Annotated in this window: 40 protein-coding genes and 1 pseudogene (1 of these 41 running past the window's edge); 18 read left to right on the forward strand and 23 right to left on the reverse strand. The window is 72.7% G+C overall.

What is annotated here, in order from left to right:
* Positions 1–133 precede the first annotated feature (133 nt).
* The 5 genes from EV284_RS11560 to EV284_RS11580 are packed head-to-tail and all read right to left on the reverse strand — an operon-like array spanning position 134 to position 5,708.
* Entirely contained in the window at positions 134–1,444 is a 1,311-nt protein-coding gene (locus tag EV284_RS11560) for a DUF58 domain-containing protein (protein ID WP_130333044.1), read from the reverse strand.
* Positions 1,444–2,433: a MoxR family ATPase gene (locus EV284_RS11565; RefSeq protein ID WP_130334634.1), complete on the reverse strand. Its 990-nt coding sequence runs from the start codon at positions 2,431–2,433 to the stop codon at positions 1,444–1,446. The genes EV284_RS11560 and EV284_RS11565 overlap by 1 nt, the downstream gene beginning before the upstream one ends.
* Positions 2,433–3,608 (reverse strand): DUF4350 domain-containing protein, encoded by a 1,176-nt coding sequence (locus EV284_RS11570; RefSeq protein ID WP_130333046.1) that lies wholly within the window; start codon positions 3,606–3,608, stop codon positions 2,433–2,435. The genes EV284_RS11565 and EV284_RS11570 overlap by 1 nt, the downstream gene beginning before the upstream one ends.
* Positions 3,605–4,297, reverse strand: a complete 693-nt coding sequence (locus tag EV284_RS11575; RefSeq protein WP_242625693.1) for a DUF4129 domain-containing protein — start codon at positions 4,295–4,297, stop codon at positions 3,605–3,607. The genes EV284_RS11570 and EV284_RS11575 overlap by 4 nt, the downstream gene beginning before the upstream one ends.
* A gap of 43 nt (positions 4,298–4,340) precedes the next feature.
* A complete protein-coding gene (locus EV284_RS11580; protein ID WP_130333050.1) occupies positions 4,341–5,708 on the reverse strand; it encodes a hypothetical protein in 1,368 nt (455 codons plus the stop codon).
* Between the two features lie 140 nt (positions 5,709–5,848).
* On the opposite strand from EV284_RS11580, the gene mtnA reads away from it, so the two are divergent.
* Positions 5,849–6,991 carry an S-methyl-5-thioribose-1-phosphate isomerase gene (mtnA, locus tag EV284_RS11585; RefSeq protein ID WP_130333052.1) on the forward strand — a complete coding sequence of 381 codons (1,143 nt, stop codon included), beginning with the start codon at positions 5,849–5,851 and terminating at the stop codon, positions 6,989–6,991.
* Positions 6,992–7,066: 75 nt separating this feature from the next.
* Positions 7,067–7,372, forward strand: a pseudogene (locus tag EV284_RS11590) (UTRA domain-containing protein); the annotation flags it as partial.
* On the opposite strand, the gene EV284_RS11595 reads toward EV284_RS11590, so the two are convergent.
* The gene (locus tag EV284_RS11595) at positions 7,373–7,906 is read right to left on the reverse strand and encodes a nuclease-related domain-containing protein (protein ID WP_242625654.1); all 534 of its coding nucleotides are present in this window, start codon (positions 7,904–7,906) and stop codon (positions 7,373–7,375) included.
* 726 nt (positions 7,907–8,632) lie between these two features.
* Here EV284_RS11595 and EV284_RS11605 point away from each other — a divergent pair.
* From EV284_RS11605 to EV284_RS11640, 8 genes are all read left to right on the forward strand, one after another.
* The gene (locus tag EV284_RS11605) at positions 8,633–9,031 is read left to right on the forward strand and encodes a hypothetical protein (RefSeq protein ID WP_130333056.1); all 399 of its coding nucleotides are present in this window, start codon (positions 8,633–8,635) and stop codon (positions 9,029–9,031) included.
* 494 nt (positions 9,032–9,525) lie between these two features.
* Entirely contained in the window at positions 9,526–9,891 is a 366-nt protein-coding gene (locus EV284_RS11610; protein WP_130333058.1) for a hypothetical protein, read from the forward strand.
* 234 nt (positions 9,892–10,125) lie between these two features.
* Positions 10,126–10,815 carry a two-component system response regulator MtrA gene (mtrA, locus tag EV284_RS11615; RefSeq protein ID WP_190045392.1) on the forward strand — a complete coding sequence of 230 codons (690 nt, stop codon included), beginning with the start codon at positions 10,126–10,128 and terminating at the stop codon, positions 10,813–10,815.
* Position 10,816: 1 nt separating this feature from the next.
* Complete coding sequence (gene mtrB, locus EV284_RS11620; RefSeq protein ID WP_130333060.1) at positions 10,817–12,895, forward strand: MtrAB system histidine kinase MtrB; 2,079 nt, start codon at positions 10,817–10,819, stop codon at positions 12,893–12,895.
* The gene (locus EV284_RS11625; RefSeq protein ID WP_130333062.1) at positions 12,885–14,762 is read left to right on the forward strand and encodes an LpqB family beta-propeller domain-containing protein; all 1,878 of its coding nucleotides are present in this window, start codon (positions 12,885–12,887) and stop codon (positions 14,760–14,762) included. The genes mtrB and EV284_RS11625 overlap by 11 nt, the downstream gene beginning before the upstream one ends.
* Positions 14,763–14,893: 131 nt before the next feature.
* The gene (locus tag EV284_RS11630) at positions 14,894–15,745 is read left to right on the forward strand and encodes a ComF family protein (RefSeq protein ID WP_130333064.1); all 852 of its coding nucleotides are present in this window, start codon (positions 14,894–14,896) and stop codon (positions 15,743–15,745) included.
* Between the two features lie 325 nt (positions 15,746–16,070).
* Complete coding sequence (gene raiA / locus EV284_RS11635) at positions 16,071–16,763, forward strand: ribosome-associated translation inhibitor RaiA (RefSeq protein ID WP_130333066.1); 693 nt, start codon at positions 16,071–16,073, stop codon at positions 16,761–16,763.
* A 204-nt stretch (positions 16,764–16,967) separates the two neighbouring features.
* Positions 16,968–17,714, forward strand: a complete 747-nt coding sequence (locus EV284_RS11640; RefSeq protein ID WP_130333068.1) for a response regulator transcription factor — start codon at positions 16,968–16,970, stop codon at positions 17,712–17,714.
* Positions 17,715–17,728: 14 nt separating this feature from the next.
* On the opposite strand, the gene EV284_RS11645 is transcribed toward EV284_RS11640, so the two are convergent.
* Together EV284_RS11645 and EV284_RS11650 are read right to left on the reverse strand one after the other, a co-directional pair.
* Complete coding sequence (locus EV284_RS11645; protein ID WP_130333070.1) at positions 17,729–18,919, reverse strand: crosslink repair DNA glycosylase YcaQ family protein; 1,191 nt, start codon at positions 18,917–18,919, stop codon at positions 17,729–17,731.
* Complete coding sequence (locus EV284_RS11650) at positions 18,916–19,554, reverse strand: GNAT family N-acetyltransferase (RefSeq protein ID WP_130333072.1); 639 nt, start codon at positions 19,552–19,554, stop codon at positions 18,916–18,918. Before EV284_RS11650 ends, EV284_RS11645 begins: the two co-directional genes overlap by 4 nt.
* 252 nt (positions 19,555–19,806) lie before the next feature.
* On the opposite strand from EV284_RS11650, the gene secA reads away from it, so the two are divergent.
* Entirely contained in the window at positions 19,807–22,650 is a 2,844-nt protein-coding gene (secA, locus tag EV284_RS11655) for a preprotein translocase subunit SecA (protein WP_130333074.1), read from the forward strand.
* Between the two features lie 335 nt (positions 22,651–22,985).
* Here secA and EV284_RS11660 read toward each other — a convergent pair whose 3' ends face one another.
* Positions 22,986–23,432, reverse strand: a complete 447-nt coding sequence (locus EV284_RS11660) for an Rv3235 family protein (RefSeq protein WP_130333076.1) — start codon at positions 23,430–23,432, stop codon at positions 22,986–22,988.
* Between the two features lie 291 nt (positions 23,433–23,723).
* On the opposite strand from EV284_RS11660, the gene EV284_RS11665 reads away from it, so the two are divergent.
* From EV284_RS11665 to EV284_RS11680, 4 genes are all read left to right on the forward strand, one after another.
* Positions 23,724–24,218 carry a hypothetical protein gene (locus tag EV284_RS11665; protein WP_130333078.1) on the forward strand — a complete coding sequence of 165 codons (495 nt, stop codon included), beginning with the start codon at positions 23,724–23,726 and terminating at the stop codon, positions 24,216–24,218.
* A gap of 56 nt (positions 24,219–24,274) precedes the next feature.
* Positions 24,275–24,943, forward strand: a complete 669-nt coding sequence (locus EV284_RS11670; protein ID WP_130333080.1) for an HAD family hydrolase — start codon at positions 24,275–24,277, stop codon at positions 24,941–24,943.
* A gap of 483 nt (positions 24,944–25,426) precedes the next feature.
* Complete coding sequence (locus tag EV284_RS11675) at positions 25,427–30,370, forward strand: NAD-glutamate dehydrogenase (protein ID WP_130333082.1); 4,944 nt, start codon at positions 25,427–25,429, stop codon at positions 30,368–30,370.
* 208 nt (positions 30,371–30,578) lie between these two features.
* The gene (locus EV284_RS11680; protein ID WP_130334639.1) at positions 30,579–31,976 is read left to right on the forward strand and encodes a hypothetical protein; all 1,398 of its coding nucleotides are present in this window, start codon (positions 30,579–30,581) and stop codon (positions 31,974–31,976) included.
* Between the two features lie 7 nt (positions 31,977–31,983).
* Here the strand turns inward: EV284_RS11680 and EV284_RS11685 are convergent, their stop codons facing one another.
* The 4 genes from EV284_RS11685 to EV284_RS11700 all read right to left on the reverse strand — a co-directional run bounded on the left by EV284_RS11685 (position 31,984) and on the right by EV284_RS11700 (position 37,673).
* Positions 31,984–33,642 carry a glycosyltransferase family 2 protein gene (locus EV284_RS11685; protein WP_130333084.1) on the reverse strand — a complete coding sequence of 553 codons (1,659 nt, stop codon included), beginning with the start codon at positions 33,640–33,642 and terminating at the stop codon, positions 31,984–31,986.
* The gene (locus EV284_RS11690) at positions 33,639–35,837 is read right to left on the reverse strand and encodes a CDP-glycerol glycerophosphotransferase family protein (RefSeq protein ID WP_130333086.1); all 2,199 of its coding nucleotides are present in this window, start codon (positions 35,835–35,837) and stop codon (positions 33,639–33,641) included. Before EV284_RS11690 ends, EV284_RS11685 begins: the two co-directional genes overlap by 4 nt.
* 104 nt (positions 35,838–35,941) lie before the next feature.
* Positions 35,942–36,772, reverse strand: coding sequence for an ABC transporter ATP-binding protein (locus tag EV284_RS11695; RefSeq protein ID WP_242625656.1), 831 nt, complete (start codon positions 36,770–36,772; stop codon positions 35,942–35,944).
* Positions 36,765–37,673, reverse strand: coding sequence for an ABC transporter permease (locus EV284_RS11700; RefSeq protein ID WP_130333088.1), 909 nt, complete (start codon positions 37,671–37,673; stop codon positions 36,765–36,767). Before EV284_RS11700 ends, EV284_RS11695 begins: the two co-directional genes overlap by 8 nt.
* A gap of 177 nt (positions 37,674–37,850) precedes the next feature.
* Here EV284_RS11700 and EV284_RS11705 point away from each other — a divergent pair, with 177 nt between their 5' ends.
* On the forward strand, positions 37,851–38,474 hold the full coding sequence (locus EV284_RS11705) for a TetR/AcrR family transcriptional regulator (protein ID WP_130333090.1): 624 nt from the start codon (positions 37,851–37,853) through the stop codon (positions 38,472–38,474).
* Here the strand turns inward: EV284_RS11705 and EV284_RS11710 are convergent.
* Both EV284_RS11710 and EV284_RS11715 read right to left on the reverse strand, forming a co-directional pair.
* A complete protein-coding gene (locus tag EV284_RS11710; protein ID WP_130333092.1) occupies positions 38,471–40,075 on the reverse strand; it encodes a glycosyltransferase family 2 protein in 1,605 nt (534 codons plus the stop codon). The two genes, EV284_RS11705 and EV284_RS11710, sit on opposite strands and share 4 nt — an antisense overlap.
* 16 nt (positions 40,076–40,091) lie before the next feature.
* Positions 40,092–41,357, reverse strand: coding sequence for a glycosyltransferase 87 family protein (locus tag EV284_RS11715; protein ID WP_130333094.1), 1,266 nt, complete (start codon positions 41,355–41,357; stop codon positions 40,092–40,094).
* A 91-nt stretch (positions 41,358–41,448) separates the two neighbouring features.
* Here EV284_RS11715 and EV284_RS11720 point away from each other — a divergent pair, with 91 nt between their 5' ends.
* Complete coding sequence (locus EV284_RS11720; protein WP_242625657.1) at positions 41,449–43,080, forward strand: glycosyltransferase family 39 protein; 1,632 nt, start codon at positions 41,449–41,451, stop codon at positions 43,078–43,080.
* Here the strand turns inward: EV284_RS11720 and EV284_RS11725 are convergent.
* Positions 43,022–43,534, reverse strand: a complete 513-nt coding sequence (locus EV284_RS11725; RefSeq protein ID WP_130333096.1) for a MarR family transcriptional regulator — start codon at positions 43,532–43,534, stop codon at positions 43,022–43,024. The two genes, EV284_RS11720 and EV284_RS11725, sit on opposite strands and share 59 nt — an antisense overlap.
* Before the next feature lie 129 nt (positions 43,535–43,663).
* On the opposite strand from EV284_RS11725, the gene EV284_RS11730 reads away from it, so the two are divergent.
* Positions 43,664–44,077: an organic hydroperoxide resistance protein gene (locus EV284_RS11730; protein WP_130333098.1), complete on the forward strand. Its 414-nt coding sequence runs from the start codon at positions 43,664–43,666 to the stop codon at positions 44,075–44,077.
* A 9-nt stretch (positions 44,078–44,086) separates the two neighbouring features.
* On the opposite strand, the gene EV284_RS11735 is transcribed toward EV284_RS11730, so the two are convergent.
* From EV284_RS11735 to EV284_RS11765, 7 genes are all read right to left on the reverse strand, one after another.
* Complete coding sequence (locus tag EV284_RS11735) at positions 44,087–46,303, reverse strand: bifunctional glycosyltransferase/CDP-glycerol:glycerophosphate glycerophosphotransferase (RefSeq protein ID WP_130333100.1); 2,217 nt, start codon at positions 46,301–46,303, stop codon at positions 44,087–44,089.
* Between the two features lie 6 nt (positions 46,304–46,309).
* Positions 46,310–48,511 carry a CDP-glycerol glycerophosphotransferase family protein gene (locus EV284_RS11740; protein WP_130333102.1) on the reverse strand — a complete coding sequence of 734 codons (2,202 nt, stop codon included), beginning with the start codon at positions 48,509–48,511 and terminating at the stop codon, positions 46,310–46,312.
* 125 nt (positions 48,512–48,636) lie between these two features.
* On the reverse strand, positions 48,637–50,838 hold the full coding sequence (locus EV284_RS11745; RefSeq protein WP_130333104.1) for a bifunctional glycosyltransferase family 2 protein/CDP-glycerol:glycerophosphate glycerophosphotransferase: 2,202 nt from the start codon (positions 50,836–50,838) through the stop codon (positions 48,637–48,639).
* A 140-nt stretch (positions 50,839–50,978) separates the two neighbouring features.
* On the reverse strand, positions 50,979–51,896 hold the full coding sequence (locus EV284_RS11750; RefSeq protein ID WP_130333106.1) for a carbohydrate ABC transporter permease: 918 nt from the start codon (positions 51,894–51,896) through the stop codon (positions 50,979–50,981).
* The gene (locus EV284_RS11755; protein WP_242625658.1) at positions 51,893–53,173 is read right to left on the reverse strand and encodes a sugar ABC transporter permease; all 1,281 of its coding nucleotides are present in this window, start codon (positions 53,171–53,173) and stop codon (positions 51,893–51,895) included. Before EV284_RS11755 ends, EV284_RS11750 begins: the two co-directional genes overlap by 4 nt.
* Positions 53,174–53,243: 70 nt before the next feature.
* Complete coding sequence (locus EV284_RS11760; protein ID WP_130333110.1) at positions 53,244–54,620, reverse strand: ABC transporter substrate-binding protein; 1,377 nt, start codon at positions 54,618–54,620, stop codon at positions 53,244–53,246.
* Positions 54,621–54,796: 176 nt separating this feature from the next.
* A protein-coding gene (locus EV284_RS11765; RefSeq protein ID WP_130333112.1) for an FHA domain-containing protein crosses the window boundary here: on the reverse strand, positions 54,797–57,671 show its 3' portion. The gene runs 305 nt beyond the window's last position; 2,875 of the gene's 3,180 nt are visible here — the last part of the coding sequence; the start codon falls outside the window, past its right edge — the gene reads right to left on this strand; its stop codon occupies positions 54,797–54,799.

Here is a 57,671-nt window from a genome sequence, read left to right on the forward strand (position 1 = left end):
CTGCAGGGGGGACCCTGTGGGAGAGTAGGACGCCGCCGAACTAATTTTGAGGGAGACCCCCGCACCTTTTGGTGCGGGGGTTTTCTGCGTTCCGGACCCTTTTCCCTCCGTAGCGGGAGAGCGTGAATACGCCTCAGAGGCGGCCGGCCGCCTTGAGTGCCAAATACGCGTCAGCCAGCGCGGGAGCCAATTCCTCCGGCGTCGCGTCCACCACCGTCACCCCATGGCGACGAAGCTGCTCGGCAGTGCGTTGCCGTTCCTGCTGAGCCTGTGCGGCGGCTGCGGCCTGGTACACCGCGTCGATACTTCCCCTCTCCTGTGCCATGCGCGCGATATGAGGGTCGGCCACAGACGCCACGAGGACCGTGTGGCGCTGGGTGAGCTGAGGAAGCACCGGCAGCAGGCCCTCCTCCACGGGAGCGGCGTCGAGCGACGTCAGCAGGACGATCAGCGAACGGCGCGGTGCCGTACGCAGCACGGCCGCTGTGAGACCGCGGGCGTCCGTCTCGACCAGCTCCGGCTCCAGTGTGGCCATCGCTGTGACGAGGGACGGCAGGAGCTGGCCGGCTGACTTGCCCTGGACCAGAGCGCGCACCTGGCGGTCGTAGGCGAGCAGGTCCACGCGGTCGCCGGCGCGGGAGGCGAGGGCAGCCAGGAGGAGGGTCGCGTCCATGGCGGCGTCCAGACGCGGCACATCATCCACGCGGCCGGCCGAGGTGCGGCCGGTGTCGAGGACCAGGAGGATGCGCCGGTCGCGCTCCGGGCGCCAGGTGCGTACGGCGACGGTGGAGTGGCGGGCGGTGGCTCGCCAGTCGATGGAGCGGGTGTCATCGCCGGGAACGTACTCGCGCAGGCTGTCGAACTCGGTGCCCTCACCGCGTGTCAGAATGCTTGTCCTACCGTCTAGTTCACGCAATCGAGCGAGTTTCGACGGGAGATGCTTTCGGCTGGTGAAAAGGGGCAAAACCCGTAGTGACCAGGGCACTCGGTGGGTGCCCTGACGGGAGAACAGCCCGAGCGGGCCGTCGGAGCGGATCGTGACGCGGTCGGCTTGGCGGTCGCCTCGGCGGGTGGGCCTCAACCGGCTTGTCACACGGCGTTGTTCGCCGGCCGGGATGTCCAGGGGGTGCCGGGAGCCTTCGACCTCGGTGCCCGGTTCCCAACTGCTGGGTGGCCATGCGTCCCGCAGCCGTCCGTGCAGTGGGCGGCGGGTCGGGTTGGTGACGGTCAAGGTGATGTCGGCGGTTTCGCCGAGACGAGTGGAGGTGTCGCCGGAGCGAGTGAGGACGAGGCGTCGTACGGGCGCCGCCAGCGCGAAGTCACAGGCGCAGGCCAGGGCCAGGGAGCCGTTGACCGCGAGGATGCCCGTCCAGCCGGGCTCCAGCAGGCCGACGGGGAGGGAGCCGAGAGCCGCGACGAGGGCGGCGCGTCCGGTGAGCGGCATCAGCGGGGTACCGGGACCTGGGCCAGTACCGCGTTGATGACCGAGTCGGCGGTCACGCCCTCCATCTCCGCCTCCGGGCGGAGTTGGACCCGGTGCCGTAGTGCGGGCAGGGCCAGGGCCTTCACGTCATCGGGGGTGACGTAGTCACGGCCCGTCAGCCAGGCCCAGGCGCGGGCGGCCGCGAGCAGTGCGGTGGCACCTCGGGGGGAGACACCCAGGGTGAGCGACGGGGACTGACGGGTGGCGCGGCAGATGTCCACGACGTAGGCCGTGATCTCGGCGGAGACGGTCGTCTCGGCCACGGCCGCCCGGGCGGCTTCGAGGTCGGCGGGGCCGGCGACGGGGCGTACGCCCGCTGCGCGCAGGTCGCGGGGGTCGAAGCCCGACGCGTGGCGGGTGAGGACATCGATCTCGTCCTCGCGAGAGGGCAGCGGGATCGTCAGTTTGAGCAGGAAGCGGTCCAGTTGGGCTTCGGGGAGGGGGTAGGTGCCCTCGTACTCGACCGGGTTCTGGGTGGCCGCGACCAGGAACGGCTCGGGGAGGGGGCGCGGAACGCCGTCGACGGTGACCTGTCGCTCCTCCATGGCTTCGAGGAGGGAGGACTGGGTCTTGGGCGGGGTGCGGTTGATTTCGTCCGCGAGGAGGAGGTTGGTGAAGACGGGGCCGGGCTGGAAGGAGAACTCCGCGGTCCGGGTGTCGTAGACGAGAGAGCCGGTGACATCGCTCGGCATCAGGTCGGGCGTGAACTGGACGCGTTTGGTGTCGAGTTCGAGTGCCGAGGCCAGGGCGCGGACTAGGAGGGTCTTCGCGACACCGGGGACGCCTTCGAGGAGGACGTGGCCGCGGCACAGCAGGGCGACGACGAGTCCGGTGACGGCGGGGTCCTGGCCGACCACGGCTTTGGCGATCTCGGTGCGCAGGGTCTCCAGTGAGGCACGGGCGGCGGCCGCGTCCTCGGTGCTCCCGGCGCTGTCAGTGGTCGGGGCCATCATGAACGGCGTACCTCTCTTTCGAGGGCGTCGAGTCGGTCGGTGAGTGCGATGAGGGCCGCGTCGTCGCGGGGCGGCTCTCCGAAGAGGAGGGAGCGCAGGGCCTGTTCGCCGCTGTCGGGGAGACGCGTGGACAGAGCGGGGAGCAGGGCTTCCGGAGTGTGGGCCTGGGTGGCGGGGACACCGACGAGCGGGGCCAGGCGGGTGCGGGCCGTGGAGCGCAGGACGGCGGAGGCGCGGTCGCGGGCGTCTGCCTTGCGGTAGAGACGGGCGCGGCCCTCGGTCGTCTCGGAGGCGCGGATGACGACGGGCAGCCTCTCGGGGACGAGCGGGCCGAAGCGGCGGCCGCGCCAGAGGGCGGCGAGAAGCGCTGCGACGAACAGTTGCAGGGTGCCCCAGAGCCAGCCCGGGGGGAGCAGGTCGAAGAGGCTTCTGCGGCCGGCGTCGTCGGCGGAGGAATCGGCGGGTGAGGGGAGGTACCAGACCAGATGAGGGCGGGAACCGAGGAGTTGCAGGGCGAGCGAGGCGTTGCCCTGCTGGTCGAGACGGTCGTTGAGCAGGATGTCGGGCGCGCCCAGGAGGACGGTGTCGCCGGTCCCCGAGGCCGCCGGGAGGCGCAGGAGGGTCGCGCGTCGCTCGCTCGGGTAGCAGGCGTCGGCGTCGTCGGCCGTGGTGCGGTAGCGGATGCCACCGGTCTCGGCGCTCCCCGCCCGGCGGGCCTCGGGGAGGGCACAGCCGGGGTCGAGCGTGGTCTCGAGGGTGGTGACGGGGCTCGCGGTGACACCGGGGGCGAGGCGGCCGACGGACCAGTCGCCGGGGGCGACGAGCACGGTGCGGCCGCCGGAGGGTGCCGTGGCACGGGCCAGCTCGGTCTGTTGGCGGTGGGTCAGCAAGTCGGGTACGGCCACGAGGAGGGTGGTGTCCGGGCCGACGGCCTCGCGTGCCGCGTCGAGGGTGGTGACCAGGCGGGTGGTGACCCCTCGGTCGGCGAGGAGTTCGGCGACGGCCCGGCTGCCCCGGGGGTCGGCCGAGCGGGGGTCGAGGTTTCCGTGTTTGGTCTGGGAGCGGATGACGGCGATGACGGCGGCACCGACCAGCAGCAGGACGATCGCGAGGGCGATCCCCCGGTTGCGGGTCCAGATCTGACGGGCGGTGAGGGCGGACGAGGTGGTCATCCGGTCTTCCCGTCGGGGGCGGCGCCGGTCGCCAGGGTGGGGCGGGCGCGTGGGAGGTCGCTGTCGAGCCGGGCGACGCGCCGGTACGTCTCCTGGTCGGCGGCGCGGCCACCGTATGTGACGTCGTCGAAGTGGCGGGCGGCGGCCTGGAGTGCGTCGGCGTGGGCGGGGAGGGCGCGGCCGGCCTCGGCGGCGGCTTCGTCGGCGGTGCGGCCGGGGCGGACGTCGAGCAGGGCGCGTTCCTCCAAGGCGCGGACGATGGCCCGCATGCGTTCCTGTACCGCCTGGTTCCAGTGGCCCTGGGCGGCGTGGGCGTCGGCGGCGGCGCGGTGTTCGGCGGCGGTGCGCGGGCGTTCGTCGAACAGTGGGGCCGCCGTGACGGGGCCGCGGCGCGGGGTACCCAGCCGCCACCACAGGGCGGCCAGGACGGCGATGACGCACAGGACCACGACGAGGAGGCCGAGCGAGCCGCCCGGTGTCGCCGAGGCGGCCTTGGCGAGGAGCCTGCCGAGCCACTCCCAGAACGCGTTCAGGGCGCGCTGGAACAGGCTGGGATCGTTCTCGTGGTACATCCGCTTGGCCAGCTCGCGGCGGGCCGCCTCGCGGGCGGGGTCGCGCGGGATGGTCACGGGCGGTTCGTCGCCGGAGCCGCGCGACGCGAAGGTGGTGAAGCGGGCGGCGCCGGACATGGCCGACGCCGCCGTGAGAACTCCCCCCGTCATGCTCACCGCATCAGCTCCCCGGCACCGGGCCGGGCGTGGCGCCGGGGGTGTAGCCCTGGACGCCGGCGGCGCGGGCCAGTTCGAGGTCGAGGGCCTCGCGGCGGATGCGCTGGTCGATGTAGAGGAGCACGGTGACCCCCGCCTTGACCGGCATGGTGAGCGTGGCGCCGATGACCGAGCCGATGCCGGTGATGAGCAGGAACGACCAGTCGGCCGGCTGGGCGCCGGTGCCCATCAGGTTGGTCATCTTCTCGCCGCTGACGGCGAACGCGATGGCGGTGAAGGGGATCACCGCGATCCAGGAGACCATGTTGGCGATGAGCCCGGCGAGGAACTGCACGCCGAGGACGCGCCACCAGGAGCCCTGGACGAGCTTGGCCGAGCGGCTCAGCGACTTCCACACGCCCTGTCGTTCCAGCATCAGCGCGGGCGAGGCGAGGGAGAAGCGGACGGTCAGCCAGATCACGACGACCACGGCCGCCAGGATGCCCAGGACGAGCAGGATGACGGCAGGGGCGTCGAAGCCCGCGACGAGCCCCACGACGAGGCCTGGCAGCGCGCCGGCGACCAGGATGCCGCCGGTGATGAGGGCCAGCAGCACGAGGAGGCCGAGCAGCTTGAGGAGCTGACCGCGGGACTCGCGCCACGCCTCGTTGACACTGATCGGCTTGCCGAGGACCGCTCGGCTGGTCACCGTCGTCAGCAGCGCGGTGGCCACGATGGTGCCGACCACGGAGACCACCCCGACGAGCAGCGCACCGGCCGTGATCGAGCCGAGGGAGCGCAGCGCCTCGGCCGGGGTGACGTCCGGGTCGCTGAGCGTGCTGGTCGTGTCCTTCAGGAGGACGCCCTGGAGCAGGAGCGCGCAGAGCTCGGTGAGGACCGCCACCGTCAGCGAGATACCGAGGACGGTGCGCCAGTAGGCGCGCATGGTGGAGATGGCGCCGTCGAGTATCTCGCCGATGCCGAGCGGGCGCAGCGGAATCACACCGGGCTTCGCGGCGGGCGGCGGACCGCCCCAGCCATTGCCCCAGGCCGGGGCTCCGCCCCAACCGGCGGGCGGCTGTCCACCCCAGCCGGCGCCCGGTGGTGGCGGCGGGGGCGCCTGGCCGGGGGCGGGTGCGCCGGTGGGCGCCGACCACTGTCCGGGCGGCGGCTGACCCTCGGCCCACTTGGACTCCGAGGCCTTGGCCTTTGGAGCTTCCGGCCCCTTCGCGTCCGAGACCTCCGCGTCCGGGCTCTGCGAAGCCTCGCCCGGCTGTGCGGCCGACGCGGGCTTGTCGGTGGGCGTGGGCTCGGCGGCGCCGGGCGCGCCGGTCTGCCGTTCCTCGGACGACGGGTCGGGTCCGGGCGAAGCCCAGCCCGGCGTGTCACTCATCGAAGCTCCTTCACGGTGCCCGTCCGCGGTCGCGGCGGCAGGTTGGCAGCCATCGTGCCATGGCCTGGTCACGGTGTGACCTGGTGCGGTGGGCCCCCTAGTCCATCAATTCTCCGCCGGATACGGGGCAGACTCACCGCATGGCTGATCAGCAGGCGCGACCCGGTGAGCACAAGCGGCCGAGCGAGATACCGGTCATCCGTTGGGAGGAACCACCTGAAGGGCCCGTACTGATCCTTCTCGACCAGACGAGGCTTCCGTCCGAGGAGGTCGAGCTGGTGTGCACGGACGCGTCCACGCTGGTGGAGGCGATCCGTTCGCTCGCGGTGCGCGGTGCGCCGGTGCTGGGCATCGCGGGTGCGTACGGCGTCGCGCTGGCCGCCGCGCGCGGCTTCGACGTGGACGAGGCCGCCGAGGCGCTGGAGAGCGCCCGGCCCACGGCGGTGAACCTGTCCGTCGGGGTGCACCGGGCCCTGGCCGCCTACCGGGACGCGCTGACCACGACCGGCGATCCCACCGCCGCGGCGACGGCGGCGCTCGCCGCGGCCCAGGCGCTGCACCGGGAGGACGCGGAGGCGAGCGCGCGGATGGCCGCGCACGGTCTGGCACTGCTGGACGAGCTGATGCCGGGCGGCGGCCACCGGGTGCTGACCCACTGCAACACCGGTGCGCTGGTGTCGGGCGGGGAGGGCACGGCGTTCGCGGTGGCGCTGGCCGCACACCGGGTGGGGCGGCTGCGGCGGCTCTGGGTGGACGAGACGCGCCCCCTGCTGCAGGGGTCGCGCCTGACGGCGTGGGAGGCGGCGCGCAGCGGGATGGCGTACACGCTGCTCACGGACAGCGCGGCCGGTTCGCTCTTCGCGGCCGGTGAGGTGGACGCGGTGCTGATCGGCGCGGACCGGATCGCGGCCGACGGCTCGGTGGCGAACAAGGTCGGCAGCTATCCGCTGGCGGTGATGGCGCGCTACCACCACGTGCCGTTCATCGTGGTGGCGCCGGTGACCACCATCGACCCGGACAGCCCGGACGGGGCGTCCATAGAGGTCGAGCAGCGGCCTGGCTTCGAGGTGACCGAGATCCTCACGCCCCAGGCGTCCGCGGTGGGCGGAGGGGGTGGGGTGCCGTTGGCGCCGCTGGGTACGCAGGCGTACAACCCGGCGTTCGACGTGACACCGCCGGAACTGGTGACGGCCATCGTCACCGAGGAGGGCACCGTCTCTCCGGTGACCCCACAGGCGCTGGCGGCGCTGAGCGCGCGGGCCCGGGCCACGCCGGCCGCCTGAGAACCGCACCGGCTGCCGGAGCCGCCCGCCCGATCGGCCCCGGCAGCCGCCCCCTGGGCACCGGGGGCAGACAGTGACCGCTCGGTACGACTATCGTCACAGGCCAGTGACCTGCCTCACCTGCGGCTCTGTCGTCGTTATGAGAATGGGATGGTCTTGCCCTGGCTTGCCGAACTCGGGTATAAGCCGGTGCACGTCCGTGAGGAGGTCCGCTCCCGCATGCCGTCGAAGGACGAGATGTCCCGGCTGAGCATGTCCTCGGCCACGCCGGCCATGCTGATCTGCCGTACCGCGTTCGCGGACGAGGGGCGCCCTGTCGAGATCAACGAGATGACGCTCGACGCCGCTTCATACATCTTGGAGTACGACTTTGACGCGTGATCAACCGGACCAGGTGCGCCCCCGCCTTGCCACCGCGTAGATGTGGGCCACCTGATCAGTTGAAAGCATCGGCGTCAGCCCGGACAGCACCCGGTTCAGATGCTCGACCTCCAGGACGAGGACCGGCGGGTTGGCGCTCTTGACGGTCAGCTTCGCCGCGTCCACGACGGAGATCACGGGGCGTACGGACACCTGGAATCCACAGGGTGTGGACAGGGCGCGGGAGACCTTGCGCGCCTCGGACTGACTGGCAGCGATGTGCTTGGTGGAGGCGCCGTTCACGGTGACGGCTCGGTCTCCGTACCAGATGGTTATGCCCGGATGCCGTTTCGAGTTGATGGCGAAGACGCCGGCGGGACCGATGGCCAGGTGGTCGATGTCCGTACCGGTGACCCACTGAACCGCGTGCAGGGTGAGCCAGCCGTGACCACGTAGCCTTCGGAGCCGTCTGGCGGTGCGTTGCTCACCCTTGAGCCCTGAGGCCCAGGAGTAGATGTCCGTGCCGGGCCGCCCTCGGTCGATCAGTCTCAGCACTGGGTTCGGCTGTAGCTCCCGGATTTTGCGGCGCACCGCATCGCCCGGTCGGTTCCGTGCCAAGTCATCCGGCAACGACTGCACCCTGCCCCCTTACGTGCACCTGCCCTGACCATCAGGCGACCACGGAGGCGGCATCCCTGCCCAGACCGGGACCAGCCACGAGTTGTTACAGGTTTCTCTACCTCATCAAGCCCCGGCTGCGCTCCGCTCCGCCGGGCGCGCTTCCCGGCTCTGGCTGCGCCCGCGCTCCTGCCTTCGGCTCGCTCGGCGCTGCCGCCGCCGACGCGCGCCCACATGTGGATAGGGCCCGGTAGCCATGAGCCGATCAACGCATACAGCGGCCTGCGGTCAAGGCGATGCCTCCGGCGGGGGATCGGCCGGCACCGGGATGGAGGGGGCGCCGTTCCCGACTGCGGGCCCGTAGTGGCGTGCGCGGGGAGCTCCCATCCCGTCCACCATCGACCCAGGCAAAGCCGAGCAGACGCGGCCCATGGCGTCCAGGTCGTTCGTACAGTGGCGCGCTCCACCTGGACGCCATGAACCACGCCCGCTCCACGGTGTGTGGGTCGACGGCGGACGGGACGGGAGCTGGGGAGAGTGGTGGGCTGAGATAGACGTCTGCGTGATCTGCGAAGTACCCAGGTGAGTACACATGAACGTGCACTCCTCAGCCGCGTGGATAAGGCTGTGCGTCAGCGTCCGCATGACTCCTAAAGTGGCCTGATGTTCGATCACTTGGAGATCAAGGTGTTGCCGCGGGGACCGAGGTGGCGTCCTCAACTGCGGTTCTGGGTCAACGGCGAGGACGTGGTCGAAGAGGCAGTCAAAGAGGGCGGTCGCGGGCCGTACGCGGCTGAGCTACTACCCGTCGATCAGCCCAGCCCTCTGCGGGCTACCAGCGAGCCGCGCCGCCTGGAGCTTGGGGAACCCGACTGCACCGGCGGCTGCTGTGGCTTCCTGTCCGTGGTCGTACAGCGGTGCAGGGAGATCGTGCAGTGGTCCGACTGGAAGGTTCCCTTTGCCCCTGCTCCCCCGCTGCCGGAGTTTCACTTCGAGGCGAGCCAGTACGAAGCCGAAGTGGCCCGAGTTGAGGCAGACCGGTCGTGGCAGGCCCACACGTAGGCCAACATGGCACGTCCCGCCAGTGGGCAGCCGATCTGTCAAGGGGTGTCGGTGGGCTGACATCATCGGCTGACACCAACAGGCGCGGACAGTGCCGACCGGCGTCGTACGGCAACGGACGCTCAACCAAAGACACCGAGCGGTCCGCCAGCGTTGTCGACTCTCCGTGATCGACCTGATAAGGATGAGGTCAGCCCTCAAAGCCTTCATACGGGCGCCGTCCTCACCGTGGGGCGGCGCCCATCGCTTTGACTCACTCATTGACGCTCCAGCCCAAAGCCGTGAAGTCGACCGCGTGGCCCTCCATCCCGTCCCACAATGGCTCAATGGATCAAGGGCTAGCAGCTGTGCTTGGTAGCGCTGTCGGTGTGCTGGGTACTTCCATCGCGGCATCCCTCGCGTTCTGGCAGGGCCGCTGGGTAACTCGCCAGCAGCTCTCAGGCGCCAACGGTCAGTGGCGTAGACAGGTCCAACGAGAGGCATATGGGGCCTTCATGACCCAGTACATGAAGGCCAGTCGATTCCTGATCGAAACAACAACGGCGATTAGATCTGGGCAGTACACCGACACTGACCTAGACGGATTCGCGAGCGTTGTGAGAGAGCACCGCGGCGAGCTGATGGCCACCATGGTCGCCGTCAAGCTTGAGGGACCCCTTGAACTAGGCGATCGAGCCCAGGAGGCCCAAGCCGCGATAACCGAGTGGTGGGCCAGCATCCACCAGCTGGCACTGGCCTTGGCGGAGGGCGCAGACAGCACTGATCAAGAACGCGCGCTGCACAGCGCCGAGGAAGAGGCGGGCCGTCAGATGGGACGCTTCACCGCCAGCGCACGGGGTCACTTGGATCGTGTGCCCTAGCGCCAAGTAGGCGGCCCGTGTGGTCGGCACCCAGTTTGACGTCGAGCAGCAAGAGCGCGCCGAGGGGTGCGGACCGCCCTCGCCGCTCTAGGGCGGACGCGCGTACGGCGAGCTGACATCCATCCCTGACATCAACGTCCACGGACAGGGGCAGACAGTGACCGCTCGGTACGACTATCGTCACAGGCCAGTGACGTGCCTCACCTGCGGCTCTGTCGTCGTTATGAGAATGGGATGATGTCGTTTATGAAGGGACGAGTCCTTGTCGTCGACGACGACACCGCACTGGCCGAGATGCTCGGCATCGTGCTGCGTGGTGAAGGTTTTGAGCCGTCTTTCGTAGCCGACGGGGACAAGGCGCTGGCCGCTTTCCGGGAGTCCAAGCCCGATCTGGTGCTGCTGGACCTGATGCTGCCCGGCAGGGACGGCATCGAGGTGTGCCGCCTGATCCGGGCGGAGTCCGGGGTGCCGATCGTGATGCTCACCGCCAAGAGCGACACCGTCGATGTCGTCGTGGGCCTGGAGTCGGGCGCGGACGACTACATCGTGAAGCCGTTCAAGCCGAAGGAGCTGGTGGCCCGCATACGGGCGCGGCTGCGGAGGTCGGAGGAGCCGGCGCCGGAGCAGCTCACCATCGGTGACCTGGTGATCGACGTGGCCGGACACTCCGTGAAGCGGAACGGGCAGTCGATCGCGCTGACCCCGCTGGAGTTCGACCTGCTCGTCGCGCTCGCGCGCAAGCCGTGGCAGGTGTTCACCCGTGAGGTGCTGCTGGAGCAGGTCTGGGGTTACCGGCACGCCGCCGACACCCGCCTGGTCAACGTGCATGTGCAGCGGCTGCGTTCCAAGGTCGAGAAGGACCCGGAGCGGCCCGAGATCGTGGTGACCGTCCGAGGCGTCGGCTACAAGGCCGGACCCAGCTGACATGTCCCGGGACAGCGCCGCTTCGGCTCCCGGCCGGCCCGGCGCCGGTCCGGGACGCGCGTCCGGCCGCGGTGCGGGGAATCCGCGCCGGGGCCGCCTCTTCACCGCCGCCCTGCTGAGCGGCGGTGTCCAGGGCAGTCCGGTCGTCCGGCTGCTCATCCGCTGGGTGCGCCGCCCGCTGCTGCCCGGCATGCGGCTGTGGCGGCGCAACATCCAGCTCCGGGTCGTCGCCACCACCCTGCTGATGTCGCTCGGGGTCGTGCTGCTGCTCGGCTTCGTCGTCATCGGCCAGGTGCGCAACGGCCTGCTGGAGGCGAAGGTCAAGGCCTCGCAGAGCCAGGCCACCGGTGGTTTCGCCGTGGCCCGGCAGAGCGCGGACGAGACCGCGGCCGCCACCCACGGCAGCACGGGCGGCAACGGCGCCGACGGCCCGCAGTCCCAGAACGTCATCCAGTGGATGAGCGACCTCGTGGAGTCGCTGTCCAGCGGCGGTTCGGGCGCCTTCGACGTGGTCACGCTGCCCGTCGGCGACGACAGCGGGGGTGGCCGCAGCCCGCGTGGTTCCGGGTACGTCAGCCCGGCCGAGAGCGTGCCCGCGAGCCTGCGCGACCGGGTCAACAGCAGCTCCAGCACCGCCGCCGCCCAGAGCTACACCCGGATCGTCTACAGCAACCGCAAGGAGTCCCAGCCCGCGCTGGTCATCGGCAAGCAGGTCAACGACCCCAACGGGCACCCGTACGAGCTGTACTACCTCTTCCCGCTCACCCAGGAGGAGAACTCGCTCAGCCTGGTCAAGGTCACGCTGGCGACCGCCGGCCTGTTCGTGGTCGTCCTCCTCGGGGCGATCGCCTGGCTGGTGGTGCGGCAGGTCGTCACGCCGGTGCGGATGGCGGCCGGGATCGCCGAGCGGCTGTCCGCCGGGCGGCTGCAGGAGCGGATGAAGGTGACCGGCGAGGACGACATCGCGCGCCTCGGCGAAGCCTTCAACAGGATGGCGCAGAACCTCCAGCTCAAGATCCAGCAGCTCGAGGACCTCTCGCGGATGCAGCGGCGGTTCGTCTCCGACGTCTCGCACGAGCTGCGCACTCCGCTGACCACCGTCCGCATGGCGGCCGACGTCATCCACGAGGCCCGCGAGGACTTCGACCCGATGACCGCGCGGTCCGCCGAGCTTCTCGCGGACCAGCTCGACCGGTTCGAGTCGCTGCTCGCGGACCTGCTGGAGATCAGCCGGTTCGACGCGGGCGCGGCCGCGCTGGAGGCCGAGCCGATCGACCTCAGGGAGGTCGTCCGGCGGGTCGTCGGGGGTGCCGAGCCGCTCGCCGAGCGCAAGGGCAGCCGTATCCGGGTGGTGGGCGATCTGCAGCCCGTCGTCGCGGAGGTGGACGCCCGGCGGGTGGAGCGGGTGCTGCGCAACCTCGTGGTGAACGCCGTCGAGCACGGTGACGGCGAGGACGTGGTGGTCAAGCTGGCCAGCGCCGGCGGCGCCGTCGCCGTCGCGGTGCGGGACTACGGCGTGGGGCTCAAGCCCGGCGAGGCCACTCGCGTCTTCAGCCGTTTTTGGCGGGCCGACCCGGCCCGCGCGCGGACCACCGGCGGCACCGGGCTCGGGCTGTCGATCGCGCTGGAGGATGCCCGGCTGCACGGCGGCTGGCTCCAGGCATGGGGTGAGCCGGGCGGCGGTTCGCAGTTCCGGCTGACCCTGCCGCGTACCGCGGACGAGCCGCTGCGGGGCTCACCGATACCGCTGGAGCCCAAGGACTCGCGCCGCAACCGGGGCCTGGACGACGGCGGTACTCCGCGCGGGGGAGCGGAGAAGCTGGCGACGGTCCCGGTGCGGGAGAACGGCGGCAACGCCTCCGCCCTGCCCCCGCGCCAGGGCGCCGCCACACCGGTGGCCGACCCGGCGGCGCTGCCCGGCAGCGGCAACGGCAACCGTGTCGTGCCCCGGCCCGCGAACGGCGGACGGCGGCCCGACGACAGGACCGGAACGCAGGTGCCCGAACCGCGTGCGGGGGGCGGCCGGGAACCGGACGGGCAGGACTCGACCGAGGCAGGGGAGGCGTTCCGTGGTCGCTGACCGCGAGGGGGGCGCCCGGCGTACGCCGGGGCGCGCGGTGACATACGCGGTCTGCGGGGCCGTACTGCTGGGCGGCTGCGCCTCGATGCCCGACAGCGGGGATCTGCGCAACGTGGAGTCCACGCCGCGCCAGGACACGGGGGTACGGGTCTTCGCCGTGCCGCCCGCCGAGGGCGCTTCCCCCAGTGAGATCATGCAGGGCTTCCTGGAGGCGCTGACCAGCGACGATCCGCGCTACGACACGGCGCGCAAGTACCTCACCGCGCCGGCGGCGCGCGCCTGGCGGCCGGAGCGGTCGGCCACCGTGCTCGCGGACGGACCCGGCATCATGGCCGAGACCCCGCCGGCCGGCCGGGAGCCCAGCACCGGGCGCATCTACGCCCTGGCGGGTGACCGGGTGGCCACGGTGGACGACCAGCAGGCGTACGCCCCGGCGCACGGCGACTACCGCGCCCGGGTGCATCTGATCCAGGACCCCAAGAGCGGGCAGTGGCGCATCGACGCGCTGCCCGACGGCGTGGTGATGGGCAAGTCGGACTTCCAGCGCAACTACACGTCCGTCGACAAGTACTACTTCGCCAACCACACCAGGGCCGGGACGACCGGGGACCCCGTGGCGGTGGCCGACCCGGTGTTCATGCGCAGCAAGGTCGACCCGATGACCCAGTTGGTGCGCTCCCTGCTGCGCGGGCCCACCACCTGGCTGGGACCGGTGGTCCGGTCCAGTTTCCCGACCGGTGCGGCGCTGAAGGACGGCACCACCGGGCTGACCCCGGACGACGAGAACAACCTGACCGTGCCGCTGAACGCCAAGGCGGCCCGCGTCGGTCCGGCCCGCTGCACGGAGATGGCGACCCAACTGCTCTTCACGCTGCGGGACCTGGCGCCGAACCTGGAGTCGGTCGACCTGCGCGGGCCGGGCGGGGACCAGCTGTGCGACCTGACGGAGAGCCGCGCGGACTCCGTCGCCTGGCACGCCTCCGCGCAGAGCCCGGACTACCTCTACTACCTGGACGGCAAGCACCGGCTGACCCGGCTGCCCGCCTCCGGCGCGGGCACCGGTGGGACCCCGGTGCCGGGCGCGTTCGGCGAGGGCACCAAGCAGCTCGGGGCGGTCGCCGTCTCGCGGGACGAGCGCACGGCGGCCGGGGTCAGCGCGGACGGCAGGTCCCTGTACGTGACCCCGCTGGGCGCCGCCGCCCCGCTGGACCCGCCGGTATTGACCAGCCAGGGGCCCGGCGTGGACACCCGGCTGAGCAGGCCCGGCTGGGACGCGCGGGGCGACCTGTGGGTGGCCGACCTGAATCCGGCCCGGCCGCAGCTCTACATCGTCCCCCAGGGCACCGGCAAGCCGGTCGCGGTGACGCTGCCGGAGCTGCCCGGCCCGATCCGGGACGTACGGGTCGCCGCGGACGGGGCGCGGATCGCGCTGGTCGTGGCGGCCAAGGGTGACAAGCAGTCCCTCCTCATCGGCCGGATCGAGGGCGGCGACAGCGCTAGCGCCGGAAGCGACGCGCGCGGCGGGACCGGGGACACCCCGGCCGAGCCGCCGGCGGTCGTCGACCCGCGTCCGGCCGCGCCCGACATGGAGCAGGTCACCGCGCTGTCCTGGGCCGGTGACAGCAGTCTGGTCGTGGTGGGCCGCGAGCAGGGCGGGGTGCACCAGATGCGCTACGTGCAGGTGGACGGCTCCGCGCTGGAGGGTCCGGCGCCGGCCGCGCTGTCGCGGGTGAGGGCGATCGCCGCCGCCGAGGACGACCGGGTGCCGCTGGTGGCCTACTCGGAGGACGGGATCGTCCGGCTGCCGTCCGGGGCGCAGTGGCAGAAGGTGGACAAGGACGGGACGGCGCCGGTCTATCCGGGATAGCTGCGCGCTGACCGGGTTGCCGGCGCCCCTCACTCGTGCGGGTGAAGAGCGCCGGGCCTGGCCGGGGTTGTCCACAGGGGTGTTTTCCACAGGGGTGGCCGGGTCGGCCGGGCCTCGGCACAGTGGTGGGCATGCGGGGATGGCTGCGGGACCTCAGCGACCTTGCGCTGCCGACCGAGTGCGGCGGCTGCGGGTCACCACCGGCTGTGTTGTGCGCACGGTGCCGGGCGCTGCTGGAGCGCGCGGTGCCGCGCCGGGTGCGGCCGGTGCCCGAGCCGCCCGGGCTGCCGGTGGTGCACGCCGCCGCTCCCTACGCACGGGAGGTACGGGCACTCCTCCTCGCGCACAAGGAACGGGGCGGGCTCGCGCTCACGGGGACGCTGGGCGCGGCCCTGGCGGGAGCCGTGCGCGCCGGGCTGGGGGCGGAACCAGGCCGAGCCGCGGCGCCTTCCCGCGCGGGACCGGTGCTCCTCGTGCCCGTGCCGTCCGCCCGCTGGGCCGTGCGACGGCGGGGACACGATCCGGTGCGCCGGATGGCGCTGGTGGCGGCCGGACGGCTGCGGCGGGCCGGTGTCCCGGCGCGGGTCGCCGCCGTGCTGCGGCAGCGCCGGCCGGTGGTCGACCAGGCCGGGCTGGACGCCCGGCGACGGCGGGAGAACCTCGCGGGAGCGCTGGAGGTGCGCGCGGGCGGCGCCCACCTGCTCGCCGGCGGACAGGTCGTGCTCGTCGACGACCTGATCACCACCGGCGCGAGCCTGGCCGAGGCGGCACGCGCACTTCGCGCGACGGCCGGAACCCGGTGGGAGCGGGACATGCCTGTGTATCGCGGCGCAACTCGGGAAGGTAGGGAGGAACGACGGACCTGGCCGCGATCGCAGAGAGGAAAGTCGGTGCATGGGGCACCTGAAAAGAGGCCGGTGAACATCATCCAAAGCGCCCTCCGGGCAGCGGTGATCGCCGCGCCTCGTGATTCTTTCGAATAAGCGGGGAACCGACCAAGAACGTGCGTCGTTGCAGGTAGCGAGGGGAGTAATTCACCTGATCGGAGGTACGCCTCAGTAGAGGGTGACGACATCCGTCCGGGCGAGATATGTTCGGTTGTGAGGAAAGGCCCAGGCCACACCTCGCATATCCGATTGCCGCGCCGTGGGTTTTGCGCAAACTCGCGCGCGACGGGGATGGAGATCTCGCCCATGGGGGAGGAGGAGGTGGAAGTCACCGAGTCCGAGGTTCCGGGGCTCACCGGGACCTGGTGCGAAAGGGAGACGCTCCGCCTAGGGCGTGAGCGATCCGGGAACGGAGTTCTGCGTGGACATCGTCGTCAAGGGCCGCAAGACCGAAGTACCTGAGCGGTTCCGCAAGCACGTGGCCGAGAAGCTGAAGCTGGAGAAGATCCAGAGGCTCGACGGCAAGGTGATCAGCCTCGACGTCGAGGTGTCCAAGGAGCCCAACCCCCGTCAGGCCGACCGCTGTGACCGGGTGGAGATCACGCTCCACTCCCGCGGTCCGGTGATCCGGGCGGAGGCATCGGCCAGCGACCCGTACGCGGCCCTCGACATGGCCGCGGAGAAGCTGGACGCACGGCTGCGCAAGCAGCACGACAAGCGAGTCGTGCGCCGGGGCGCACGCCGCACCCCGGCCGCCGAAGTACCCGACGTCGTCCCCGGCGTGGCGACGCTCTACCCCGACGGTGAGCCCGTCCCGACCGCCGAGTCCGACGGGGTGCCCACCAAGAAGATCGGGTCGCTGGAGGTCAAGGGCGACGGCCCGCTGATCGTCCGCGAGAAGACCCACGTCGCTTCCCCGATGAGCCTTGACCAGGCCCTCTACGAGATGGAACTGGTCGGCCACGACTTCTACTTGTTCGTCGACTCCGAGACCAAGGAGCCGAGCGTCGTCTACCGGCGGCACGCCTACGACTACGGCGTCATCCACCTCAACACGGACCCGATGGTGGCGGAGGCGCAGCCGCCCGCGGCGGGTGACACGCTGGGCGGCTGACCTGCCCGGCGAAAGCGGAGACGGTGCCCCTGGGACGCGTGTGCGCCCCCAGGGGCACCGGTGTGCGACCAGTTCGCCCCCCTGTGCGTCACCGCTGGGGCGCCGGAGCATGAAATCATGACCGCACCGGCCCAACCGGTGGGCCGCTGCCTTGGGTTGGCGATGGCACGGAATCACGGGCCACAGCCTTCAGGGGGAGGAACGATGGCGGACACCTTCGGACCGATGCGCGACGCGGGCGCCGACGACGGCGTCATCGGCATGGAGCCGGACCCGGACCTCGATCGCGAGGAGCCGATCCGGGTGCTGGTGGTCGACGATCACGCGCTGTTCCGCCGCGGTCTGGAGATCGTGCTCGCGGCCGAGGAGGACATCCAGGTCGTCGGCGAGGCCGGGGACGGCGCCGAGGCCGTGGACAAGGCGGCCGACCTGCTGCCCGACATCGTGCTGATGGATGTGCGGATGCCCAGGCGGGGCGGGATCGAGGCGTGCACCTCCATCAAGGAGGTCGCCCCCAGCGCCAAGATCATCATGCTGACGATCAGCGACGAGGAGGCCGACCTCTACGACGCCATCAAGGCGGGCGCGACCGGTTACCTGCTCAAGGAGATCTCCACCGACGAGGTGGCCACCGCCATCCGCGCGGTCGCGGACGGGCAGTCGCAGATCAGCCCCTCCATGGCGTCCAAGCTGCTCACCGAGTTCAAGTCGATGATCCAGCGCACCGACGAGCGGCGGCTGGTACCCGCGCCCCGGCTGACCGACCGGGAGCTGGAGGTGCTCAAGCTCGTCGCCACCGGGATGAACAACCGGGACATCGCCAAGGAGTTGTTCATCTCGGAGAACACCGTGAAGAACCACGTCCGCAACATCCTGGAGAAGCTGCAGCTGCACTCCCGGATGGAGGCGGTCGTCTACGCGATGCGCGAGAAGATCCTGGAGATCCGCTAGGCGGGGTGCGCCTCTCAGGACAGCGCGCGGGCCAGCTCCAGCGTGAGCGGCGCGCGGAGCTCGGGGGCGTCGACCCGCTCCACCCGTACGTCCGTGCAGCCCACCCAGGACGCGGCCTCCACCAGGGCCTGCGCCACGCCCGGTACCGCCTTCGGGCCGTCCAGCGTGACCTGCCGCGCCACCAGCGTGCGGCCCTCGCGCGCCGGGTCCACCCGGCCGATCAGCCGCCCGCCGGAGAGCACCGGCATCGCGAAGTAGCCGTACACCCGCTTCGGCTTGGGGACGTACGCCTCCAGGCGGTGGGTGAAGCCGAAGATCCGTTCCGTGCGCGCCCGTTCCCAGACCAGGGAGTCGAACGGGGAGAGCAGGGTGGTGCGGTGACGGCCGCGCGGGGGCGTCGCCAGCGCGGCCGGGTCGGCCCAGGCGGGCTTGCCCCAGCCCTCGACCTCGACCGGCACCAGCCCGGACTCGGCGATCACCGCGTCGACCTGGTCGCCCCTGAGGCGGTGGTAGTCCGCGAGGTCGGCGCGGGTGCCCACGCCCAGCGCCTCGCCGGCCAGCCGGACCAGGCGGCGCAGGCACTCGGCGTCGTCCAGGTCGTCGTGGAGCAGTTCCTTCGGGATCGCGCGCTCGGCGAGGTCGTACACCCGCTTCCAGCCGCGGCGCTCCACGCAGACCACCTCGCCGTACATCAGCGCGCGCTCCACGGCGACCTTGGTGCCGGACCAGTCCCACCAGTCGCTGGTGCGCTTCGCACCACCCAGCTCGGTCGCGGTGAGCGGGCCTTCGGTGCGGAGCTGCTTGATGACCTGGTCGTAGACACCCTCGGGCAACTGGTGGTTCCAGTGCGGGCGGTCGCGGTAGGCGCGGCGGCGGAAGGCGAAGTGCGGCCACTCCTCGACGGGGAGGATGCACGCGGCGTGCGACCAGTACTCGAAGGCGTGGGGCGCGCCGGAGGCCGGGGTGTGCCAGTAGGCGGACTCCACGGACGGGCGGCCGATCGCACCCAGACGCGCGTACGGGATCAGCTCGTGGGAGCGGGCCAGCACCGAGATGGTGTCGAGCTGGACCGCGCCCAGCGCCCGGAGCACCCCGCGCGCGCCGGAGCGGCGGTCGGGGGCACCGAGGAAGCCCTGGGCCCGCAGGGCGAGCCGGCGGGCGTCGTCCGCGGTGAGGGTGACAGCGGGGCGCGGCGGGGTCGTCATGACGGGGACCTTAGAGGGTGCCACTGACAGTCCCGTCCGACCTGCGCTTTCGCCTCCGACGGCCGGGCGGGGGCGGGCAGATAGGGCACCGAGGAGCGCAGCCCGAGGTCCGAGGGGAGCAGCGAGCCCACCCACGAGTCCCGCCGGATGCCCCGGCTGCCCACGCCGGCCCGCAGGACGCCCTCGACGGTGAAACCGAGCCGTTCGGCCACCGCGCGGGAAGGGCTGTTGCCGACCTCGGCGCGCCACTCCAGCCGGTCCACCGAGAGCGCGGTGAAGGCCCAGCGGGCGACGGCGGACGCGGCCTCGGTGACGTACCCCCGGCCGCGGTGTTCGCGCGCCGCCCAGTAGCCCAGTTCGCCGTGGCCGGGGCCGCGCATCACGACGCTGAGCATGCCGGCCAGGTCCCCGGCGGGCAGGAAGGCGCCGAAGGTGTACATCGAGTCGTCCGCCCAGCTCTCCGGCGCGGTGCCGCCGACGAACGCCTCGGCGTGTTCTCGCAGGTAGGGCGAGGGGAAGGAGGAGATCCAGCGCTGGATCGCCGGGTCCTGGGCCGCAGCGAACACGGCCTCGGTGTCGTTCGGGCGGACGGCGCGCAGCAGCAGGCGTTCGGTGGTCAGTACGACGGGGTCCATCCGGCGAGTGTGCGCGGACCGGACATTCCGCGCCAAGGCGTTTCGCCCTGCGTGAGCGACGTATCACCATTCGCGCACATCGTCGGCGTGGCGCGGCACCATCCTGGGCCCCGGGACGTTGTTCCCAGTAGAAGGACCACTGCGCCGCCGGGCCTCCCGGCGCGGCGGGGTCCTCGCATACGATGGCCGTTGCTCAATCAGTCTTATGGAAACCGACCGTCCCAGGCCCGACCGGCAAGGAGACCACCCCCCGTGTCCGTCCTCTCGAAGATCATGCGTGCAGGCGAAGGCAAGATCCTGCGCAAGCTGCACCGCATCGCGGACCAGGTCAACTCCATCGAAGAGGACTTCGTCGACCTCTCCGACGCCGAGCTGCGGGCTCTCACCGAGGAGTACAAGCAGCGGTACGCGGACGGCGAGAGCCTGGACGACCTGCTCCCCGAGGCGTTCGCCACCGTCCGTGAGGCCGCCAAGCGCGCCCTCGGCCAGCGTCACTACGACGTGCAGATCATGGGCGGTGCCGCGCTCCACCTCGGCTACGTGGCCGAGATGAAGACCGGTGAGGGCAAGACCCTCGTCGGCACCCTGCCCGCGTACCTGAACGCCCTTTCCGGCAAGGGCGTCCACCTGATCACGGTCAACGACTACCTGGCCGAGCGCGACTCCGAGATGATGGGCCGCGTCCACAAGTTCCTCGGCCTCGAAGTCGGCTGCATCCTGGCCAACATGACGCCGGCCGAGCGCCGCGAGCAGTACGCGTGCGACATCACCTACGGCACGAACAACGAGTTCGGCTTCGACTACCTCCGCGACAACATGGCGTGGGCGTCGGACGAGCTGGTGCAGCGCGGCCACAACTTCGCCATCGTCGACGAGGTGGACTCCATCCTCGTCGACGAGGCCCGTACCCCGCTGATCATCTCCGGCCCCGCCGACCAGGCCACCAAGTGGTACGGCGACTTCGCCAAGCTGGTCACCCGCCTGAAGAAGGGCGAGGCCGGCAACCCCCTCAAGGGCATCGAGGAGACCGGCGACTACGAGGTCGACGAGAAGAAGCGCACCGTCGCCATCCATGAGTCCGGTGTCTCCAAGGTCGAGGACTGGCTGGGCATCGAGAACCTCTACGAGTCGGTCAACACGCCGCTCGTCGGTTACCTGAACAACGCCATCAAGGCCAAGGAGTTGTTCAAGAAGGACAAGGACTACGTCGTCATCGACGGCGAGGTCATGATCGTCGACGAGCACACCGGCCGTATCCTCGCGGGCCGCCGCTACAACGAGGGCATGCATCAGGCGATCGAGGCGAAGGAAGGGGTGGACATCAAGGACGAGAACCAGACGCTCGCCACGATCACCCTCCAGAACTTCTTCCGCCTCTACAAGCGCCACGACCAGCAGGGCAAGGAGATGCCGGGTCTCTCCGGCATGACCGGTACGGCGATGACCGAGGCCGCCGAGTTCCACCAGATCTACAAGCTCGGCGTGGTGCCGATCCCGACCAACCGGCCGATGGTCCGCAAGGACCAGTCGGACCTGATCTACCGCACCGAGGTCGCCAAGTTCGAGGCGGTCGTCGACGACATCGCCGAGAAGCACGAGAAGGGCCAGCCGATCCTGGTCGGCACCACCTCGGTGGAGAAGTCGGAGTACCTCTCCCAGCAGCTCAGCAAGCGCGGCATCCAGCACGAGGTGCTGAACGCCAAGCACCACGAGCGTGAGGCGTCGATCGTCGCGCAGGCCGGCCGCAAGGGCGCCGTGACCGTGGCCACCAACATGGCCGGCCGCGGTACCGACATCAAGCTCGGCGGCAACCCCGAGGACCTCGCCGAGGCGGAGCTGCGCCAGCACGGGCTCGACCCCGAGGAGCACATCGAGGAGTGGGCGGCCGCGCTGCCCGCCGCGCTGGCCCGGGCCCAGCAGGCGGTGAAGGCCGAGAAGGAAGAGGTCGAGCTGAGCGGCGGCCTCTACGTCCTCGGCACCGAGCGGCACGAGTCGCGCCGTATCGACAACCAGCTCCGCGGCCGTTCCGGCCGTCAGGGCGACCCCGGCGAGTCGCGGTTCTACCTCTCGCTCGGTGACGACCTGATGCGGCTGTTCAAGGCGCAGATGGTCGAGCGCGTGATGGCCATGGCCAACGTGCCGGACGACGTGCCGATCGAGAACAAGATGGTCACCCGCGCGATCGCGTCCGCGCAGTCGCAGGTCGAGCAGCAGAACTTCGAGACGCGCAAGAACGTCCTGAAGTACGACGAGGTGCTCAACCGGCAGCGCGAGGTCATCTACGGCGAGCGGCGCCGCGTCCTGGAGGGCGAGGACCTGCAGGAGCAGGTGCAGCACTTCATGAACGACACGATCGACGCGTACATCGCGGCCGAGACCGCCGACGGTTTCCCCGAGGACTGGGACCTCGACCGGCTGTGGGGTGCCTTCCGGCAGCTCTACCCGGTGAAGGTCACCATCGAGGAGCTGGAGGAGGCCGCGGGCGACCGCGCGGGTCTCACCGCGGAGTTCATCTCCGAGTCCATCAAGGACGACATCCACGCCCAGTACGAGGCGCGTGAGGAGCAGCTCGGCTCCGAGATCATGCGTGAGCTGGAGCGCCGGGTCGTGCTGTCGGTGCTGGACCGCAAGTGGCGCGAGCACCTTTACGAGATGGACTACCTCCAGGAGGGCATCGGCCTTCGCGCGATGGCGCAGAAGGACCCGCTGGTGGAGTACCAGCGCGAGGGCTTCGACATGTTCACCGCCATGATGGAGGGCATCAAGGAGGAGTCCGTCGGCTACCTGTTCAACCTGGAGGTCCAGGTCGAGCAGCAGGTCGAGGAGGTCCCGGTGGAGGCCCAGCCGGCCGGCGAGGGCGTCCAGGACACCGTGCCCGCGCAGGTTCCCGCCGGGGCGCGTCCGGAGATCCGCGCCAAGGGACTCGACGTGCCGCAGCGCCGTGAGCTGCACTTCTCCGCGCCCACCGTGGACGGCGAGGGCGGCGTCATCGAGCGCGACCTCGAGGACGACGAGCCCATCCGCTCCGAGTCCGACGGCCTGACCCGCGCGGAGCGCCGCCGCCAGGCCAAGGGCGGGCGGCGCCGCAAGAAGTAGCGGGCGCGGCTTCAGCAGCGGTCGGGGCCGGGCCCTCCCTAGCGGGGGCCCGGCCCCGGGTGCGTCCGGCGGTTGCCGTCAGGCCTGAGCGGGCGCGGTGTGTTCGGTGACGCCACCGCCCCGGCCGGCCGCATGCGGCCAATGCCCGGCGGAAACTACGCCCCGCCGCGACCGGCGTTCGCCGCCTCAGCCGCCCCGACGGGCCCTCGCCGCCTCCGTCGAGCCGCGAGCGGACAGGGCCGCCTGCTGCCAGGGCGGGGCCGCCGCTCAGGCCCCTCTGCCGCTTGCGGCGACCACCAGGACCGGTCGGGGCCGCGGGGCCCTCCACGCGCCCCTCAGGGCGCTGCTGGGCGGCGGCCCGACGGGGTGGCCAGTTCCACCGCTGTGCAGCGCCAGCGCAGGTCCTCGGACTGTTCGAGGCGGAAGGCGAGGGCGCGGAGGTGGGTGCCGGCGGCGATGCGGGCGAAGACCTCCAGGGCGCCGGAGCGGGGGACGAACCAGCCGAGGTCGTGGACGGTGGGGCGGGAGCCGTGGGTGCGCAGGGGGGTGCGTTCGGCCAGGCGGACCAGCTCGTCGTAGGCGGAGCCGGCGGTGTGGCGGAGCATCCAGTGGACGGGGCGCTGGCCGCTCAGGACGGCCAGCAGGCGGTCCGCGAAGAGGTCGGTGGGGCGGGCCGTGGTGGTGCGGCTGCGGGTGGGAGTGCCGGGGCGGCGGGTGTCGTGGCGGGTCGGCGGGCGGTGGTGCGGCCGGGTCTGCGGCTTGCGGCTCATGACCTTGTTCATGGAAGTCCCCGTTCGGCCGGCCCGGCGGATACCAGGCGGTAACTCAAGTAGGTGGGGACCTTGTACGGGGGCGGGGACCCGCCCGGCAAGGACGTCCGGCCGGTGTCGCGGGCGCTGCGGGCTTCACTTATCCGGGTGACAGGAGGCTCCGGGAACCCCGTGGCCGCGCGGTGCGGGAGGGTGATGCGCGGGGTGGTGGGCTGACGCCGCAGGGGGGTCGGGCGGGAACTCGAAAGGGGACGGCCGCACGTATTCTGGAGGCCCTCCTTTGACCAGGAAAGAGCGGCCCGCATGCGTGTCTACGTACCCCTGACCCTCCCCGGCCTCGCCGAGGCCCACGAGACGGGTGTGCTGGCGGCGGACCCGTTCGCCGCGTACGCCGTGACGCCCGCTCTGCGCGAGTGGTGCGGCACGGACGACCTGGAGGAGCTGGAGTACGCCGCGCTCGGCGAGGCCGCGGGCGCCTCGCTGCGGCTGCTGGCCGCCGACCCCGAGGCGGCGCCGCGCCGCGTCGTCGTCGCGGTCGACGTCGCGGACGGCGCCGTCACCGCGGACCCGGACGGCCTCGGCGGGGTGACGGTCGCCGCCTCGGCCCGGCTCGCCAAGGCCGCCGCCGTGCACGCGGACGCCGACGACGCGGAGGCCGATGTCACCGCCGCGGCGCGGGCCCTCGAGGCGGCCGACGCCGGAGACGATGCCGCCCGCAAGGCCGTGGACGCCGCCGACGACCACGAGCTGCTGTGGTTCGCCACGCAGGAGATCCCCACCCTGCTCGCAACCCCCTGACCTGCGAACATCACGCGCCCTTACCCGCTGTCAGCGGTGCCCGGTACCGTTTTCGCATGGGGATGCAGCGAAGCGCACACATCGTCTGGGACTGGAACGGCACCCTCTTCCACGACAACGACGCGATCATCGGGGCGACCAACGCGGCCTTCGCCGAGCTGGGTCTGGAGCCGATCACGCTGGAGCGGTACCGCGCGCTGTACTGCGTCCCCGTACCCAGGTTCTACGAGCGGCTGATGGGCCGGCTGCCCAGTGACCTCGAGTGGGAGGTCATGGACGGCGCCTTCCAGCGGCACTACGCCGAGCACCGGGTGCGCTGCGGGCTCACCGAGGGCGCGGCCGAGCTGCTGGCCGGCTGGGGGGCGGACGGCCACAGTCAGTCCCTGCTGAGCATGTACGGGCACGAGGAGCTGGTCCCGCTGGTGCGCGGCCTCGGCATCGAGCCGCACTTCCTGCGCGTCGACGGCCGCAGGGGCCCCTCCGGCGGCAGCAAGGCCGAGCACATGGTCCGCCACCTCGAGGCGATGAGTACCCTGGTCGACCCCGAGCGGACCGTGGTCATCGGTGACGCGGCCGACGACGCGCTGGCCGCCCGGCACGTCGGCGCGCGCGCCGTGCTCTACACAGGCGGCTCGCACGGCCCGGAGAGCCTGCGCGGCGTCGGCGCCCCGGTGGTGGACAGCCTGGCCGAGGCCGTAGCGGAGGCCCGCCGAATAGCGTCGTAACGGCGTCGTGGCCGTCCCCGCCCCGGCGCGGATACGCCACCGACCCCTTCGCCGCCGCTGTGCAGAACGTCAAACTTCACCCCCTGGTTTTGTACACATACGGCTCATGACGGGGCCCCCGTCCGGGGCGATAGCCTTGTGGCGTGATCAGCGCGATATCTCGCGGGGGCGCCACAGTCCCTGCCCTGCGCCCGGACCGCACGGACGAACTCCGTGACCGGGCGGCGGTCGCTGGTCCTCCCGGGCGGGACAGGGGCGCCGAGGCGTCCCGGACACCGGGGACGGCCTCCGGCACGACGGTGCGGAGAGCAGCGTCGCTTCCGACAAGTCTGTCGACAATGGCCGAAATCCCCCCGCCCATCTCGCCTCGCGGCATAGCGTCGGAACGGACCGGACACCTCGGGCCGTGGCGTCATACCGGAGGGGAAGAAACCGTACTTCCTTCTACGTCACGCAACGGCGCGCGACAGGAGCCAGAGGACAATGCAGACCAAGCTGGACGAAGCCAAGGCCGAGCTGCTCGATCGGGCCGCTCGGGTAGCTGAGAACAGCCCGGTCGGGGGGCACCTACCGACCGGGACCACGAGCGAGGGCACCTCCGGCACCCCGGACAGCGAAGCGGTGCTCGCGTTCCTCCAGCGCTACTACCTGCACACCGCCCCGGAAGACCTCGCCGACCGCGACCCGGTCGACGTCTTCGGTGCCGCGGTCTCCCACTACCGTCTCGCCGAGACCCGCCCGCAGGGCACGGCCAACGTGCGGGTGCACACCCCGACGGTGGAGGAGAACGGCTGGACGTGCAGCCACACCGTCGTGGAGGTCGTCACCGACGACATGCCCTTCCTGGTCGACTCGGTCACCAACGAGCTGACCCGTCAGGGCCGCGGCATCCACGTCGTGATCCACCCGCAGGTCGTCGTCCGCCGTGACGTCACCGGCAAGCTGATCGAGGTCCTGCCCACCGGCCCGCACGGCGAGCTGCCGCACGACGCGCACGTCGAGTCCTGGATCCACGTCGAGACCGACCGCGAGACCGACCGCGCCGACCTCAAGCAGATCTCCGCCGACCTGCTGCGCGTCCTGTCCGACGTGCGCGAGGCCGTCGAGGACTGGGAGAAGATGCGCGAGGCGGCCGTCCGCATCGCCGACGACCTGCGCGACGAGCCCCGCCCGGCCGACCTCCCCGCCGCCGAGGTGGACGAGGCCCGCGAGCTGCTGCGCTGGCTCTCCGCCGACCACTTCACCTTCCTCGGCTACCGCGAGTACGAGCTGCGCGGTGACGACTCGCTGAGCGCCAAGCCCGGCACCGGCCTCGGCATCCTGCGCTCCGACCCGCACCACTCCGAGGACGACGAGCACCCGGTCAGCCCCTCCTTCGAGCGGCTCCCGGCGGACGCCCGCGCCAAGGCCCGCGAGCACCGCCTGCTGGTGCTGACCAAGGCCAACAGCCGGGCCACCGTGCACCGCCCCTCGTACCTGGACTACATCGGCGTCAAGAAGTTCGACGCCGACGGCAACGTGGTCGGCGAGCGCCGCTTCCTCGGGCTGTTCTCCTCCGCCGCGTACACCGAGTCGGTGCGCCGGGTGCCGGTGATCCGGCGCAAGGTCGCCGAGGTGCTGGAGCGCGCCGGGTTCTCGCCCAACAGCCACGACGGCCGCGACCTGCTCCAGATCCTGGAGACCTACCCGCGCGACGAGCTGTTCCAGACCCCGCCCGCCGAGCTGCAGTCCATCGCCACGAGCGTGCTGTACCTCCAGGAGCGCCGCCGGCTGCGGCTCTACCTCCGCCAGGACGAATACGGCCGCTACTACTCGGCCCTGGTCTACCTGCCGCGCGACCGGTACACCACCGGGGTGCGCCTGCGGATCATCGACATCCTCAAGGAGGAACTGGGCGGCATCAGCGTCGACTTCACCGCCTGGAACACCGAGTCGATCCTGTCCCGGCTGCACTTCGTCGTCCGCGTCCCGCCCGGCACCGAGCTGCCCGAGCTCTCCGACGCCGACAAGGAGCGCATCGAGGCCCGCCTGGTCGAGGCCACCCGCTCCTGGTCCGACGGCTTCGCCGAGGCGCTCAACGCCGAGTGCGGCGAGGAGCGCGCCGCCGAGCTGCTGCGCCGCTACAGCAACGCCTTCACCGAGGGCTACAAGGCCGACCACTCCCCGCGCGCCGCGGTCGCCGACCTGGTCCACCTGGAGCGGCTGAGCAACGAGAAGGGCAACGACTTCTCACTGAGCCTGTACGAGCCGGTGGGCGCCGCCCCCGGGGAGCGCCGGTTCAAGATCTACCGCAAGGGCGACGCGGTCTCCCTCTCTGCCGTGCTGCCGGTCCTCAACCGGCTCGGCGTGGAGGTCGTCGACGAGCGCCCCTACGAGCTGCGCCGCACCGACCGCAGCACCGCGTGGATCTACGACTTCGGCCTGCGCCTGCCGCAGACCGCCGGCGGTGCCGACCACCTCGGCGAGGACGGCCGCGAGCGGTTCCAGGACGCCTTCGCCGCGACCTGGACCGGCCAGGCGGAGAACGACGGCTTCAACGCCCTGGTGCTGAGCGCCGGGCTGACCTGGCGGCAGGCGATGGTGCTGCGCGCCTACGCCAAGTACCTGCGCCAGGCGGGTTCCACCTTCAGCCAGGACTACATGGAGGACACCCTCCGCAACAACGTCCACACCACCCGGCTGCTGGTCTCCCTGTTCGAGGCCCGGATGTCCCCGGACCGGCAGAAGGCCGGCCTGGAGATCACCGACGCCCTGCTGGAGGAGCTGGACGCGGCGCTGGACCAGGTGGCGAGCCTGGACGAGGACCGCATCCTGCGCTCCTTCCTGACCGTCATCAAGGCCACCCTGCGCACCAACTTCTTCCAGGAAGCCCGCGACGGCGGCCCGCACGCCTACGTGTCGATGAAGTTCGACCCGCAGGCCATCCCCGACCTGCCCGCACCGCGCCCGGCGTACGAGATCTGGGTGTACTCGCCGCGGGTCGAGGGCGTGCACCTGCGCTTCGGCAAGGTCGCGCGCGGCGGCCTGCGCTGGTCGGACCGGCGCGAGGACTTCCGTACCGAGATCCTCGGCCTGGTCAAGGCGCAGATGGTGAAGAACACCGTCATCGTGCCGGTCGGCGCCAAGGGCGGGTTCGTCGCCAAGCAGCTCCCCGACCCGAGCGCGGACCGGGACGCCTGGCTGGCCGAGGGCATCGCCAGCTACAAGACGTTCATCTCCGCCCTGCTCGACATCACCGACAACATGGTGGCCGGCGAGGTCGTCCCGCCCCAGGACGTGGTGCGCCACGACGGCGAGGACACCTACCTGGTGGTCGCGGCCGACAAGGGCACGGCGACGTTCTCCGACATCGCCAACGAGGTCGCCCAGTCCTACGACTTCTGGCTCGGGGACGCCTTCGCCTCCGGCGGCAGCGCGGGCTACGACCACAAGGGCATGGGCATCACCGCGCGTGGCGCCTGGGAGTCGGTGAAACGGCACTTCCGCGAGCTGGACCTGGACACCCAGTCCGAGGACTTCACGGTCGTCGGCATCGGTGACATGTCCGGTGACGTGTTCGGCAACGGCATGCTGCTCTCCGAGCACATCCGCCTGGTGGCCGCCTTCGACCACCGGCACATCTTCATCGACCCGGTCCCGGACGCGGCCACCGGCTACGCCGAGCGGCGCCGCCTGTTCGAGCTGCCCCGCTCCAGCTGGGCCGACTACGACACCTCGCTGCTGTCGGCGGGCGGCGGGATCTTCCCCCGCAGCGCCAAGTCGATCCCGCTGAACCACCACATCCGGGAGGCGCTGGGCATCGAGGAGAAGATCTCCAAGATGACCCCGGCCGACCTGATGAAGACGATCCTCAAGGCGCCGGTCGACCTGCTGTGGAACGGCGGCATCGGCACCTACGTCAAGTCCTCGGCGGAGACCGACGCCGACGTCGGTGACAAGGCCAACGACGCCATCCGCGTCGACGGCGCCGACCTGCGCGTCAAGGTCGTCGGCGAGGGCGGCAACCTGGGTCTGACCCAGCTCGGCCGGATCGAGTTCGCGCTGCAGGGCGGCCGGATCAACACCGACGCCATCGACAACAGCGCCGGTGTGGACACCTCCGACCACGAGGTGAACATCAAGATCCTGCTCAACAGCCTGGTCACCGACGGGGACATGACCGTCAAGCAGCGCAACAAGCTGCTCGCGGAGATGACCGACGAGGTCGGCGCGCTGGTCCTGCGCAACAACTACGCGCAGAACACCGCGCTGGCCAACGCGCTCGCCCAGTCCAAGGACATGCTGCACGCGCAGGCCCGGTTCATCCGGCACCTGGTGCGCGAGGGCCACCTCAACCGGGCGCTGGAGTTCCTGCCCACCGACCGCCAGATCCGGGAGCGGCTGAACCAGGGACAGGGCCTCACCAGCCCCGAGACCGCGGTGCTGCTGGCGTACACGAAGATCACGGTCGCCGAGGAGCTGCTGCACACCTCGCTGCCGGACGACGCGTACCTGCGCGGGCTGCTGCACGCGTACTTCCCGACCGCGCTGCGCGAGCGGTTCGCCGAGGTCATCGACAGCCACCCGCTGCGCCGGGAGATCACCACCACCGTGCTGGTCAACGACACGGTGAACACCGGCGGCACCACGTACCTGCACCGGCTGCGCGAGGAGACCGGGGCCTCGCTGGAGGAGATCGTCCGCGCTCAGACCGCGGCCCGCGCGATCTTCTCCTCGTCCCCGGTGTGGGACGCGGTGGAAGCGCTGGACAACCGGGTCGACGCGGCCGTGCAGACCCGTATCCGGCTGCACTCGCGCCGGCTGGTCGAGCGGGGCACCCGCTGGCTGCTGAACAACCGGCCGCAGCCGCTCCAGCTCGCCGAGACCGTGGAGTTCTTCGCGGACCGGGTCGAGCAGGTCTGGCAGCAGATGCCGAAGCTGCTGCGCGGCGCCGACCTCGAGTGGTACCAGCACGTGTACGACGAGCTGTCCGCCGCCGGTGTCCCGGCCGAACTGGCCACCCGCGTGGCCGGGTTCTCCTCCGCCTTCCCGGCGCTGGACATCGTCTCGGTGGCCGACCGCACGGGCAAGGAGCCGCTGGACGTGGCCGAGGTGTACTACGACCTCGCCGACCGGCTGCACATCACCCAGCTCATGGACCGCATCATCGAGCTGCCCCGCGCGGACCGCTGGCAGTCGATGGCCCGCGCCTCCATCCGCGAGGACCTGTACGCGGCGCACGCGGCGCTCACCGCGGACGTGCTCGCGGCGGGCAACGGCACCTCGACGCCGGAGCAGCGGTTCAAGGCGTGGGAGGAGAAGAACGCGCCCATCCTGAGCCGGGCCCGCGCCACGCTGGAGGAGATCCGGAGCTCGGACGCGTTCGACCTCGCCAACCTCTCGGTGGCGATGCGCACGATGCGGACGCTGCTGCGCACGCACGCGTGACCGGCGCCGCCTGAGCGCAGGGCGCCCCCGGACCGGAGAACCCGGTGCGGGGGCGCCCTTGTTGCTTTCCGGGTGGTCTGTCCGTTTCGGATATAAGGTCTGGCCCGTGACAGCGAACCTCACAGGGGCCCGCGTGCGGCGCGGCCGTCCGTCGACGGCGGCCCCGTCACTGGTGGCCGTCGCCCTGGCCGCGCTCGTCGCGCTGCTGATGCTGCTGGCCGTCCTGCGGCTGCCCTGGGCCGGTGACCTCGGCATACACGCGGCGACCGTGCAGCGGCTGCGGCACAGCCCGCTCGACCCCGGCAACCCGCTGGTCGACGCGGACACCCCGAGCCCGTACTACTCGCCCTGGATGCTGGTGCTGGGCCTGCTCGCCCGGCTGACCGGGCTGCCGGTGTTCGTGGTGCTGCGGATCGGCGCCCTGGTGGGGCTCGGGCTGCTGTTCACCGGGGTGTGGCGGTACGCGCGCACGCTCAGCGCGCACCGGGCCGCGCCCGCGCTCGCCCTGCTGTGCCTGGTCCTCCTGTGGGGCCCGGACCTGCTCAACTGGAGCGGCTTCCTCGGCCTGAACTCCCTCGCGCTGACGGTCGCGTACCCCAGCGTGTTCGCGCTCGGGCTGTCCTTCCACTTCTGGGCGTGGCTCACGGCCACCCTCCGCACGCCCGCGGTCCGGGCCCGCTGGGCGGGCCTCGGCGCGCTGTGGGCGCTGATCCTGCTCTGCCACCAGTTCACCGGCGTGGTCGCCACCCTCGGCGCGCTCGCCACGGTCCTCGCCGCCCGCCCGGACCGCCGGGTCCTCCCGAGGCTCGCCGCCGCGCTCGCGGTGGGTATCGTCCTGCTGTGGCTGTGGCCGTACTACGACTTCTTCGCGCTGTTCTCCGCCGGCACCGGGCTTGAGGCGATCCACCGTTCGCTCTACTCCGACCTGCTCGGCCGGTTCGGGCTGGCCCTGCTCGGGGTGGCCGCCCTCGTCCTGCGCGGGCGGCGCGACCACCGGGACCCGCTGGTCCTGTTCTTCGCGCTGGGCGCCCTGCTGTTCGCGGCCGGGGGACTCACCGGGCACTACTCGTGGGGCCGCGCCGCGCCCGCCGCGCTGATCCCGGCCCAGCTCGCGGCCGCCCTGGAGACCGTGTCGGCCGGGCGGCGGGCGTTCCGGCTGGGCTGGGCCTGCCTGCTCGGGGCCGCCCTGGCCGTGGGCGCCTGGGGCCAGGCGGGGATGCTCGGGTACGTCGTCCCGCGGGACGCGCTGCCCGCCCCGGTCGCCGCCAAGTACCGCCCGCCGTGGGTCGGTTACCACTGGATCACGCCCTGGGTCGGCTACGGGCAGGTCGTGATGGCCCGTACGGTGCCGTCCCGGCAGATCCCCGCGTACGGGCCGTACACCGTGGCGCCCGGCTATCCGGACGTGTTCCTGCCGGACCAGGGCGGCCGGGACGCCGCGGTGGAGCGGTACTTCGACGCCGGCACCTCCTCCGAGGCCCGGCGGGCCATAGCGCGCCGGTACGGGGTGCGCTGGGTGATCGGGCCGGCCGCCGACGCCGAGCCGTGGCTGCGCCCGGTGACGACCGGCCCGGCCGGACAGGTGCTCTACGAGGTGCGCGGCTGAGGCGGGCTCACTTCAGCGCGCTCGCCACCAGCCGGAACGCGTTGCGCACCCGCGGCCGGTCGATCCTGCGCACCACCGGCCGCAGCACGCGGGCCGTGACCCCCACGGGCTGCCAGCGGATCTGCAGCCGGCCGGGATTGCGGCCCTCCGGCTCGACGGTGACCCGGTGCGCCGCGCCGCCCGACTCCACCCGGGCGGTCAGGGCCGGGAAGGCGAGCGGTGCCAGCAGCAGCCCCGAGTGCGCGAGCCCCTGCTGCTGGAGCCTGATCTGCGGATGCCGGACCCCCTCGAAGCCCTGGAGGGGGAGCCGGGCCCGGGTCAGGTCCAGCTGGACCCGGCCCTCGAACACGCCCGGCCGCACCGGGTCCAGCCGGAACGGCACCGTGAGCCGCCGCCGGCCGGGGGAGAGCAGCAGCCCGGCCCGCTGCGGGCCCACCGGGAGCCGCAGCCCGGGGTCGTAGGTGCGCACCGTCAGGGTCAGCGCGGCACCGGGGCCGGGGCGCAGGTCGGTGATCTCGTGCCGGAAGAAGGCCGTGGAGAAGGGGCGGGTCTCCAGATCGAGGTCGCTCAGGTCCAGCTCCCGCCGCCCCCGCTCGGTCGTGGGCACCGCGTCGCCCCAGTAGGGCGTGCCGCCGGCGTCCGCGGTGACCCGGAGCGGCGCCACCGGGTGCCCCAGTCCCCGCGCGGCGAGCCGTACCCCGTCGAGGTCGCCCTCGCGGAGCAGCTCCAGCACCACCCGCTCCGGGCGGGGCAGCCGGGCGTAGGCGCCCTCGGCCAGGGTGTCCAGGTACGGGTTCATGATCTCGGCGAACTCCGCCAGCCAGGCGTCGTCCCGGTAGGGCAGGTCGCCCGCGTACATCCGGAAGTCGTGCTTGAGGAACTTGAAGTCCTTGTCCTCGCGCAGCCCCGCCTGTCCGCTCTCCACCAGGAAGGCGTCGATCAGGCGCTGCACGTGCACCCGGTCGGCGACGTTGGAGATCTTGTGCCGCTGGTTGGAGATGGAGGCGCTGGACTCGGCCGCGTACGGCTCGATGTACCAGGTGTAGACCGGGTCCGGGATGATCGTGAACGCCCGCGCGAGACCGTACGCCTGGGCCGAGAAGAGCTGGTCCTCGTAGTGGATGCCCTCGGGGAAGCGCAGGTGGTGGCGGTCGAGGAAGGCGCGGGCGTACATCTTGCTGGTCGAGAGGTGCTCGAAGAGCAGCCGGGGGTCGGCCGCGATGCCGTCCAGGGTGCGGCGCTCGCGGACCAGGTGCGGCATCCAGGTGGTGCGGCGGCCGTTGTCCACCCGGACCCGGCGCACCGCGCCCATGGTGAAGTCGACCTCGCGCTCCCGGTGCGCGGCGAGCAGTGACTCGACGGCGCGCGGCGGGAGTTCGTCGTCGCTGTCGAGGAACATCAGGTACGGGGCGCGGGCGATGTCGATGGCCCGGTTGCGCGGGGCGCTGCAGCCGCCGCTGTTCTCCGGCAGGCGCAGGTAGCGGACCCGGCCGTCCTCGGCGGCCAGCCGCCGGGCCACCTCGGGGGTCTCGTCGGTGGAGTGGTCGTCGCTGATGACGATCTCGATGTTCTCGTGGGTCTGCGCGCGCAGCGAGGCGACCGCGCGAGGCAGCCGGGCAGCGTCGTTGTAGACGATGACGGTGACCGTGACGTCGGGGGTCGTCATCCTCGGAGCTCCTCGGGCGTCGGGGCGGGGGAACGTTCCTCCAGCGGCAGCACGGACGGCAGCGCCTCCTCGGGCTCACCGAGGAACACCCGCCGCACGACCCGCTCGGCGGCCCGGCCGTCGTCGAACTCGCAGAACCGGCGGCGGAACGCCGTACGGGCCTTCGCCGCCGTCTCGTCGCGCCAGGCGCCCGAGGTGAGGATCTCGGTCAGCTCCTCCTGGGTGCGCGCGACCCGGCCGGGGGCCTCGGCCATCAGGTCGAAGTAGACCCCGCGCGTGGTGCGGTAGGTCTCCCAGTCGTCGGCGTGCACGACGATCGGGCGGTCCAGGTTGGCGTAGTCGAACATGATCGACGAGTAGTCCGTGACCAGTACGTCGGCGGCCAGGCAGAGTTCCTCGACCGGGTCGTAGGCGGAGACGTCGATGATGCGGCCGGTGCGGCGCAGCCCGGTCAGCGGGGAGGCCGCGCCGCCGCCGTAGAAGTAGTGGGCGCGCACCAGCAGCACGGTGTCCTCGCCGAGCCGGTCGGCGAGGGTGGCGAGGTCCAGGCGCGGGGTGAACCCGGCCTCGTAGTCGCGGTGGGTGGGCGCGTAGAGCACCGCGGTGCGGCCGGGCGGGATGCCGAGGCGCTCGCGGGCGGCGCGCACGTCGGCGGCGGTTGCGGTGTAGAAGACGTCGTTGCGCGGATAGCCGTGGTCCAGCGAGGTGTAGCGGGCCGGGTAGGCGCGCTCCCACATCCGGGTGGAGTGGCTGTTGGCGCTGACGCTGTAGTCCCACTTGTCGATCCGGGACAGCAGCGCCGCGAAGTCGAGCCCCTGGGCCGCCGCCGGATGCTCCCGCTGGTCCAGTCCCATGCGCTTGAGCGGGGTGCCGTGGTGGGTCTGGAGGTGGACCGCGCCGGGGCGCTTGACCACCGCGTTGGGGAAGTTGACGTTGTTGACCAGGTACTTCGCGGTCGCCAGCGTCTCCCAGTAGCGCCGGGTGCCGGGGATGACGTGGTCGGTGCCGTGGGGGAGAAGGGCCGCGTTCTCCCTGGTCACCACCCACACCGGGTGGATGTGCGGGGCGAGTTCGGCCAGCTTGGCGGCGATGGCGGCCGGGTTGCAGGCCACCCCCCGGTCCCAGTAGGCGGCGAACACGGCCAGGTTCGGATCGAGCGGGCGGGTGAGTGCCCGGCGGTACTGCTGTTCGCGCAGCCGCACCCCGAGCTGCCGCTTGCGGGCGCGGACCGCCTTGCGGGCCGAGCGCCGGGTGCGGTTGGCGGTCTGCAGCGCCCGGTACCTGGTGTACGCGCCCTCCTCCAGCAGCGCGTGCCGTACGCCCTCCAGGCCCGCGGGGCGCTGGTGCCCCGCGGGGCGCCAGCGGACGGCGGCGGCCGAGGCGCGGCGGAAGAACTCGCGGGCCACCGGCTCCGGCATGCCCTCGCGGGCGAAGACCCGCACCAGATCGCGGACCATCAGCCCGTAGAGCACCGCCCGCACCGGGCGCCGGCCCTCGGTGAGGGCGAGCAGGTGCTCGTACCGTTCGATCAGGGCGTACCGGTCCTCGGGGGTGCGCGGGGGCAGGCTCTCCCGGCGCAGCCTGCGATCGTCGTACGCCGTCTGGTCGAGGCAGGCCACGCGGTCGGCACGCAGCAGGGCGGCCTGGGCGACGAAGTTCTCGTCGGCGCCGGAGAACTCCTCCTCGTGCTCCCGCCAGAACGCGGCGCGGACCGCGCGGGTGCCGAGCAGGGGGGCGAGGCGGAGCAGGTCGGGGGAGTCGTCCAGGGTGACGGCTGCGCGGCCGGCCCCGGCGAGCAGGCGGCCGTCGCGGGAGGGGACGGCGGTGGTGCGCCAGGTGGTGGTGACGTGGTCCAGCAGGACCACGTCGGTGCGCTCGTCCAGTTCCGCCGTGCGCTCGGCCAGCAGCCGGGGGGCTCCGGCGGGCAGCCCGTCCTTGGCGTGCACGAAGTGCAGCCAGCGGCCGGAGGCCCGCGCGGCCCCCGCCGACCGGGCCGCGGCGTCCGGCGTCCCCTCGGGGAGCGGCACGGTGACCGTCTCCGGGGCGTGGCCCTCGGCGGTCTCCCGCGCCCAGTCGCCGACCGCCGCGACGATCACCTCGGTGTCCGGGAGCGGGTGGGCGTTGAGGGAGTCGAGCAGTCCGGTCAGATGTCCCTGCGTGTTGGGCCCGTAGACGATGACGCTGAGTTGGGGCATCTGGAGGGGCTCCTTCGGCTCTTCGTCCCGGCGATCACCTTTCATAACATACTGTCATTACATGACTGAAAGGGATATCCACGCGTGAAGCGGAGGCCCCTTGGCTACTTCTTCTTGCGGTCGCCCGTGAACGCCTCGTACTCCTTGAGCACGTCCTCGGTGGCGCCGTCCATGCGCAGCTCGCCGCGCTCCAGCCAGAGCACCCGCTCGCAGGTGTCGCGGATGGAGTTGTTGTTGTGGCTGACCAGGAAGACCGTGCCGGCGTGCTTGCGCAGCTCGCGGATGCGGGCCTCGGAGCGCTTCTGGAAGGAGCGGTCGCCGGTGGCGAGCGCCTCGTCGATCAGCAGCACGTCGTGGTCCTTGGCGGCGGCGATGGAGAAGCGGAGCCGGGCCGCCATGCCCGAGGAGTAGGTGCGCATCGGCAGGGTGATGAAGTCGCCCTTCTCGTTGATCCCGGAGAAGTCGACGATGTCCTGGTAGCGCTCCTTGACCTGCTCGCGGGACATCCCCATGGCGAGGCCGCCGAGGTGCACGTTGCGCTCGCCGGTCAGGTCGCTCATCAGGGCCGCGTTGACGCCCAGCAGGGAGGGCTGGCCGTCGGTGTAGATGTGGCCGTTCTCCACCGGGAGCAGGCCGGCCACCGCCTTGAGGAGGGTGGACTTGCCCGAGCCGTTGGAGCCGATCAGGCCGATCGCCTCGCCCCGGTGGGCGACGAAGGACACCTTCTTCACGGCGTGCACCCGGCGCACCCCGGCCGCCTTCTCGGCCTTGCCCCGGCGCAGGATGCGGTTGAGCGCGGCGGTGGCCGAGCCCCGGCCCGCGCCGGTGCCGTTGACCCGGTAGACGATGTCGACGCGGTCGGCGACGACGGTGGGGACCCGCTCGGCGCTCGCGTCCTCGGGGGCAGGGACGGGGGAGATGGTCTGCTCAGCCACGGCCGTAGGTCTCCTCAGCCTTCCAGAAGTAGATGAAGCCGCCGATCCCGGCGGCGACCGCCCAGCCGGCCGCCACGGGCCACACGTGCGGGGGCAGCTTGTCGGCGCCGAAGCTGTCGATCAGCGCGAAGCGCATGAGGTCGATGTAGAGCGCCGCCGGGTTGTACTCCAGCAGCAGCGACAGCGCCCGCGGCTGGCCCTCGGTGTGCTGGTCGATGCTCCACATCACACCGGACACGTACATCCAGGTGCGCAGCAGGAACGGCATGAGCTGGGCGATGTCCGGGGTCTTGGCGCCCATCCGGGCCAGCACCATCGACACGCCCGCGTTGAACACGAACTGGAGCACCAGCGCGGGCAGCGCCAGCAGCCAGGACGCGGAGACCGGCACGCCGACGCACAGGATGATCGCGATCAGCGCCAGCATCGAGAACAGCAGCTGCTGGAGCTGCTGGAGGCAGAACGAGATCGGCAGCGCGGCGCGCGGGAAGTGCAGTGCCCGCACCAGGCCGAGGTTGCCGGAGATGGCGCGGGTGCCCGCCATGATCGAGCTCTGCGTGAACGTCCACACGAACACGCCCGTCACCAGGAACGGGATGAAGTCGGCGACCCCGCGCTTGGTGCCCAGCAGCACGCCGAAGATGAAGTAGTAGACCGCCGCGTTCAGCAGCGGGGTCATCACCTGCCAGAGCTGGCCGAGCTTCGCCTGGCTGTACTGCGCGGTCAGCTTGGCGGTGGCGAAGGCGGTGATGAAGTGCCGCCGGTCCCAGAGCTGCCGGACATACGCCGGTACGGAGGGGCGGGCGCCGCTGACGGTCAGGCCGTGCCTGGCGGCCAGTGCCGCCAGGTCGCCGTCGGCCGGAACCTGCATCGGGGGCGGTGCGTCGAGGACCTGGCTCACATCCGCTGCTTTCGGATCGGGTGGCGGGGAAGGCGCGGTCGGCCGTTGCCCGCCGTTTCCGCACGCTTTCCCGTACGTTTACTCACGTCGGGACGGGACCGTATCGTCGTAACGGGAGAGTAGGCCCATCCGACGACGGAACGCAACCGTTGCGTCGTCCCGCCTATGCTGGGGGGCATGACGACCAACGCCGACGAACCCCCGGCGCGCCCGCGCCGGGCCCCGGCCGGGGCCGCCGTGCTCCGGGAGGACGTGACGGAGGCGATCCGCGCGGCCGTCTTCGAGGAACTGGCCGCCGTGGGGTACGCGCGGATGTCGATCGAGGGCATCGCGCGCCGGGCCGGCGTGGGCAAGACGGCGGTGTACCGGCGCTGGCGCTCCAAGCTCAACCTGGTGCTGGACGTGGTCTCCGCGATGGCGGTCCTGGGTCTTCCCGCCCCGGACACCGGCTCCCTGGAGGGCGACCTCCGGCTGCTGTACGAGGTGATGTCGCGCGCCCTGCGCCACCCGGTGGCCTCGCAGATCATCCCCGACCTCCAGGCGGAGGCCGCCCGCAACCCCGAGATGGCCGAGACCCTCCAGAAGGCGGTACGGGACGGGCAGGACGGGGTCGCGTCGAAGATCGTGGCGGCGGCGCGGGAACGGGGCGAGGTGAGCGCGGACCTCGACCTGGACCTCGCGCTCGACCTGATCTCCGGCCCCCTCTACTGGCGCGCGGTGATCATCCGCAGCCCGAAGCTGCCCAAGGGCTACCTGGCGAACCTGGCGAGGGCGACGGCGGGCGCCCTGAAGGCGCTCTAGGCGCCCCCGATCAGCCTCCGCAGCCGTCCGCGCGCCACCCGCGCCGCCCCCGCCGGGCCCGTGGCCACGCGCAGGGACAGGGCGCCGGAGTGGGTGGCGTAGGGGTGGGCCAGCAGCACCAGGTGGCGCGGGCTGGGCAGCACGCGTCTGCGCAGGTGGGGACTGTCCGTGCGGGCGTGGGCGGTGATGTCCCGGTGGGCGCCGTCCTTGAAGTGGACGGTGAGGCACAGGTCCCACACGCCCGCGCCCAGCGCGTGCAGGTCGACGGCCGCCTCGGCGGTCCAGGTGCCGTTCGGCGCGGGGACCAGCGGCAGCGTGATGTGCCGGACCGGGCGGCCGGTCCCGCGGTCGTGCCAGCGGGCCGTCACCGCCAGCGGGCCCGCCTCGGCGAGCCGGTCGTACAGCTCGTGCAGGCGCAGCCGGAGCCGGGCGCCGCGGGTGTGCGGGAGCAGTTCGGCGTCCATCGCACAGGGCAGCGCCCCGGTGGGGCAGGTCAGCAGCGGGGTCAGGTCGACGCCCGGGTGCGCGTCGGACCAGACGGGCGTGCCCTCGGGGGTGCGGGCGTACGGGGGGAGCAGACGGGCCGGGCGGGCGGCCAGTTCGCGCAGCCGGAGCAGGTCGCGCGGCTCGGCGGACTCCAGCACGAACCGGCCCAGCAGGGTGCCGGGGGCGGCGGGGTCGCGGGCCCAGTCCCCGTCGTCGTACCCGGCGAGGTAGGCGCGGGTGTGCGCCCACCAGGCGTGCCGGTACTCCGGTTCCCGCAGGGTCAGTTCGCGCAGGTACATGCGCAGTTCGTGGTCGAGGAACTTCGCCCGCGCCGCGTGCGCCAGTTCCGCCTCCCCGGCGCCCCGCAGGATCTCGTACGCCTCGGCGCAGGCGCGGGTGCGGGCGTGCCAGTTGCCGATGTGCTCCCGGTTCAGGGAGAGCGAGAGCTGTTCGGCGGCCCGGCGGACGTGCCAGACGTAGACGAGGTCCGGGACGAGGGCGATGCGGGGGGCGGCGGCGAGGACGCGGGCGGTGAAGACGAAGTCCTCGTAGAGGTAGCGGCCCTCGGGGAAGCGGATGCCGTTCACCCGGAGGAAGTCGGTGCGGTACAGCTTGTTGACGCACAGGGTGTCGTGGACGAGGTGCGGGCGGTCGGCGGGGTGCCCGATCAGCGCCGCCTGCGCGAACAGACCGGACTGCCAGGGGTGTTCGCGGCCCGAGGGCACTTCCCGGCGGACGCACAGCCCGGCCGCCACCTCGGCCCCTGTCTCCCTCGCCGCCCGCAGCAGCGCGTCCACCGCACCGGGCGGCAGCAGATCGTCGCTGTCCAGGAACATCACGTACGGCAGGGTCACCGCGTCGGTGCCGGTGTTGCGCGGGGTGCCGCAGCCGCCGCTGTTGACGGCGTGCCGGATCACCCGCAGCCGGGGCTCGCCGGCCGCGAGCCGGTCCAGGATCTCGGCGCTGCCGTCGGTGGAGCGGTCGTCCACCGCGACGACCTCGCCCACCGCCGGACCCTGGTCCAGCGCGGAGCGTACGGCGTCGGTGACGTGGGCGGCGTCGTCGTAGCCGATGACCACGACGGCGACCTGGGGCGCTTCGGGCATGGGGTCCATGGTCGCTGCCGGGCCGTCAGGAGCCCGTCAAGGCGCGGTCCGGGACCCGGCCGGGCTCCGGCCGGGCGCGGCTCGCGGGCACGTCGGCGGGGGGCCGGGTGGACTGCCGCAGCCGGACGAAGGACAGCACGGCGGCGGCCAGCAGCAGCACGTTGCGGGCCAGGATGAGCAGGCAGCCCGGCCAGGTGCCGTCGATGACCGCGCCGTAGTTCATCGGGAAGACCAGGGTGCTCACCCCGGTGGCGATGAGGATCAGCACGGCCACCGGGCGCTGGCGGGTGTGCCGGGAGGTCAGGCAGACGGCGGCCAGGCCCAGCAGCCAGATCAGGTACTGCGGGCTGATGACGCGGCTGGTGACGGTGAACAGCAGCACCGCGGTGAGCGCCGCGTCGTACGGGGTCGCCGGGGAGAAGTGCCGGGCTCGCAGCCGCCACACCACCAGCAGCCCGAAGGCGGCCGCCGTCAGCGCCAGCGAGGCGGTGGCGACCGTGTGCACGTGGGGGCCGACCAGCTCCATCGAGCCGTACTGGTAGCGCACCGTGCCGGACCAGCCCGCGTGCCGGGCGAGATTGAGCGCGGTGCCGCCGAGCGACTCCAACTGGACACCCCGGTCGCCCTGTTCGCGCAGGAAGGCGAAGGGGTGGGCGAACAGCAGCGCCAGCACCGCGAGGCAGGCGCAGCCGGTCGCCGTCGCCCAGGACCACGCCGAGCGGGTCGCCCGTCCGCGTGACACGCCGAGCAGCACCAGCGCGGGCCAGACCTTCACCACCGCGCCGAGCGCGCCGAACACCCCGGCCGCGCGCGGCGACCGGCCGAGCGTCAGGAGGGCGGCCACACCGAGCGCGGTGACCTGGACGTCGTAGCGTGCCAGCGGCATGTGCAGCAGCAGCGGGAGCCCGCCCACCCAGAGCGCGGCGCCGCGCAGACTGCGTCCGGTGCGCCGCCCGGCGACGGCCAGCGCCACGGTGACGGCCGCGTCCGCCGCCAGCGTCAGCAGCACGAACGCCTCGAAGTAGGAGAGCCCCGGCAGCAGCCCCGGCGCCAGCAGCACCAGCCCCGCGCCGGGCGGGTACTGCCACAGCGTGTCGTGCGTGGGGAACGTGCCGTGCGACAGGACGCCGTACCAGTGGAAGTACAGCCGCCACACCTCGCGCGAGACCGAGCCCCCGCCCAGCACGTGCGCCGAGCCGAGGACGAGGAGCCCCAGCATCAGCGCGCGGGTGGCGAGCCAGCCGGCGACGAGGGCGAGGACCGGACCGGAGGTGACACGGAGACGGTTCATCGCGTGGGAGCCTAATCCGCGCGGATGGTGTATCCCTGCCGATACGCCGTCAATGATCGGAAAAGACTGTCTCATCGCAAAAGATCGGGCCGTGGTGGACGTCGGGCCTCTGGTGGAAACGCAGCCGCCCAGCGCGGCTGGAAGAACGGCGGTCGTGCCGGGCGGCGCGGGCGCGGAGCGGACCGGCCGGGTGCCGTGGCGCGTCCGGTGGGGCGCGCCCGTGTGCCTGCCCGCGCTGGTCATGCTCGGGCTCGGGCTGTGGGGAGTGGACCGGGGCGGGATATGGCGCGACGAGGCCGTCACCTTCCAGGTCGCCCGCCGCTCGGTGCCGCAGATCTGGCAGCTCCTGCACGACGTCGACGCCGTGCACGGCCTGTACTACCTGCTGATGCACGCCGTCCTCGCGGTTCACCCGGACGAGGTAACGCTCCGGCTGCCCTCGGTGTGCGCGGCGGCCGTCACCGCCGCACTCGTCGGTGAACTGGGCGTCCGGCTGGCCGGACCGCGGGTCGGCCTGTGGGCCGGACTGCTGTACGCCGTCTCGCCGATGGCCGGCCACTACGCCCAGGAGGGCCGTTCGTACGCTCTCGTCGCCGCGGCCGCCACCGGCGCGACCCTGCTCTTCGTCCGCGGGGTGCGCACCGGCGCCTGGCGGGTCTACGGCACGGTCCTCGCGGTCACCTGCTGGCTGCACGAGTTCGCCGTGCTGCTGCTCCTCGCCCACGCCGCCTCCCTCGCGCTGGCCCGCGTCGGCGCGCGGGTGTGGCGGGGCTGGGGGAGCGCGGCCGGGCTCGTGGTGCTCGCCCTGCTGCCGATGATCCTGGTCTCGCACGCCCAGTCCGCCCAGCTGGCCTGGGTCCGCCCGCCGACCTGGGCGACCGCGGAGAACCTGCTGCACTGGTTCCTCGGGCCGGGCGAGGGCGTGTACGGGAGCTGCCTGGCGCTCGCCCTGCTGGGCGTGGCCGGGCTCGCCGGGCCAGCGGGGCGGCTGACCTGCGCGCGGGTCGGTCTGCCCCTCGCCGTGGTGCCGCCCGCCGCCCTGATGCTGGCCTCGCAGCTCTCCCCGCTCTACGTCGACCGGTACGTCCTCTACGCCCTCTCCGGCGCGCCTCTGCTGGTCGCCGCCGGTGCCGACCGGCTGGCCCGGCTCGCCGCCCGGCTGCGGCTGCGGGTGCCCCGGCCGCCGGTGCTGGCCCTGACCGGGGCCGCGCTGGCCGTCCTGGCGCTGTGCCTCCAGCTCCCGCTGATGAGCGACGACCGCGACCCGGCCCACCGCCCGGACGACCTGGCCGCCGTGGCGCGGGTCGCCGCGCGGAAGCTGGAACCCGGTCAGCCGGTGCTGTTCCTGCCCACCCAGGCCCGCAACGCCGCCCTCGCCTACCCGGGCGCCTTCGCCGGTGTCCGCGACGTCGCCCTCGACGAGCCGGGCCCGACGTCCGGGACGCTGTACGGCAGGGAGGCCGACGCGGCCGAACTGCGGCGGCGGCTGTCCGGAGTCGACCGGGTGTGGGTGGTGGCCGACCGGGACCTGCTGGCCGGCCGCTGGAGCCCGAGCGGCCCCGCGGAGCGGGTCAAGATGGCCGTACTCGCCCAGGAGTTCATGCCCGCCGAGGAGTCGGCCGACGGCGACGCGAGCGTACGGCTCTACGTCCGCCGGGTCGCCCTCAGCGCGCTGCCGGGCCTTGCTCCAGTTCCCGTACCGCCGCGTCCAACGCGCCGGTGAGCCGGTCGAGGCGCTCGCGCAGCTCGCCGATCTCGGCCGGGTCCGTGCCGGTGGCGGCGGCGATGCGGCGGGGCACCTCCAGCGCCCGCTCACGCAGGGCCGCGCCCTCGCCGGTGGGCGTCACCCGTACCGAGCGCTCGTCGCTCGCGCTGCGCTCCCGGCGCACCAGGCCGGCGCCCTCCAGTCGCTTGAGCAGCGGGGACAGGGTGCCGGAGTCGAGCCGCAGATGCTCGCCGAGCTGCTTGACGGGCAGCGCGCCGCGCTCCCACAGCACCAGCATCACCAGGTACTGCGGGTAGGTGAGCCCGAGGTCCTTGAGCAGCACCCGGTACACGCCGTTGAAGGCGCGGGAGGCGGCGTTCAGGGAGAAGCAGATCTGCCGGTCCAGGCGGAGCCAGTCCGGGTCGGCGGCATCGGTGGCGGGGCCGGCCGACGGGGTGGGCGAGACGCTCATGACACCCAGGATAGCCGGACGGCGAGAGTTTGGTTGTGCGCAATTTAATTGTGTGCTCTACTCGATGCCGAGGGCGGCGGTCCTCCCCGGCCCGCCGCCACCGACTTCACCGAGAGGACCGGTCACCCCATGGACGCGCTCTACACCGCCGTCGCCACCGCCACCCACGGACGCGAGGGCCGCGCCGTCTCCTCCGACGGCCGCATCGACCTGCCGCTCGCCATGCCGGTCGAGCTGGGCGGCGACGGCCAGGGCAGCAACCCCGAGCAGCTCTTCGCCGCCGGCTACGCCGCCTGCTTCGGCAGCGCCCTCGGCCTGGTGGGCCGCCAGGCCAAGGTGGACGTCTCCGACGCCGCCGTCACCGCCGAGGTCGGCATCGGCAAGGAGGGCGAGGGCTTCGGCCTCAAGGTGACGCTCCGCGTCGAGCTGCCCGACACCGTGGACGCGGAGACCGGCCGCAAGCTGGTCGAGACCGCCCACCAGGTCTGCCCGTACTCCAACGCCACCCGCGGCAACGTCGAGGTCACCCTCGTCGTCGAGTGACCTCGCCCGTCACGAGGACCGGGTGAGCTGATCGGCTCCCACGGCCGGGCCGGGGATGCGCGCCGCACCGGTGGCGGGCATCGCCTCGCCGAGCAGCAGGGTGCGTACCACCCGCTCGGCGGCCCGGCCGTCCTCGAACTCGCAGAACCGCGCCCGGAAGTCGGCCCGCAGCGCCGCCGACTCCCCGTCCCGCCACGCCCCGGACTCGAACAGCCGGACCAACTCCCTCTGGGAGTAGGTCACATGTCCTGGCGGGCGGGCGGTGATGTCCAGATAGGCGCCCCGGCTCGCCCGGAACGTGTCCCAGTCGTCGGCGTGGACCACGATGGGGCGGTCCAGCACGGCGTAGTCGAACATGATCGACGAGTAGTCCGTGACCAGCGCGTCCGAGGCCAGCATCACCTCCGCCGCGTCCGGCTCGTCCGTCGCGTCGACCACCACCCCGCGCCGGGCCAGCTCCGCCAGGCCCGCTCCGCGCGCCGGGCCGTTCGCCAGCGACGGATGCAGCCGCACCACCAGCGTGTGCCCCTCGCCCAGGCCGGCCGCGAACGCCGCCAGGTCCAGCCGGTCCGCGTGGCCGCCCCGGATGTAGTCGCGCCGGGTCGGGGCGTAGAGCACCACCGTGTGATCCTCGGGGATGCCGTGCCCGCGGCGGAACCTCCGGCCCCGCGCGGCGCCCGCCCCCACCAGGACGTCGTTGCGCGGGCTGCCGGTGCGGACCGAGGTGAAGTGGCAGGGGAAGGCCCGCTCCCACACCAGCTCGGCGTGCCGGCTCGCGACCAGGCCGTAGTCCCAGCGGTCCGCCCGGCGCAGCATCCGGGGCACGTCGAAACCGAGCCGGGCGCCGGGCCGGTCCAGCAGATCGGCGCCCACGTACTTCAGCGGGGTGCCCTGGTGGGTCTGGATGTGCGTGGCACCGGGCCGCTTGACCAGCGCGCCGGGCCAGTTGACGTCGTTGACGAAGAACGCCGCCCGCGCGGTGACCTCCAGATAGCGCCGCGAGCCCAGCAGCACGTACTCGGTGTCCGGGGGCAGGGTCGCCGCGGTCTCCTCGTCCCGCACCACCCACACCCCGCGCAGCCGGGGAGCGATCGCCCCGGCGGCCCGGTACACCGCCGCCGGGTCGCCCAGCATGCCCCGGTGCGAGGACGCCGAGTACACCACCAGATCCGGGTCGAGCGGGCGGCGCGACTGCACCGCCGACCAGCCGCGCCGGGCGCGTGTCCCGGCCGCCGTCCGCAGCCGCGCCGCGCGCCGTCCGGCCTCCCGGCCCGCCTGCGCGGCCCGGCGCCGCAGGAGGTACGCCCCGTAGCCGCCCTCCAGCACACGGGTCTCGCCCTCGGCGCGGGTGCCCTCGGGCCGGTGCGCGCGGAACATCTCCGCCGTGCGCCGGAAGAACTCGGCCTTGTCACCCGGCGGCAGCCGGTCCGGCTTGGCCAGGATGTCCAGGCAGTGCTCGCCCATCTTGCGGTGGAGGTACGGCCGCCACCGCCACAGCTCCGGGCGCCCCTCCACGAACGCGAAGACCCGCTCGTACTGGTCGTGCACGTCGAAGTGCTTGCGGCTGGTGGTGGAGAGGATGTTGCCCTGCCTGCGCTGGCGGTAGTGCAGACAGATCTGGTCGAGCGTGGCGATGCGGCCGGCGCTCAGCATGACCGGGAACGTCCACGGGGTGTCCTCGTAATAGCCGGGCGGGAACGCGAAGCCGCCCGCGGTGACGAAGTCGCGGCGGTAGACCTTGTTCCACACCACCATCAGCAGGTCGAGGATCTCCGGCCGCCCGGCCGCCGTGAAGGTGCCGTCCTCGGCCCCGAGCACGTGCGCGAGGACGTTGCGGCGGGTGCCGCCCCACCAGTAGGTGCGGGCGTAGTCGAAGACCAGCACGTCCGGGTCGCCGGTCTCCGCGAGGCGGCCGGCGACGGCCGCGAGAGCGCCCGGGGTCAGGGTGTCGTCGCTGTCGAGGAACAGTAGGTAGTCGCCGGTGGCGTGCGGCATCCCGGCGTTGCGCGCCCGGCCGAGGCCGACGTTCTCCGGCAGGTGCAGCACCTTCACGCGGGGATCGCGCCCGGCGTACTCGTCGAGGATCGCGCCGCAGCCGTCCGGTGAGCGGTCGTCCACGGCGATCACCTCCAGATCGCCGAAGGACTGCCCGAGCACCGAGTCCAGGCACTCGCGCAGGAATCCCTGCACTTTGAAGCAGGGGACGATGACACTGAAGCGGGGCACGGCGGATCAGCTCCTCACGAGGGACGCGGCGGCGGGGGCGGGCACACGCTCGGCGAGCGGCACCACCGGCGGCAGCGCCTCCGGCGGCTCGCCGAGCAGCACCCGGCGCACGACCCGCTCGGCCGCGCGCCCGTCGTCGAACTCGCAGAACCGCTCCCGGAACACGGCCCGGCGCGCGGCGGACTCCTCACCCCGGTACTCGCCCTCGCGGAAGATCCGCGCCAGCTCCCCGGGGGTGCGGGCCACCGGGCCCGGCGCCTCGGCCATCAGGTCGAAGTACACGCCCCGCGTCTCGCGGTAGACCTCCCAGTCGTCCGCGAACACCACGATCGGGCGGTCCAGGTTGGCGTAGTCGAACATGATCGACGAGTAGTCCGTGACCAGCGCGTCCGCCGCCAGGCACACGTCCTCGGCCGAGCGGTGCGCGGTGACGTCGATGACCCGGTCCGAACTCCGGGCCGTGCCCTGGTCGTAGAAGTAGTGGGCGCGCAGCAGCACCACCACGTCCTCCCCGGCCGCCTCGCAGAACGCGGCCAGGTCCAGACCGGATTCGAAGCCGGTCGCGTGGTCGCGGTGGGTGGGGGCGTACAGCACCGCCGTGGCGCCCTCGGGGACGCCCAGTTCGCGGCGGACGCGGGCCACGTCCTCGGCGGTCGCCGTCACGTACACGTCGTTGCGCGGGTAGCCGTACTCCAACTGCTCGTAGGAGCCGGGGAAGGCGCGCTCCCACATCTGCGTGGAGTGCCGGTTGGACGACAGGTTGAAGTCCCAGCGGTCCACCCGGCCCAGCAGCTTGGTGAAGCTGCCCGACCGCGCGGCCACCACCGGGTACGTCGACTGGTCCACGCCCATCTTCTTCAGCGGGGTGCCGTGCTGGGTCTGCAGATGCGTGGTGCCGGGGCGCTTGACGACGCCCTCGGCGAAGTTGGCGTTGTTGATCAGGTACGTGGCGCGGGCCAGTACCTCCCAGTACCGGCGCGAACCGATCACCGCGTACTCGACGCCCTCGGGGACCGTGTGCGCCTGGTCGGCCTCCACCAGGAACACCGAGCGGATGTGCGGGGCGAGTTCGCGGGCCCTGGCGTGGATCGCGGCCGGGTTGCAGGCGTACCCGCGGCCCCAATAGGCGCAGTACACGGCCAGATGGGGATCGAGTGGACGGCGCAGCGCGCGGGCGTAGCGCAGCCGGGTGCGCAGCGCGCGCGGCTTCGGCAGCCGGCGCAGCACCCCGGCGGCCACCCGGCCGGCCCCGCGCAGCGCGCGGAACGGGGTGTACGCGCCCGCCGCCAGCAGCCGGTGCTGCGCCCCGAGGCTCCCGCCGGGCACCCGGTACCCGGCCGGGCGGTGCCTGCGGTACAGCCGTCCGGCGCGGCGGAAGAACGCCCGGTGGCCCTCGGTGAGCCGCTCGGGGCGGGACGCGGTCTTCAGGACCTGGAGGAAGAGCTGCCCGAACAGGGCCCTGGCCCGCTCCGCCGGGAGCGCGGACTCGGCGGCCCGGCGCAGCACCCGGTCCACCTGGTCCAGGAGGTCGCGCTGGTGCGGTCCGGGCACGTTCAGCCTGCTGCCCTGGCGCCGGGCCCGGTGCCGGACGACCGGCCGCCGCAGCACCGCGATCCGCCCGGCGGCGACGGTGACCAGGCCGCCCCAGCCGAGGTCGGTGAAATGCCCTTCGGGAAAGGTGAGTTGGTGCTCGGCGAGGAAGGAGCGCCGGTAACAGGCGCTCCACGCGGGGAACTGGACGCCGGTGAGCCAGGGGGCCGCGCCGGGCGCGAAGGCGCCCTTGGGGGTCTTCGCCAGCAGCGGGGCGGCCGGGTTGGCGGGCTCGCCCTCCCACCAGGGCATCCGCTCGTACTCGGCGTGCAGCACGTCGACGCCCGCGGTCTCGGTCAGCCGCTGGTCCAGCGCGGCCAGCGCGCCGGGCAGCAGCAGGTCGTCGCCGTCCAGGAACAGCACGTACCCGCCGCGCGCGGCCCGCAGCCCGGCGTTGCGCGCCCCGCTCAGTCCGGCCGACGGCGGCGAGTTCACCGGGTGCACCCGCCGGTCGCGCTCGGCGTGTGCGGCGGCCACCGCGGCGGCCGGGGCGTCGGGGGAGTCGCAGACCGGGATCAGTTCCAGGTCGCCGAAGGACTGGGCGAGGACCGAGTCGAGGGCCTGCGACAGCCGGCCCGGGACCCCGTGGGAGGGGACGATGATGCTGAAGCGGGGCATGCTGTTCTTTCTGTCGTCTTGCGGACGCGGCCCGGCCGCCCGGCGGGACGCCAGGTGGACGGCCGGGTCGGCGTGGGCCGCGTCGTGCCGAGGGGCATGGAGACTCCCGGAAGGTCCAACGGTGTTCAGCGGCCCTCGGTGACGGGGAGCGGGCCGGAAGGTTGCGGCACGGACGCCAGCGGCGCCCTGACCTGGGTCTCGGCCGCCGACCGCGGCCTGCGCGCACCGGGCGGCACCGCCCTGGGTAGCCCCGCAGGCCGCCCCAGCACCACATGGCGCACGACGCGCTCGCCCGCGCCGCCGTCGTCGTACGGGCAGAAGCGCTCGCGGAACGCGGCCCGCAGCCGGGCGGAGCGCACCCCGCGCCAGTGCCCGGAGGCGAACACGTCCGCGACCTCCTCCCCGGTGCGGGCCAGCGGGCCGGGCGGGCAGGCGAGCAGGTCGAGGTAGGTGCCCCGGACCGTGCGGAAGGTGTCCCAGTCCCCGGTGTGCAGCACCACCGGGCGGTCGAGCCCGGCGTAGTCGAACATCAGGGGCGAGAAGTCGGTGAGCAGCGCGTCCGAGGCGAGGCAGAGGGACGGCAGGTCGGGATGGGCGAAGACGTCGACCAGCCGGCTCCCCGGCGCCGGGGGCTCACCGAGCGGGGCGCGGGCCAGCAGGGTGAACCGGGGTCCGAGCAGGCCGAGCAGCCGGCCGGGGTCCAGCGGCGGCGTCTGGGTGCGCCGGTGGTCGCGGCGCGCGGGCACGTACAGCACGGCGACCGTCCCCTCCGGTACGCCGAGGGAGGCGCGCAGCCGGGCCACGTCGGCCGCGGTGGCGTGCTGGAAGGCGTCGTTGCGCGGGCTGCCGTACTCCAGCGTGGTGTAGTCGCCGGGGTGGGCCCGCTCCCAGGTCAGGGTGGAGTGCCGGTTGCCGGAGACGACGTAGTCCCACTGGTCGACCTCGCGCAGCTGCCCGGCGAAGTCCGTGCCGTGGGCGGCAGCCGGGCGTTCCAGGAGGTCGAGGCCGGTGTGGCCGAGCGGGGTGCCCTGCCGGGTCTGCACGTAGACCTGGCCGGGGCGCTTGACCAGGCCGGGCCCGAAACCGGCGTTGTGCACCAGGTACTTGGAGCGGGCGAGGGCGGTGAAGTGGGCGGCGGTGCCGGGCCGGCCGAGCCAGGCGGTGCGGATGTGGGGGGCGTGCGCGTGGAACGCGGCCTCGAGGGCGCTCGGGTCGCAGCCCTGGTCGACCGCCGGAGCGGCGGCGAAGAGGGCGCGGTCGGCGCGCAGGGGGAGAAGCCGCTGCACCCGGTAGTGCAGGCGCAGCAGGACCGCTCGCAGTCGTTGTTCCCCGCGCCCGGCCGAGGCCCGTGCGCGGCGGCGGAGCGCGGCGGCCAGGCGCAGGGTGCGGAAGGTGCGGTGCAGGCCGTGCCGGACCAGGGCGCGGCGGAGTCCCGGGGGTACCGGGGTGCCGGGGGCGCGGTGGCGGCGGCAGTGGGCGCGGGCCCGGCGCAGGAACGCGGGGTGGCTGCCGGGCGGAAGCCGGTCCGGGCGGGTGGCGATCGTGGTGAGGTGGTCGAGCATGCGGGCGTACAGCTCGGGCCGCCAGCGCTCCAGTTCCGGCCGCTCGGCGAGGTGGGCGAAGACCCGGTCGTACTGGTCGAACACGTCGAAGTGGCGGGGGCTGGTGGTACGCAGGATGCTGCCCTGCCGGCGCTGGCGGTAGTGCACGCAGACCCGGTCGAGCGTGGCGATCGAACCGGCCGCCATCAGCACCGGGAAGGTCCAGGGGGTGTCCTCGTAGTAGCCCGGCGGGAACCGGAAGCCCTCGCGGGTGACGAACTCCCTGCGGCAGGCCTTGTTCCACGCCACCATCAGCACCCGCAGCAGCCCCGGCCGGCCGGCCAGGGTGAAGGGGGCCGGGCCGTCCTCGGTGAGCCGGTCCGCGAGCCGGTTGCGCAGGGTGGTGCCGTCCCAGTGGGTGCGGGCGTAGTCGAAGACCAGCACGTCCGGCTCACCGGTCGCCGCGAGGCGGTCCGCGAGGGCGCGCAGGGTGCCCGGGGTGAGGGTGTCGTCGCCGTCGAGGAAGAGCAGGTAGTCGCCGACCGCCTCGTCGATCCCGGCGTTGCGGGCGGGGCCCAGACCGGCGTTCTCCGCGAGGTGCAGGGCCTTCACACGGGGGTCCCGGGCCGCGTACTCGTCGATGATCGCCCCGCAGCCGTCCGGCGACCGGTCGTCCACCGCGATCAGCTCGAAGTCGGGGCAGGACTGCGAGAGCACCGAGTCCAGGCACTCGGCGAGGTACGCCTGGACCTGGTACGCGGGGACGATGACGCTGAACCTGGGCAAGGCACATCCATGGGTCGGTCGGCGCGGGCCTTCTGCCCGGCAACGGCCGCCCAGGCGACTTGGTTACGGCTCCTACGGCATACGGGGGACGCCCGGGGGAGCGTTACGGATTCCCCCGGGCAACACCTGTGCGGACGCGCCTACTTGACCGCCCCCGCCATCACCCCGGACACGAACTGCCGCTGGAAGGCGAAGAACACGGCCAGCGGGATCACCATCGACAGGAACGCGCCGGGCGCGAGCACGTCGATGTTGTTGCCGAACTGCCGTACCTGGGTCTGGAGCGCCACCGTGACCGGCTGGGAGCCGGACTTGGTGAACACCAGCGCCACCAGCATGTCGTTCCACACCCAGAGGAACTGGAAGATGCCGAGGCTGGCGATGGCCGGCGCACCGAGTGGCATCACCACCCGTGCGAACAGCCGGAGTTCACCCGCGCCGTCCAGCCGGGCCGCCTCCAGCAGCTCGCGCGGGATCTCCGCGAAGAAGTTCCGCAGCAGGAACACCGCGAACGGCAGCCCGAACCCGACGTGGAACAGCACCACGCCCAGGATGGAGCCGAACAGCCCCACCTTGCCGAAGAGTTCGGCGATCGGGATCAGCGCCACCTGCACCGGCACGACCAGCAGCGCGACCACGCCGAGGAACCACCAGTCGCGGCCCGGGAACTCCATCCAGGCGAACGCGTAGGCGGCCAGCGAGCCGATCACCACCACGCCGAGCGTCGCCGGGACCGTGATGAGCACGGTGTTGACCAGCGAGTGGGTGATGTCGCCGTTCTCCAGCAGCTTGCCGTAGCTCTCGAAGGTGAGCTTGGACGGCTCGGTGAACACCGTCCACCAGCCGCTCGCGTTCATGTCCTCCGGCGAGCGCAGCGAGGAGATCAGCAGCCCGATGGTCGGTACCAGCCAGAACAGCGCCACCAGGACCAGGAAGAACTGGACCAGCCCGCCGCCCAGCCCCTGCACCAGCCGCGCGCCCAGCGAACGCCGGCCCCGCGCGGTCTCCTTGGCGGGCAGCTCGCGCACCCGCCGCGCGCTCTCGGTGTGCGTGCTCATGGCCTGCCCTCCCGCCGCAGCCTGCGGATGTTGAACAGCATCACCGGGATCACCAGCAGCAGGAGGAACACCGCGATGGCGCTGGCCACCCCGGGCCGCCCCTCGGAGAAGCCCTTGCGGTACAGCTCCAGCGCCAGCACGTTCGCGTCGTCCTGGGACGAGCCCGGCGCGATGATGTAGACGAGGTCGAACACCTTCAGCACGTTGATCATCAGGGTGACGGTGACGACCGCGAGCACCGGCGCCAGCAGGGGCACGGTCACCTTGCGGAACACCTGCCACTCGCTCGCGCCGTCCACCCGCGCCTGCTCCAGCAGCTCCCGCGGCACACCCGCGAGCCCCGCCGCGATCAGCACCATGGCGAAGCCCGCCCACATCCAGACGTACGAGCCGATGATCGCCGGGGTGACCAGGGCCGGGCCGAGCCAGTCGACGCCGCTGTACGCCTCCCGGAAGTTGGCCGCCGGGAGCCTGAGCCGGGCCCCGTCCGCCGAGGCGGGCAGGGTGAAGGTGCCGTCCCCGGCCGCCTTGGCCGAGGCCACCACCTGGCCGTCCTTCACGGCCTCGATCCGCATCCCGGCGTACCCGCGCTCCGTCGCGTCCGGCGCCCCGAGCTTCCCGACGCCCTTGCCGCGGGTGAAGTCCTGCCAGACCGTGCCGGTGACCTTCCCCGGCTCCGGCCGGGCGGCGACGGCCCGCCCGGCGTCGTCCGGGAACTGGTCCGGGGCCACGCCGACCATGGGCAGCGCGACCGGGGTGCCCGCCTTCACCGGGTCCTTGGTGACGAAGGCGCCGCCCTGTCCCACCAGCGGCGACTCGCGGCCGGGGTGCGCCTTCGGGAACGCCGACGCCTGGGCGAAGGAGTCGTGCACCCCGACCCACACCGCGTTGGCGACCCCCTTGTCCGGGTCCTGGTCGTACACCAGCCGGAAGATGATCCCGGCGGCCAGCATCGAGATCGCCATCGGCATGAAGACGATCAGCTTGAACGCCGTCCCCCAGCGCACCCGTTCGGTCAGCACGGCGAAGACCAGGCCGAGCGCGGTGGAGACCGTGGGCGCGAACACCACCCAGATCACGTTGTTCTTCAGCGCGGTGCGGATGCCGTCGTCGGTGAACAGCGCCCGGTAGTTGTCGAACCCGGCGAACTGCTCGCCCGAGGAGTCGTAGAGACTGCGGACGACCGAGTACCCGATCGGGTAGAGCACGAGTGCGCCGAGCAGCACCAGGGCCGGCAGCAGGAAGAGCGCCGCCACCACCTTGCGCGTCCCGGTCACGCTCCTGCGGCTCTTCGGCGCGGCCGGGCCCGGAGGGGCGCCGGCCGCCGCTGCCGATGCCATGACCGGATCAGCCCCCGTTCCCGTACGCGGCCGCCGCGTCCTTCTCCAGCCTCGCCTGGGTGCCCGCGACGTCCTTCGGGTTCTTCAGGAAGTCCTGGAGGTCCTTCCACTCGCCCTTGCCGGGCGTGCCGCCGAACGCCTGGGGCGCCTGGTCGGACATGTCGAAGCGGAAGTCGTCGCCGGACTTGACGAGCGCCTTGGCGATGGTGCGCTGGGTCTCGTTCGGGTAGGCCGAGTCCGGCACGTTCTTGTTCGGCGAGAGGTAGCCGCCGAGCTTGGCCTGAATCGTCGCCGCGTCCGGGGACGCCAGGAAGGTCGCCAGCGCCTGGGCGCCCTTGGAGTCCTTCAGGATCACCGCCGCGTCACCGCCGGAGACCACCGGCGCGGTCGAGCCGACCGACGGGAAGGGGAAGACCTTGGCGTCCGCGCCCACCTTCGCCTTGGTCTCACCGATGTTGACCTGTGCGAAGTCGCCCTCGAAGACCATCGCGGCCTTGGGCTGGTCACCGCCGGTGAAGGTCTGGGTCACCGAGGCCGGGAACTCGGTCTGCAGCGCGCCGTCCGCGCCGCCCGCCACATAGTCCTTCTTGCCCCAGATCTGGGCGAGCGTGGTGAGCGCCTGCTTCACCGAGGGGTCGGTCCACTTGATCTCGTGCTTGGCGAGCTGGTCGTACTTCTCCGGGCCGGCCTGGGAGAGATAGACGTTCTCGAACCAGTCGGTCAGCGTCCAGCCGTCCGCGCCGCCCACCGAGAAGGGGGTCACCCCGGAGTCGTACACCGCCTGCGCGGTGGTCAGCAGCTCGGCCCAGGTCTTCGGCTCCTTGGCGCCCGCGTTCTCGAAGACGGGCGCGTTGTACCAGATCAGCGACTTGTTGGCGGCCTTGTAGTAGACGCCGTACGGCTTGCCGTCGACCTTGCCGATGTCCTGCCAGCCCTGCGAGTAGTTCTTCGACAGCTCCTTCACGGCGTCCGGGCCGAGCGGCTTGGCCCACTTCTTCTCGACCGCCTGCTTGATCGCGCCCGGCTGCGGCAGCAGCGCCACGTCCGGCGGCTGCCCGCCCGCGATCTTGGAACCGAGGAAGTTGATGATCGGGTCCTGCGCGGGCACGAACGTCACCTTCGCGCCCGTGCGCTTCTCGAACTCCGCCAGCACCTTCTTGAAGTTCGCCTGTTCGGTGCCGGTCCAGACGGCGGCGACCTCCAGCTCCGTACCGTCCAGCTTCGGCAGGGTCACCGTGGAGCCGGTGGCACCGCCGCCGCCCTCGTCGGCGTCCTTCTTGCCGTCACCGCCGGAGCAGGCGGTGAGCGTCAGGGCCCCCGCCAGCAGCGCGGCGAGGGCGGCTCCGGTCCGGTGCCCTCGGATGGTGTCGCTCGGCTTGCGCATCACTTCCCCGTTCGTCGTTCTTCGTTGAACGCCTGAACTCTGCTTGTGCGCTCCGGTGTACGCCGGGCCGCCCCGGTGCGGCAAGAGCACCCGCAGGGTCCGGCCACGCATCGTGACCGGCTCGTGATCATCGGGGTATGCGGGCCGGCGCCGGTTCGTTCGCCGCGCCCCGGCGGTCAGAGCAGCGAGGGCACCTGACCCGCCGACACCTGGCGGGCCGCCCGCTCCACCGCGCTCGCCAGCAGGGCCAGGTCGGTGGGGCCGTTGCCCAGCTCGCGCACCGGGCGCCGGGTGGGGGGATCACCCATCCGCTGCCAGTCCAGCGGCAGCACGGTCGGCCGCTGGGTCGCGGTGCGCGGGATACGGCCCGTCACCCGGCCGCCCTGCACCCCGGTGACCCGGCCGTCGGGGTACGCCAGCACCCCGCGCCCCGGCGCCGGTTCGCCTTCCGCGCTCCGCTCGGCGGGTCCCGTGCCGCGTCCGCCGGAGGGCGCGTCCAGCGTCACCCGCAGCGTGGCCCGCCGCGCCGGTTCCGTCTCCGCCGTACGGCCGCCCGTACCGGTCGCGGTCACCAGGTGCACGCCGAGCCGCTCGCCCTCGCGGGCCACCGCCTCCAGCGCCCGGACCACCGAACCGGCGGCGGGCCGGCCCGGTGAGCCCAGCGCCGGGGAGACCAGGGCGTCCAGGTCGTCGACGACCACCACCAGCCGGGGCAGCGGGGGCGCCGCCTCGGTGTGCTGCCGGGCGGCGCCGGGCCGCAGCCGCAGCGTGGAGCTGGGCGGCGCCTCCAGGTCGCCGTTGCCCGAGCCGCGTCCGCCGGGGCCGCGCTGGGCCACCATCCGGCCGGACACCTCGTGCGCGGTGTGCCAGTGGGCGAAGTCGGTCAGCCCGACCAGCTCCGCCCGGCGCTTGAGCTCCGCGCTCAGCGACTGAGCGAACTCGCGCATGCGCACCGGGTCGTTGGCGATCAGATGGGTCGTCACATGCGGTATGTCGGTGCAGGGGCGCAGTCCCTCGCCGGCCCCGGCCGCCGTGCCGACGCCGTCCCGGCCGTCGATCAGCACCATGCCGAGCCGGTCCGGGCGCTCGGCGGCGGCCAGCGACGCCACCACCGCCCGCAGCAATTCCGTACGCCCGCTGCCGGGCGGGCCCTCGACCAGCAGGTGCGGGCCGTCGGCCACCAGGTCGGCGGTGACCGGTCCGCGCGGACCGGAGCCCAGCACCACGCGGGCCCGGCCGCCCAGCGACTCGGTGTCGTCGGCCGCGTCCGCCCAGCGCGCCATCAGCGAGGCCGGGGTGGCCCGGGCCAGCCCGAGTTCGTCCAGCAGCCGGGCCGACAACGGCAGCGGCACTGCGACACGCGCGTGCCGGTCGTCGCCCGGGGCGTCCGGGCGCAGCGGGGCCAGCGCCCGCGCGAACCGCTCCGCCCAGGCGGGCGACACCGCGTCCACGGCGGCGAGGGTGCCCGGTCCCACCGGACCGGTCGGCGCCACCCGCATCAGCCGCACCGCCGTCGCCACGTCCCCGCTGAGCAGCGCCACCGCGCCGCACTCGCGGAAGGTGGGCGTCACCGCGCAGGCCGCCTGGTAGGTCTCCGTCAGCGGCGAGGCGGGGGAGGCGGGCGCGGTCTCGGCCAGGCACACCACGTGCACCCCGGCGCGCGGCCCGCTCACCGCCAGCCGCGCCACGTCCTCGCGCAGCGCCGAGCCGCCGGGGTCGCCGTCCACCACGACCACCGTGTACGGCCCCGGATGCCCGTCCGGGCCGGGACGGAAGGAAGCGGGGTCGGCGTGGGACTCGACGCGGCGCAGCAGCTCGCCGGTGCGGGCGGCCGCCTGTTCGCGGTCGTAGGCCAGCAGCAGCCGGCAGTCCTGGCCGTGGCCCGGCCGGACGTGCGGGAGCCAGCCCAGCCAGGACCACTCGGCGGTGCGTTCCGCCACCGAGCGGGCGCGGTCCGCGCTGATCAGCACGATCTCCAGCAGGTCCGGCGAGTGCAGCGCGGCCAGCTGCGCCAGCACCGCGCGGGCCAGCCCCGCGAGCCGGGGGCGCGGACCGGCCAGACCCAGGGCGCCCACCTCGCGCAGCGCGGCCGTCACCGGCACCGCGGGCAGCGCCGAGCCGTCCGGCGCGGTCCGGTCGGCGGTGCCGAGCCGCACGGCCAGGGCCTCGCGGTGCCCCGGACCCCGCTCCCAGAGCCGGGGGCCCGGCCCGAGCGCCGTGAGCAGCAGCGCGGCCGGGTCGGGCCAGGTCTCCGGGCGCCGGAACGCCTCGGGCGGTGCGACGGGGGCCGCCCCGGCGTACGGCGCCTCCTCGGCCGGGAGGTGCTCGCCCCGGCCGCCGGTCAGCTTGCGGGCCCAGGCGCCGATGCCCCGGCGGCGGCCGGGCAGCTCGGTGCCCCGGACGGGGGTGCCCTTACGGGTGGGGGAGTCCAGCTCGTCGGGGTGGGCGTCGTCGGGCCGGTGGCCGGCGTGGGTGTCGTGCTCGCGGTACCCGCCGGTGAGGTGGTCCGGGGCCCGGCTCTCGATGCGGGGCGCCCGGCCCTGCTCGGGCACGGCGGCCCGCTCCACGCGCTCGGCGCCGATCCGGTCGGCGGTGCCGTAGGCGTGCCCCGTCGGGCCGTCCGGCGCGGCCGGTGCCGGGGCGGGTTCCGTGGTCTGTCGGGGGCAGGCGTCCGGGTCCTCCCCGAGGGGCACCCGGACGCAGCCCTCGCCGTCCGGCACGGTGCGCGTCCGCGCTCCGGGTCCCCCCGACGGGGTCACCCTGAGCGCGGATTCACCCAGGCGCAGCAGCCCGCCCGACGGAAAGCGCACCGGGCGGCCGGTGACGCGGGCGCCGTCCAGGGTGGTGCCGTTGGTGGAGTCGAGGTCGGCGACCGAGACCCGGCCCTCGGCGGTGACCGTGACCGCGCAGTGCAGCCGGGACACATCGGGGTCGTCAAGGGGCACGTCGGCGTCGGCGGAGCGGCCCACCGTTATCCGGCCGCCGTGCAGCAGATGGACCCCGCCCGCGTCCGGGCCCGCGACCACGTGGAGCTGGGTCGGGGCGTCGTCC

The sequence above is a fragment of the Streptomyces sp. BK022 genome (assembly GCF_004217355.1).
In the GTDB taxonomy this organism is placed as follows: Bacteria; Actinomycetota; Actinomycetes; order Streptomycetales; family Streptomycetaceae; genus Streptomyces; species Streptomyces griseoluteus.

Bases quoted from the DNA above. Each gene is read 5' to 3' on its own strand.
- EV284_RS11570 (WP_130333046.1), bottom strand. From the start codon at position 3,608: ATGACCACCTCGTCCGCCCTCACCGCCCGTCAGATCTGGACCCGCAAC.
- EV284_RS11610 (WP_130333058.1), top strand. From the start codon at position 9,526: ATGACCCAGTACATGAAGGCCAGTCGATTCCTGATCGAAACAACAACG.
- mtnA (WP_130333052.1), top strand. From the start codon at position 5,849: ATGGCTGATCAGCAGGCGCGACCCGGTGAGCACAAGCGGCCGAGCGAG.
- EV284_RS11640 (WP_130333068.1), top strand. From the start codon at position 16,968: ATGGCGGACACCTTCGGACCGATGCGCGACGCGGGCGCCGACGACGGC.
- EV284_RS11665 (WP_130333078.1), top strand. From the start codon at position 23,724: ATGCGTGTCTACGTACCCCTGACCCTCCCCGGCCTCGCCGAGGCCCAC.
- EV284_RS11690 (WP_130333086.1), bottom strand. From the start codon at position 35,837: ATGCCCCAACTCAGCGTCATCGTCTACGGGCCCAACACGCAGGGACAT.
- EV284_RS11565 (WP_130334634.1), bottom strand. From the start codon at position 2,433: ATGGCCCCGACCACTGACAGCGCCGGGAGCACCGAGGACGCGGCCGCC.
- mtrB (WP_130333060.1), top strand. From the start codon at position 10,817: ATGTCCCGGGACAGCGCCGCTTCGGCTCCCGGCCGGCCCGGCGCCGGT.
- EV284_RS11730 (WP_130333098.1), top strand. From the start codon at position 43,664: ATGGACGCGCTCTACACCGCCGTCGCCACCGCCACCCACGGACGCGAG.
- EV284_RS11715 (WP_130333094.1), bottom strand. From the start codon at position 41,357: ATGAACCGTCTCCGTGTCACCTCCGGTCCGGTCCTCGCCCTCGTCGCC.
- EV284_RS11680 (WP_130334639.1), top strand. From the start codon at position 30,579: ATGCTGCTGGCCGTCCTGCGGCTGCCCTGGGCCGGTGACCTCGGCATA.
- EV284_RS11750 (WP_130333106.1), bottom strand. From the start codon at position 51,896: ATGAGCACGCACACCGAGAGCGCGCGGCGGGTGCGCGAGCTGCCCGCC.
- EV284_RS11560 (WP_130333044.1), bottom strand. From the start codon at position 1,444: ATGCCGCTCACCGGACGCGCCGCCCTCGTCGCGGCTCTCGGCTCCCTC.
- EV284_RS11650 (WP_130333072.1), bottom strand. From the start codon at position 19,554: ATGGACCCCGTCGTACTGACCACCGAACGCCTGCTGCTGCGCGCCGTC.
- EV284_RS11675 (WP_130333082.1), top strand. From the start codon at position 25,427: ATGCAGACCAAGCTGGACGAAGCCAAGGCCGAGCTGCTCGATCGGGCC.
- EV284_RS11705 (WP_130333090.1), top strand. From the start codon at position 37,851: ATGACGACCAACGCCGACGAACCCCCGGCGCGCCCGCGCCGGGCCCCG.
- mtrA (WP_190045392.1), top strand. From the start codon at position 10,126: ATGATGTCGTTTATGAAGGGACGAGTCCTTGTCGTCGACGACGACACC.
- EV284_RS11645 (WP_130333070.1), bottom strand. From the start codon at position 18,919: ATGACGACCCCGCCGCGCCCCGCTGTCACCCTCACCGCGGACGACGCC.
- EV284_RS11630 (WP_130333064.1), top strand. From the start codon at position 14,894: ATGCGGGGATGGCTGCGGGACCTCAGCGACCTTGCGCTGCCGACCGAG.
- EV284_RS11575 (WP_242625693.1), bottom strand. From the start codon at position 4,297: ATGTCCGGCGCCGCCCGCTTCACCACCTTCGCGTCGCGCGGCTCCGGC.
- EV284_RS11725 (WP_130333096.1), bottom strand. From the start codon at position 43,534: ATGAGCGTCTCGCCCACCCCGTCGGCCGGCCCCGCCACCGATGCCGCC.
- EV284_RS11580 (WP_130333050.1), bottom strand. From the start codon at position 5,708: ATGAGTGACACGCCGGGCTGGGCTTCGCCCGGACCCGACCCGTCGTCC.
- EV284_RS11760 (WP_130333110.1), bottom strand. From the start codon at position 54,620: ATGCGCAAGCCGAGCGACACCATCCGAGGGCACCGGACCGGAGCCGCC.
- EV284_RS11740 (WP_130333102.1), bottom strand. From the start codon at position 48,511: ATGCCCCGCTTCAGCATCATCGTCCCCTCCCACGGGGTCCCGGGCCGG.
- EV284_RS11670 (WP_130333080.1), top strand. From the start codon at position 24,275: ATGGGGATGCAGCGAAGCGCACACATCGTCTGGGACTGGAACGGCACC.
- EV284_RS11605 (WP_130333056.1), top strand. From the start codon at position 8,633: ATGTTCGATCACTTGGAGATCAAGGTGTTGCCGCGGGGACCGAGGTGG.
- EV284_RS11710 (WP_130333092.1), bottom strand. From the start codon at position 40,075: ATGGACCCCATGCCCGAAGCGCCCCAGGTCGCCGTCGTGGTCATCGGC.
- EV284_RS11685 (WP_130333084.1), bottom strand. From the start codon at position 33,642: ATGACGACCCCCGACGTCACGGTCACCGTCATCGTCTACAACGACGCT.
- EV284_RS11660 (WP_130333076.1), bottom strand. From the start codon at position 23,432: ATGAACAAGGTCATGAGCCGCAAGCCGCAGACCCGGCCGCACCACCGC.